Source organism: Hydrogenophaga sp. FG152 (genome assembly GCF_057809615.1).
Genome location: NZ_JBMDKH010000014.1, coordinates 1 through 56,579, shown reverse-complemented (window position 1 = coordinate 56,579; position 56,579 = coordinate 1). Strand labels below are relative to the sequence as shown.

Sequence of the window (56,579 nt, the reverse complement as noted above, 5' to 3'; positions counted from 1 at the left end):
CCACGCGGCCCGAGGCATCGAGGTCCACGAACCAGGTGTGCAGGCCATAAGGGCCCCGGGGATATTCCAGCCGGGTGCCCCCGTCGATCTGGCGCGTGGTTTCCGGCGGGCCCATCCGAGCCACGACCTGGTCGCGGTTCTGGCCGGCCATGTCGGCCGTCGGTCCGTAGCCGGCGCACGCGCTCAGGAAGGCCGCACCGATCCAACACCACAAGCGCAAACGCATGGACAGCTCCTGTTCGGTGGCTCAAGCCGTTTCGATGGTTTTCGGGGAGGCGAGTTCCTGCCATTCAGCCCAGCAGCGCGGCCAGGCCGTTTTCGGGCTCGAAGCGGTGGTTGCGGTGCAGCAGGCGCGTCGGGCCGGGCCAGACCCGGGTGGCGATGCTGTGCCTCGGGTCGCCGGGGTAGCAGATCACGCGCCGCCCGTCTTCATCGAAGGGCTCAGGCTCGATCAGCGAGGGCGGGCGGCTGCGGGCGGCGGCCAGCACCTGCGCCACGTCGGCCAGCCGGCTGAGCTCGCTCAGGCTCATGATCTGCGGCGGTGCCAGGTCGATCTCGCCGGCCCAGTAGCGCTCCAGGCCAGTGCGCGGCGAAAGCCACACGGCCTCCGTCGCCTCGTGGGCGCAGTGTTCCACCGTCTGGTCATCGGGTGCCACGGCCACGAAGAAGCGCGTGTCGAAGCGCTTGTTGGTCACCGAAGGCACGCGCGGCGTGACCCAGCGCGACCAGGGCAGCACACAGGCGGTGGGGATGGGCAGGCCCTGGGCCTGCAGGGCAGCGGCGAACGCCGTGCCGGTGGCCGTCTGCTCGCGCACGGGCTGCACGTGCCTGGCGCCGTTCGCCTGGCCCAGCAGCAGGCCGCATTCCTCGAAGGTCTCGCGCAGTGCGGCCACGTGCAGGCCCAGCGCGGTGTCGGCGTCCAGCGCGGGCTCGCACAGGCCAGCGAGGCAGGCGGTGGCGGGTCGGTCCAGCGCCGCTGGGTCGGTCTGCCGGTCGGCCGCATCCAGCTTGCCACCCGGGAAGACATGCACGCCGCCGAGCACGCCCGAATTGCCGTGTCGGCGCACAAGCAAGACCTCCAGGCCAGTGGGCCCGTCCCGGACCACCATCACGGTGGCTGCGGCCACGGGTGGGGTGAGCACTTCGTCGGAATTGATGGCAATGGGCATGGACCGATTGTCGTCGCCTTTGCCGTCGCCTTGCCGCAGGCGCCGGGGCTCAGTCCAGGCGGATGCCGTTGTCGCGGATCACCTTGCCGTAGCGCGCATGGTCCTCTTCGCCCAGCTTCTTGAACGCCTCGACGCTGCTGCCCACGGGCAGGTAGCCGAAGTCGGTGAGCTTCTTCTGCACATCGGGCAGCCTGACGATCCGGACCAGCTCGGCGTTGAGCTTGTTGACGATCGCATCAGGCGTGCCCGCCGGGGCATAGATGCCCTGGAAGGCATAGGTGTCGAAGCCCGGCACGGTCTCCGAGATCGCTGGCACGTTGGGCAAGGCCGGCGAACGCTGCAAGGTCGAGATGGCCAGCGCCTTCACCTTCTGCGCAGCCACCAGCGGAATGGCGGTGACGATGGGGTCGAAATACAGGGACACCATGCCGCTCATGACATCGGCCGAGGGGCTGGCCTTGTAGGGAACGTGGTTGAGCTTGATGCCGGTCTGGTTCATGAGCCACTCCACCGCCACGTGCGAATGCGAGCCGGCGCCCAGACTGGCGTAGTCGATCGCGCCGGGGTCCTTCTTCGCCGCGCCGATCAGGTCCGCCATGCTGGAGATCGGCTTGTTCGGCGCCGCGATGACGACGAAGGGCACGTTGAGGATGTGCGACACCGGCTTGAAGTCCTTCAGCGGGTCGTAGCCCATCTTCGAGTAGATGTGCGGGTTCATCGACATGATGGCGGTCACCGACATCAGCAGGGTATAGCCGTCCGGCGCGCTCTTGGCCGCCGCCTCGGCGCCGATCATCCCGGACGCGCCGGGCTTGTTGTCGATGACCACCGGCTGTCCCCAGGCCTGGGCCAGCTTGTCGCCCAGGATGCGCGCCACGACATCGGGCGAGATGCCCGCCGCGAACGGCACGATGATGCGGATGGGCTTGTTCGGGTAGGCCGCCGCGCCTTGCGCCAGGGCCTGCGCCGCCGCGACGAGCAGCACGGGCGCGATCAGCCACGGCCGCAGAGTTGAAATCTTGAACATGTTGTCTCCATGGTTGTGGTGGGCGCACGCACGGCGCGCCCCCGGGGAATCAGAAACCGACCTGGTCCGCGCCCTTGAGCTGCAGCATCTGGCGCGTCTCGTCGGGCGTCGCCACCTCCAGGTTCAGCGCCTGGAGCACCATGACGATGCGCTTGACCTGTTCGGCGTTGCTGCGCGAGAGTTGGCCCGGTCCCTCCCACAGCGAATCCTCCAGGCCCACGCGCACGTTGCCGCCCATGGCGGCGGCCATGGTCGCGATAGGCATCTGGTTGCGCCCCGCGCCCAGCACCGACCAGTAGTAGTCCGAACCGAACAGGCGATCGGCCGTGCGCTTCATCTGCATCACGTCTTCGGGGTGCGGGCCGATGCCGCCCAGCAGGCCGAACACCGACTGGATCAGCAGCGGGCCCTTGACGATGCCGCGGTCCATGAAGTGGGCCGCGGTGTACAGGTGACCGATGTCGTAGCACTCGATCTCGAAACGCGTGTGGTTGTCGGCGCAGGACTCGAGGATGTACTTGATGTCGCGGAAGGTGTTCTTGAACACCCGGTCGTCCGACCCCTCCAGGTAGGGGCGCTCCCAGTCGTGCTGGAACTCCTTGAACCGGTTCAGCATCGGGTACAGGCCGAAGTTCATCGAGCCCATGTTCAGCGAGGCCACTTCGGGCTTGAGCTTGAGCGCGGGTTGCAGGCGCTCTTCCACCAGCATGTTCGGTGCACCACCGGTGGTGAGGTTGATGACCACATTCGAGCGCTCGCGGATCGCCGGCAGGAATTTCATGAACAGGTCCGGGTCCTGCGAGGGGCGACCGTCGACCGGGTGGCGCGCGTGAAGGTGCACGATGGAGGCGCCGGCCTCGGCGGCACCGACGGCGGCTTCTTCGATCTCCGACGCGGTGACCGGCAGGTGCGGCGACATCGACGGCGTGTGGATCGAACCCGTCACCGCGCAGGTGACGATGACTTTGTTCTGTTTGGCGGCCATTCGGCTTCGTCCTTTACTTGATGGCAATGGGATTGATGGGAGAGCCCACCGCGCCGGTGATCGGCAGCGACGGCGCGCAGAAGAAGAACTCGTAGACGCCGTCGGCCAGGCAGTCCTGGGCGAGTTCGCGCACGTTGAAGATCTCGCCCATGGTGATGCCGATCATGGGAATCACCACCCAGTGCCAGGGCTGACCGATTTCCATGCTTTCGTTCGGGCGGACTTCGCAGCCCCAGGTGTCGAAACAGATGGCGGCAATGTCCTTGCGGTGGATCCATTCGCAGGTCTCGAAACGCAGGCCGGGGGCATCGCCGCCGGCGTAGCCTCCCCAGTCGTCGGCGTCCAGGCAGTGCTCCATGTGGCCGGTCCGCACGATCACGAAATCGCCCGGACGGATCTCGACCCCCTGGGCCTTCGCGCAGTCGTCCAGGTCCTGGCTGCTGATGCCGTAGCCGGGCGCGAGCGAGTCGCCGCCCTTGAACCGGGCCACGTCGAGCAGCACCCCCCGGCCGACCATCTTGTCGCGCGTCTTCTCGATGCCGTTCTTCTTCGCGCCCGTGGCATCGACCAGCGTGGCGTCATAGCCGTTCCACATCTTGTCGCCGTAGAAGATGTGACCAAGCGCGTCCCATTGCGTGCCGCACTGCAGGGGCATGGTCACCATGTCGTCGGCGTAGCGCAGTCCCAGGTGGTCCTGGTTGCCGGCGACGGCGTCGGTCCCCGTCGCGAGCATGGAGTGAATCGGGTTGAAGCGGCCGCCCCAGCCCGATTGCGGGCCCCGGAAGTTGAAGTCCAGGCCCAGCGAGATCGCCTTGCCCTTTCTGATCAGGCCGGCGGCGCCGACCAGGTCGGACGGCTTCACATGATTGAGGGTGCCGATCTCGTCGTCGGGACCCCAACGCCCCCAGTTGGACACCTTGGCGGCCATGGCATCGAGGTCGGCCCGCTTGAGGTGGCGCGACGGCGTGTTGGAGGGCACCACCTTGGGGGTGGGTTTCGTTGTCGTGTTCATCGAGTCTCCTGTGGTCGAACCGCACCGTCGGGAACGGCGGTGCAGGCCCGGAGACTATTGGGTTTGCCTGGCGATCACCAATATCAAATAGGCATCGGACCTAAACCTGAACCGCGCCCGGCCAGTCGCCTGCGGCCATGTGCCGCTGCGCGATGCCGTGGAAGAGTTCGACCAGCTTCTGCCCGGCCGCGGGCATGCTGCGTTCACGCGAGTAGATCAACGACCAGGTGACATTCAGGCCGTGCACCGGCGCGAGCGAGATCGCGCCCGCCCGATGCTCGTCGTGCATGGCGCTGTACGGGTTGACGGTGCACCCGAGGCCGCGCGAGACCGTCTTCACCAGCAGCCGCGTCGAATTGCTCTCGAACAGCAGCTTGACCTTCAGCCCGCTGCGCTTGAGCTCCTCGTCCAGGATGACGCGCATGGCGTTGGGCGAGCGCGTCAGCGCGAGGGGATGCTGGACCACCTGTTCGAGTTCGACCGAGCCATCCGGCCGCCGCTCGATAGCCATCCCTCTCGGATGCGCCAAAACCAGCGGCTCGGTGATGAGCGAGCGGGACTCCAGACCGCGCATGGATTCGGTGGACGACACGATGCCGGCGTCCAGATCACCGGCCAGCACCTGCTGGTAGATGGAGGAGCTGATGCCCTCGGTGATCGACAGGCGCACCGCCGGGTACTGGCGGTGGTACTGCTCCATCAGCGGCACCGTCATCAGATCGCACAGCGATGGTGGCATGCCGAAGCAGAACTGGCCCTGCACGCTGACGGCCAGCGCACCGACGTCGCTGCGGAGGTTCTCCATGTACTGCAGCAGTTCGCGCGAGCGGCTGGCCATCAGCTCGCCGGCCTCGGTCAAGCGGGCCCCGCTGTCCGAGCGCACGAAAAGGGTCACCCCGAGCTCCTCCTCCAGCTGCTTGATCTGGCGCGAGAGCGCCGGCTGGGCGACAAACAGGACCGCCGCGGCGCGGCTGAAGCTGCCCAGTTCAGCGATGCGCAAAAAATACCTGAGCTGTCGCGGTGTCATTCCTGGGGGTCCTTTCAGTCTGCGGCCGGGCGCGCCATGGTAGAGGGAGGGAAGGTCTGAAGCGGGAAACCACCCTGAAAACAACCTGTTTTTGATTCAAAAGTTTTCAATTAACGGGCTTTCCAGGGCGCTTCGACCGGTGGCGGCCAGAAACCACGGGCCGGGCAGGGCATGGAACTTTGGCTTTAGCACTCACTCATAGAGAGTGCTAACATGCTTCGCAGACACCTGAGGAGGGTTCACATGTCCCACACGCTAGCTCCTGTTGCCACCGCCACCACCGGCTCGATCGCCGTGGCGAATCCCTGGGCGCTCGTACCGCCCCTGGGCAACCTGGACGCCTACATTTCCGCGGTCAACCGCCTGCCGCTGCTCACGCTGGAGCAGGAGCAGCAGGCCGCCCGCCGCCTGCGCGACGACAACGACCTGGATGCCGCCGGCCAGCTGGTGATGTCCCATCTGCGCCTGGTGGTGTCGATCTCGCGCCAGTACCTGGGCTACGGCCTGCCCCACGGCGACCTGATCCAGGAAGGCAACGTCGGTCTGATGAAGGCCGTCAAGCGCTTCGACCCCGACCAGGGCGTGCGCCTGGTGAGCTACGCCATGCACTGGATCAAGGCCGAGATCCACGAGTACATCCTGAAGAACTGGCGCATGGTCAAGCTGGCCACCACCAAGGCCCAGCGCAAGCTGTTCTTCAACCTGCGCTCGCGCAAGCAGGGCTTCCGCGCCGATGCGCTCGATGGCGACACCCACCGCGAGGTGCTGTCCGACGGCGAAGTGGGCGTGATGGCCCGCGAACTGAACGTGAAACCGGAAGAAGTGCGCGAAATGGAAACGCGCCTCTCCGGCGGCGACGTGGTGCTGGACCCGGCCCCGGGCGACGACGGCGAAGACAGCTTCGGCCCCATCGCCTACCTGGCGGACGCCACCCACGAACCCACGGCGGTGCTCGAATCGGCCCAGCGCGATGCGCTGGCCACCGAAGGCGTGGCGCGCGCCATGAGCGAGCTCGACGAACGCTCGCGCCGCATCGTGAACGAGCGCTGGCTCAAGGTGAACGACGACGGTTCCGGCGGCATGACGCTGCACGAGCTGGCGGCTGAGTACGGCGTGAGCGCCGAACGCGTGCGCCAGATCGAGGTGGCGGCCATGAAGAAGATGCGCAAGGCGCTGGCTGCGTTCGCCTGATCCACGGCTCCCCTTGCCACCACGGCCCCGGCGGTTTCGCGACCCCGGGGCTTCTTTTTTACGAACGGTGCCCGTCGCCGGACCTGCGTCACCTTCGGCCCATGTCACAGGCGACACAATCGGGGGATGTCTGACGTTTTGTGGAAGGGCGCGACGCCCGGGATTCGTTGCGCTCGCAGGCTGGCCGCCTGGCTGGCGCTGGCCTTCTTCTCCCTTTTTCCTGTCCTGCGCGCCGTGGCCGCCGAGCTGCCGCCTGTGGTGCTCGACGGCACACAACCCAGCGTACCCCTGGCCCAGCGCAGCCTGTACTGGGTGGATACCGGCGGCCAGCTGACGGTGCAGGAGGTGGAAGCCCAACAGGACCAACTGCCGTTTGCGGTGCGCAGCGCCGAACACCGCCTCCTCCTTCCAGACGGCGGCGCGCTGTGGATTCGCTTCGATGCCCAGGCTCGCGGCGACCATTCGCGCTGGGAGCTGGAACTGGCGCGCTCGGGCACCGACCGCATCAGCCTCTACCACCGGCTGTCCAATGGCGAATGGAAAGCGCAACACGCCGGTGACCGCCTCGCGGTGAGCCACTGGGCCTTTCCCGACCGCTACCCGGTGTTCTCGCTCGACCCCCGCACCGACGCTGTCGTGACCTACTGGGTGCGCATCGAACACGCCCGCGTGCCGTTCTCCGGCACGCTGCAGATTCACGACCACCACACCTTGCGCGAGCTGCGCATCCACCAGCAGTTTCTGCTGGGCGCGTACTTCGGCATGGCGTTGCTGCTCACCGCGACCGCGGTGGCCAATGCACTGGTGTTCCGGGACACCAGCTTTGCCGCCTATGCCATCTACATCACAGTCCTCGGGCTGGCCATGGCCGCGTCGCTGGGTGTGGCTGGCCAGTTCCTCTGGCCGAACTCGGCGCACTGGAACGGATTGGCCGAGTTCGTGCTGATGCCGATGGCGGCGGTTTTCGGTCTGCTGTTTGTGCGGCAAGTGGTTCAACCCAGGCGCATTGGTCGCTGGCTGGACCGCTCCGCCCTGGCGCTGCCCGCGGTTCTGGCGGGCTTGATTCTGTGGGACACGTTGCACCCGACCCATGGCAGCCTGCAGGCCGTGACCGCCGCCTCCGCGGCCACGCTCGCGTTGGTCTATGCCATGCTCTGGGCGGCCTGGCGCACGGGCGACCGCTGGGTGCGCTGGATCGCGCTGGGCATGCTGCCGGTGCTGCTGGCCGGGGCACTGCCGGTGATGCGCAACGTCGGCCTGATCTCATCGGGTTTCCTGTCGCAGTACGGCATGGTGATCGCCGCCGCCCTCGAGGCGCCCTTGCTGATCTACGGCCTGCTCCAGCGCTCTTCCCTGCAGCACGAGGCCCAGGCCCGCGCCCGCGCACTGGCCCTGACCGAGCCGCTCACCGGCCTCACGAACCGGCACAACTTCATGCTGCGGCTGCACGACAGCGTGGTGCGGGCCCAGCGCTACGGGCACCAGAGCGCGCTGCTGCTCATCGGCCTGGACAACCACGGCTGGTTTGCCGAGCAGCACGGCCGCGAGGTGGCCGACCGCGCGCTGGTGATCACCGGCTCGCTGCTGCGCTCGGTGGCGCGCGACGTGGACACGGCAAGCCGGGTCGACGACAGCACCCTGGCGCTGTTGATGGAAGGGCCGGTGCGCGAGGCGCAGGCCCTGGCTGCGGCCACCAGCATCATCGCGGGCGGCCTGCGCCCCTCGGTGCAACTGCCCGTGGGCACCACGCTGAAGTTCAAGATCGTCGTGGCGCTGCTGCCCGATCCCACGCCCGAACTTCAGCAGGACGCCCAGGCGCACCTGGACTGGCTGCGCCAGGCGCTGGACGCCCTGCGCAAGGACCCGCGCAAGGCGATCCTGAAACTGAACTTCTGATCAGCCCTCGCGGCGCAGCGCGGGGAAGAGGATCACGTCGCGGATGCTGGGACTGTCGGTCAGCAGCATCATCAGGCGGTCGATGCCGATGCCACACCCACCGGCGGGCGGCATGCCGTACTCCAGCGCGCGGATGTAGTCCGCGTCGTAGAACATGGCCTCCTCGTCACCCCCGTCCTTGGCCGAGGCCTGCGCCTGGAAGCGTGCGGCCTGGTCTTCCGCATCGTTGAGCTCGGAGAAGGCGTTGCCGAATTCGCGCCCGGTGATGTAGAGCTCGAAGCGCTCGGTGACCGCGGGGTTCGCGTCGTTGGCGCGCGCCAGCGGCGAGATCTCGGTCGGGTGGTCCATGATGAAGGTCGGGTTCCAGAGCTTGTCTTCGACCTTCTCTTCGAAGTACAGCACCTGCAGGCTGGGCAGGCTGCGGCTGGAGAGCTGGTGCTTCTCCTCGCTCAGGCCGAGCTTCTTGAGCTGCGCGAGAAGCCAGGCGGCATCGTCCACGCTGTCGCCCGCCTCGGTGTACTTGACGATGGCTTCACGGATCGTCAGGCGTTCGAAGGGCGACAGGATGTCCACCGGCTGGCCCTGGTAGGTCAGCGGCTCGTCACCTCGCACCCGGCGCACCACGTGGCGGATGAGTTCCTCGTTGAAGTCCATCAGGTCCTGGTAGTTCCAGTACGCCGCGTAGAACTCCATCATGGTGAACTCGGGGTTGTGGCGGACGCTGATGCCTTCGTTTCGGAAGTTGCGGTTGATCTCGAACACGCGGTCGAAGCCACCCACCAGCAGGCGCTTGAGGTAGAGCTCGGGCGCGATGCGCAGGAACATCTCCTGGTCCAGCGCGTTGTGGTGGGTCTTGAACGGCTTGGCGTTGGCCCCGCCCGGGATCGGGTGCAGCATGGGCGTTTCCACCTCGAGGAAGCCGTGGCTCACCATGAAGTCGCGGATGCTGGCCAGGGCCTGGCTGCGCGCGACAAAACGCTTGCGGGCGGTTTCGTCGGTCATCAGGTCCACGTAGCGCTGGCGGTACTTGATTTCCTGGTCGGCGATGCCGTGGAACTTGTCGGGCAGCGGGCGCAGGCTCTTGGTGATCAGGCGAATGCGGTCGGCCTGGATGGTGAGTTCGCCGGTGCGGGTGCGCATGAGCACGCCCTCGACCGCGATGATGTCGCCCAGGTCCCAGTGCTTGAAGGCGCTGTGCTGCGCCTCGCCCACGCCGTCGTTGTTGACGTAGATCTGGATGCGGCCACCCGACGGGCCAAAGGACGCGTCCTGCAGCGTGGCGAAGCTGGCCTTGCCCATCACGCGCTTGAGCATCATGCGCCCGGCCACACTGGCGCGCACCGGCTCGGCCTCCAGCGCTTCCTTGGTGGTCTCGCCATAGCGGGCGAACAGGTCGGCCGCCTTGTCGGCGGGTTTGAAGTCGTTGGGAAACGCCACCCCCTGGCCCTTTTTCTGCGCCTCGCGCAGCGCCTTGAGCTTCTCGCGGCGTTCGGCGATGAGCTGGTTGTCGTCGTGCGCCGCAGGCGCACCGGTCTCGGCGGTGGGGGGGGTTTGGGCTTGGGTCATGAATGAAAAATGGGTTGGGCACCGAGGTGCGCAACCCATGATTGTAGTTTTCGGCCCGATCCGGGCCGAATTCGCGTTATTCGCCGAGATAGGCAGCGCGAACCTTGGGGTCGTCGAGCATGTCGCGTCCCACGCCGGTCATGATGATTTCGCCCGAATCCATCACGTAGCCGCGGTCGGCGATCTGCAGCGCTCGGCGGGCGTTCTGCTCCACCAGCAGGATGGTCACGCCCTGGGCGGAGACGTCGCGCACGACCTCGAAGATCTTGTCCACCATGATGGGCGAGAGGCCCATGGACGGCTCGTCAAGCAGCAGCACCTTGGGCTGGCTCATGAGCGCGCGCGCCATGGCCAGCATCTGCTGCTCGCCACCGCTCATCGTGCCGGCCAGCTGGTCCTTGCGTTCGCGCAGGCGCGGGAAGATACCGAACATCTTCTCGATGTCCTGCGCGATGCCGGCCTTGTCCTTGCGGATGTAGGCGCCCATCTGCAGGTTCTCGGTGATGGTCATGCGGGTGAACACGCCACGGCCTTCCGGCACCATGGCCAGGCCCTGCTTCACGAGATCCCAGGCGCCCTTGCCCTTGATGCTCTGGCCCAGGTACTCGATGTCGCCGGCCTCGTAGGCGAGCGAACCGGTGACGGCCTTCATGGTGGTGGTCTTGCCGGCGCCGTTGGAGCCGATGAGCGAGATCAGCTCGCCCTCGCGCACCTCGAGATCGATGCCCTTGACGGCCTTGATGCCGCCGTACGCGACCTTCAGACCGCTGACTTTGAGGAGTGTGTTTGCCATTTGCGTCAATCCTTGATCAGTGGCCGCCGGTGCCGAGGTAGGCCTCGATCACCTTGGGGTCCTTCTGCACGTCGGCCGGTGAGCCGGAGGCGAGCTGCTTGCCGTAGTCGAGCACGGTCACACGGTCGCACAGGCCCATCACCAGCTTCACGTCGTGCTCGATCAGCAGGATGGTGCGGTTGTCCTTGCGGATGCGGTCGATCAGCTCGCGCAGCTGCACCTTTTCGGTGGCGTTCATGCCGGCGGCCGGTTCGTCCAGCGCGATCAGCTGCGGGTCGGTCGCCAGGGCGCGCGCGATTTCCAGGCGGCGCTGGTCGCCGTAACTCAGCGTGCGCGACTTGTAGTCGGCGAACTTCTCGATGCCCACATAGGCCAGCAACTCGCGCGCGCGCGCCGTGATCGCGGCCTCTTCGCGCTTGAAACCGGGCGTGCGCAGCACGGCACCGATCAGGCCCGAATGGGTGCGCACGTGGCGCCCGACCATGACGTTTTCCAGCGCCGTCATCTCGGCGAACAGCCGGATGTTCTGGAAGGTGCGGGCGATGCCGGCCTTGGCCACCTCGTGCACCGCGCTGGGCGTGTAGGGCTTGCCAGCGAGTTCGAAGGAACCGCTGTCGGGCGTGTACAGCCCGGTCAGCACGTTGAAGAAGGTCGTCTTGCCGGCGCCGTTGGGGCCGATCAGGCCATAGACCTGACCGCGCTTGATTTCGATGCCCACATCGCTCAGGGCCTGCAGGCCCCCAAAGCGCTTGGAAACATTCGCCACTTTGAGAATGGTGTCGCTCATGTGAATGCTCCGCTTACTTGGTCAGGGACTTGCCGTGCTCTGGCGAGGGCCACAAGCCTCTGGGGCGGAGCAGCATCACGACCACCATGGCCAGCGCGATGAGCAGTTGGCGCAGGATCTCAGGGCCAAGGCGACCACCCGTCAGTTCGGTCAGCGGGTGTGCCACATGGCGCAACACCTCGGGCAGGCCCGCCAGCAACAGGGCACCCAGCACCACGCCCGGGATGTGCCCGATGCCGCCCAGCACCACCATGGCCACCACCATCACCGACTCCATCAGCGAGAAGGACTCGGGCGAAACGAAGCGCTGGAACGAGGCGAACAGCACGCCGGACACGCCACCGAAGGACGCGCCCATGCCAAAGGCCAGCAGCTTGAGGTTGCGGGTGTTCAGGCCCATGGCCTTGGCGGCGATCTCGTCTTCACGAATGGCCATCCAGGCGCGGCCGATGCGCGAATCCTGCAGACGGTAGGAGATGACGATGGCCAGCACCACGAAGAACAGGAACAGGTAGTAGTACAGCGTGACCGGCTGGAAGGTGTAGTCGCCGATGGTCAGGCGCTTGCCGAGGTCGAGGCCGAACACGGAGATGGTGTCGATCTGGCTGATGCCCTTGGGACCGTTGGTGATGTTCAACGGGCGGTCCATGTTCAGCAGGAAGATGCGGATGATCTCGCCGAAGCCCAGGGTGATGATGGCGAGGTAGTCGCCGCGCAGCTTGAGCGTGGGTGCCCCCAGGATCATGCCGACCACCCCCGCAATCGCCGCCGCCAGGATCATCACCAGCCAGATGTTGTAGTGCAGGCCGTTGGGGAACATGGCCTTGATGGCCGGGAAGGTGTCGGCGAGGTGGGGCGAGCCCAGCAAGGCAAACACATAGGCCCCCACCGCGAAGAACGCGATGTAGCCCAGGTCCAGGAGGCCGGCGTAGCCGACCACGATATTCAGGCCGAGGGCCAGCAGCACGTACATGAGCGCGATATCGACAATGCGCACCCAGGAGTTGCTGCCGGTGGATTGCAGGATGATGGGCAGCAGCAGCAAGGCCACCGCCGCGATCAGGAAGACGATCAGCTTGCCGGTTTTGGTGTTCATCATGGTGTTTCTCCCGGACGGTCAGGCACGGTCCGCCACACGTTCACCCAGCAGCCCCGAGGGACGCAGCGTGAGCACGATGGCCAGCACGATGAAGGCGAAGATGTCGGTGTACTGGCTGCCCAGCACCCCACCGGTGAGCTTGCCGAGGTAGCCGGCACCCAGGGATTCGATCAAGCCGAGCGCAATGCCCCCGACCACCGCACCAGCGAGGTTGCCGATGCCGCCCATCACCGCGGCCACGAAGGCCTTGAGGCCGGGCATGAAGCCCATGGCGTGCTGCACCGTGCCGTAGTTGGAGGCCCACATCACGCCGGCAATGGCCGCGAGCATGGCGCCGATGATGAAGGTGGCAGAGATGACCACGTCGGGCTTGATGCCCATGAGCGCGGCCACACGCGGGTTCTCGGCCGTGGCCCGCATGGCGCGGCCCAGATTGGTGCGGTTGACCAGCCACATCAGGAAAGCCAGCGTGACCGCCGTGGTGGCCAGGATGACGACCTGCGTCACCGAAATCACCGCGCCACCGAACGCGATCGGTTCGCGCGACAGCATGGAGGGGTAGGACTTCGGGTTCGGCGCCCAGATGATCATGGCGAAGGTCTGCAGGAGCAGCGACATGCCGATGGCGGTGATCAGGGGCGCGAGTCGATTGGAATTGCGCAGCGGCCGGTAGGCCAGTTTCTCGATGGTGAAGTTGAGCGTGGCGCAGACCACCATCGCGATGACGGTGGCGAGCAGGAGGACCACCCAGGTCGGCAGTCCGGTGGACGCACTGGTCATCCAGCCGATGACCGTCCAGCTGGTGAGGGCCCCCACCATCAGCACGTCGCCGTGCGCGAAGTTGATCAGTCCGATGATGCCGTACACCATGGTGTACCCCAGTGCCACCAGCGCATACATACTGCCCAACACCAGACCGTTGATGATCTGCTGCAGCAAAACTTCCATGAATGTTTCTCCGTGTTTTGTGACAGGCCGGGAAGCGCTTGTGGCGCCGGCCCGTTTCAACCTAGCAAAAAACCCGCCAGACATGACCTTGAAACAGGACCGACTGCGGGTTGGTGGACGGATTGTAATGAGGGGCTTTTGGGGCCCACATGCGTGTAAGCCCTTAGCGGACGCGGGTTTACCCTTGTTTTAGGTGCAACTCCCCAGACCGCATCAGCGCGATTGGCAGTGCATTAGTCTTTTTGATTGTTGAGTTTCTTGAGCTCGCGCAGCTTATCGGCGATGCGCAACTCGAGCCCACGGTCGACCGGGCGGTAGAAGCCCGGGTCGGCCATGCCATCGGGCAGATAGCGTTCACCGGCCGCAAAACCGCCCTCTTCGTCGTGCGCGTAGCGGTAGCCCTTGCCATAGTCCAGCGACTTCATGAGCTTGGTCGGCGCGTTGCGCAGGTGCATGGGCACGGGGCGGGTGCCGTCCTTCTTCACAAAGGCCTTGGCTTCGTTGAAGGCCTTGTAGACCGCGTTGGATTTGGGTGCCACCGCCAGGTAAACCACGCACTCGGCCAGGGCCAGCTCGCCCTCTGGACTGCCCAGGCGTTCGTACACCTCGGCGGCGTCCAGGGCCAGGCGCAGGGCGCGGGGATCGGCCAGGCCGATGTCCTCGCTGGCCATGCGGATGAAGCGGCGGGCCATGTACCGGGGTTCAGCGCCCCCGTCGAGCATGCGCACGAACCAGTACAGGGCGGCATCGGGGTCGGAACCGCGCACGCTTTTGTGCAGGGCGCTGATGGTGTCGTAGAACTGTTCGCCGCCCTTGTCGTAGCGGCGCATCCGCTCGCCCAGCACCTTGAGCAGCCAGGCATCGCTCACCTCGGCGAGTTTTTCCCGCCCGGCCGCCACCGCCAGGGTCTCCAGTGTGTTGAGCAGGCGGCGCGCATCACCGTCGGCGTAGGCGATGAGTCGGTCCACGGCGGTCGATTCGATGGCCGGCACCGCGTCGATCGCCTGGGCCTTGACCACGATCTGACGCAGATCGTCTTCCGACAAAGGCCGCAGCACGTAAACGGCCGCCCGCGAGAGCAACGCCGAGTTCACCTCGAAAGAGGGGTTTTCGGTGGTGGCGCCGATGAAGGTGAACAAGCCACTTTCCACGTGCGGCAGGAAGGCGTCCTGCTGGCTCTTGTTGAAGCGGTGCACCTCGTCCACGAACAGGATGGTGCGCTGGGGCGAGAGGCCGCTGCGCGCCACCTCGGCCCGCTCCACGGCCTCGCGGATGTCCTTGACGCCGCCCAGCACCGCGCTGATGGTGAGGAACTGCGCGTCGAACGCGTCGGCCATCAGGCGGGCGATGGTGGTCTTGCCCACGCCCGGTGGGCCCCAGAGAATGCAGCTGTGCGGCTGGCCCGATTCGAAAGCCAGCCGCAAGGCCATGCCCTCGCCCAGCATGTGCTGCTGGCCGATCACCTCGGCCAGCGTGCGCGGGCGCAGGCGCTCGGCCAGGGGCACGTGGGTACTGGCGGTCGACACGGCGAAACGATCAGGGTTTGACGACGGCGGCACCCGGTGGCGGCTGGAACCTGAAGTCCCCTGCCTTCAGCGGCGCATTGGTCTGCCAGCTGTTGAAGGTGAGCACCGAGCGCTGGCCCAGGCTGTCCTCGATGTCCAGCACCGACAGCTGCCCCTGGCGAAAGCCCACGCGCACCACCTGCAGCTGGCCGTTGCGGTCCTTCGGGCGGGCCTCCAGCCACTCCAGGCCATCGCGGGCGGCGGCCGGCTTGAGTTCGAACGCGTCCGAGAGCGCTTTGAGATCGCTCCCGGCCGCGATCAGCGCGGCAGGCGTGCTGCCCAAGGCTTCCTTCTGCGAACGCGATGTGACCTGGTTCAGGTCCACGTCGTGCAGCCACAGGGTCTGGCCGTCGGCCACGATGGTCTGCTCGAACGGCTTGGCGTACACGAAGCGGAAACGGTTGGGCCGCAGGAATTCGAACGTGCCGCTGGAGGTCTTGCTGCGCGCCACGGTTTCGTTGGCGCGCTTGGGCGAGGTCACGACCTGGGTGAAGCCGGCCTTGCCGCTGTCCACCTCACGCAGGAATCTTTCGAGGTCTTGCAGGCCATCGGCGTGGGCGGCGAGCGCGGCCAGCGACAGCGCGCAGGAAGTGAGGAGTTGCTTGATCATGGACGGTAGGACCCGGTTGCGCCGACTTGGTTGCATGTCGGCGGGCTTCATTCCCCGCCTCGCGAGGGCACCAGGATGTCGCGCTGCCCACTGGAGGTGAGCGCGCTGACAAGCCCCGCGTTCTCCATGTCCTCCAGCAGACGCGCCGCGCGGTTGTAACCAATTTTCAGCTTGCGCTGCACATAGGAAATGCTGGCCTTGCGGTCCTTGAGCACGATCTCGACGGCCTGGTCGTACAGCGCATCCTTCTCGCCACTGCCACCCTCGCCACCGCCTTCGCCGAACAGGTCGCCCCCATCGCCGTCGCCCACGCTGCCTTCGAGCACGCCGTCGATGTAGTTGGGTTCACCGCCCTGCTCTTTCAGGTAGGCCACCACGCGGTGCACCTCGTCGTCGCTGACGAAGGCGCCGTGCACGCGGATCGGGAAACCCGTGCCGGAAGGCATGTACAGCATGTCGCCCATGCCCAGCAGGCTTTCGGCGCCCATCTGGTCGAGGATGGTGCGGCTGTCGATCTTGCTGCTGACCTGGAAAGACAGGCGCGTCGGGATGTTGGCCTTGATCAGGCCGGTGATCACGTCCACGCTCGGGCGCTGGGTCGCCAGGATCAGGTGGATGCCGGCCGCGCGCGCCTTCTGCGCCAGGCGGGCGATCAGCTCCTCTATCTTCTTTCCCACCACCATCATCAGGTCGGCGAGTTCGTCGATCACGACCACGATGTAGGGCAGGCGCTCCAGCGGCTCAGGCTGTTCTGGCGTGAGGCTGAACGGGTTGCCGATGATCTCGCCGCGCGCCGTGGCCTCGTCGATCTTGGTGTTGAAGCCCGCGAGGTTGCGCACGCCCATCTTGCTCATGAGCTTGTAGCGCTTCTCCATCTCGGCCACGCACCAGTTCAGGCCGTTGGCCGCGTGCTTCATGTCCGTCACGACCGGCGCGAGCAGGTGCGGAATGCCCTCGTAGACGCTCATCTCCAGCATCTTGGGGTCGATCAACAGCAGGCGCACGTCGCGCGCGTCGGCCTTGTAGAGCAGCGACAGGATCATCGCGTTGATGCCCACCGACTTGCCCGAACCGGTGGTACCAGCCACCAGGCAGTGCGGCATCTTGGCGAGGTCGGCCACCACGGGCTGCCCCCCGATGTCCTTGCCCAGGCCCATGGTCAACATGGACTTGGCGTCGTTGTAGACCTGTGAACCCAGGATCTCGCTGAGCTTGATGGTCTGGCGCTTGGCGTTGGGCAGTTCCAGCGCCATCAGGTTCTTGCCGGGGATGGTCTCGATCACGCGGATCGACACCAGCGACAGCGAACGGGCCAGGTCGCGGCCCAGGTTGACGATCTGTGAGCCCTTCACGCCGGTGGCGGGCTCGATCTCGTAGCGCGTGATCACCGGGCCGGGGGCCGCCGCCACCACGCGCACCTCCACGCCGAAGTCCTTGAGCTTCTTCTCGATCAGCCGGCTGGTCATCTCCAGCGTCTGGCTGTCCACCCCGGCCTGGTGCAAGGGGGCACTGTCGAGCAGGTCCACCTGCGGCAGCTTGCTGTCGGGCAGCTCGGTGAACAAGGGCTTCTGGCGCTCCTTGGCCACGCGCTCGCTCTTGGGCACATCGACCAGCGAGGGTTCGATCACCACGGGCACCGGGTGGTGCTCCTCGATCTCGACGCGCTCGACCTTCACCACCTCTTCGCGCTCGCGCGCGGCCTTCTCGCCGATGCGCTGGTCTTCCACCGCCTCGCGCTTCTCGCGCCGGGCTTCGAACCAGCCATCCAGCGTGTGCCCGACTTCCTCGGCCCAGTGGCCCCAGGAGAAGCGGAAGACGGTGGGCAGACACACCAGCAGCACCGCCAGCATGGCCAGCGCCGAACCGGTGAAACCCAGCCAGCGCGTCGCCACAGGTCCCAGCGCATGGCCCAGCACGCCTCCTGCGTGGTCGGGCAACAAGGCCTCCAACCGGTAGAGGCGGCTCCATTCCAGCACCGTGCTGGCCGCCATCAGGACGACCAGGGCCAGCCAGAACAGCGCGCGGCGCGCCCAAGGGCGGTGCCAGAGGCGATCACCCGTCGCCACCTCGCCTTCTGTGCCTTGCGCGCCGCGAATCCAGCGTGCCAGGGTGGACAACCAGGCCCGCACCCCGGCGAGAAAGAGCCACCAGACCGAAAAGCCGAGCAGGTAATAACTCCAGTCCGACAGCATGGCGCCCAGGCGGCCACCCCAGTTGCTTACCTCGGTGGAGGTGCCCGTGGTGCTCCAAGCGGGATCGGCCAGGGAGTGGCTGAGCAGCGCCAGCAGCCAGAACGCAAGCGCCGCAGCGCCCAGCACCAGGCCGATTTCCTGGGCAAACCGGGACACACCCGCTGGCGCCGCGGAACCGCGATCGGCGTTGAGGGTGTTGAGTGAGTAAGTCATAGGCCTCGCTGAAATCCAGCGACAAGCTTACCCCATGACAGCCAACGACCGGGCAACGCCGGCCGGGTGCGAAAGAGCCCTCAACCGAGCGAGTTGAGGCGCTCCTTGATGACGGTGCTGCCCTCTTCGGTCACTTCGATGAAGCCCCGGTCTTCCAGGTCCTTCATGACGCGGCTGACCATCTCGCGGGAAGCCCCGATCATCTTGGCCACGTCCTGGCGCGAGACCCGGTCCTTGATGGTCAGCACGCCGTCCTTGTCGGGCTGGGCGAATTCCAGCAGGGCACGGGCGACACGCCCATACACATCCATCAGCGCCAGCGACTCGATCTTGCGGTCCGCGTGACGCAGGCGCTGCACCAGGCCGCGCATGACCGCGTAGGCCATGGAGGTGTTTTCCGGCAGGCAGCGCGCGAATTCGGTGCGCCCCAGGATCAGCACGTCGGTCTGCACCTCGGCGCGCACGGTGGCCGAATGCGGCTGGTTGTCGATCAGGCTCATCTCGCCCACGTAGTCGCCCGGGTTCATGGTGGCCAGGATGACCTCGCGGCCCCGAGTGTCGGTCGTCACCACGCGGGCCCGCCCGGTCAGCACGATGGCCAGGCAGTTGGACTTCTTGCCCTGTTCGACGATGCACTCCCCTCTCTTGAAACGCCGCTTGACCACCGAATCAGCCACCGATTCGGCCTGGGCCTGGGTCAAGGTGGAAAACAAGGGAACCCGGCGGATCAGGTCGAGATTGGACAGGAGAGACATGCGTGTATTCCTTGGTTGGGACGGGGCGCGAGGCGCTCTTTCATACAATGATTCGCACACACTGGGCGCCACGCGGCACTGGATTTGCCCCCGAACGCGCCCATATAACCACCGACTCTAAACCACTTGGCCCCAAATTCGATGGGGCGCTCAACATGAAACACGCGAAAGTCCTCATCCTGGGCTCAGGCCCTGCCGGCTACACCGCGGCCGTCTACGCCGCGCGCGCCAACCTCAATCCCGTGCTTATCACCGGCATCGCCCAGGGCGGCCAGCTCATGACCACGACCGATGTGGACAACTGGCCCGCCGATGCCGAAGGCGTGCAGGGCCCCGACCTGATGCAGCGTTTCCTGGCGCACGCCGAGCGCTTCAAGACCGAGATCATCTTCGACCACATCAACGCGGTCGACTTCTCCAAGCGCCCCTTCGTGCTCAAGGGCGACAGCGGTGAATACAGCTGCGATGCGCTCATCATCGCCACTGGCGCGTCGGCCAAGTACCTCGGCCTGCCCTCCGAGGAAGCCTTCATGGGCAAGGGCGTGTCGGGTTGCGCCACCTGCGACGGCTTCTTCTACCGCGGCCAGGAAGTCAGCGTGGTCGGCGGCGGCAACACAGCCGTGGAAGAGGCGCTGTACCTGTCCAACATCGCCAGCAAGGTCACGCTGGTCCACCGCCGCGACACCTTCAAGGCCGAAGCCATCCTGATCGACAAGCTGATGGAGAAGGTCGCCGCCGGCAAGATCGAGCTCAAACTGCACAGCACGCTGGACGAGGTGCTGGGCGACCCGACCGGCGTGACCGGCGTTCGCCTGAAAAGCGTGAAGACCGGTGCGACCGAAGACCTGGATGTCAAAGGCTGCTTCATCGCCATCGGCCACCAGCCGAACACCGACATCTTCAAGGGCCAGCTGGACATGAAGGACGGCTACATCACCACCCGTTCGGGCCTGCAGGGCATGGCCACCATGACCAGTGTACCCGGCGTGTTCGCCGCTGGCGACGTGCAGGACCACGTGTACCGCCAGGCCATCACCAGCGCCGGCACCGGCTGCATGGCCGCCCTCGACGCCCAGCGCTTCCTGGAGCAGAACGCCGCCTGAGCGCGGGGCTGACGGCCGGCCCTGGCGGCCTGGCCGCCAGTTGGCTATAATTGCGGGCTTTGCTGAGATTTACCGGCTTGCCCGGGCACGAAGCAGATTCGGGTTACCGCCACCCTTTCCTGGCGAGGTGAGGCTGATGGGCCGACACGGAGACACCTCCGGTTCGCGGTTCGCAGCTGTTTGAAATGATCGGAGTGTCCTCATGGCACGCGTCTGCGACGTCACGGGCAAGAAGCCCATGGTCGGGAACAACGTTTCCCACGCCAACAACAAAACCAAGCGCCGGTTCCTGCCGAACCTGCAATACCGCCGTTTCTGGGTCGAGAGCGAAAACCGCTGGGTGCGTCTGCGCGTCTCCGGTGCCGCCCTGCGCCTGATCGACAAAAACGGCATTGACGCCGTGCTCGCCGACCTGCGCGCACGCGGTCAAGCTTAAGGAGAACCGAACATGGCAACCAAAGGCGCACGCGAGAAGATCAAGCTGGAATCCACCGCTGGAACCGGCCACTTCTACACCACCACCAAGAACAAGAAGACCACGCCCGAAAAGATGCTGATCAAGAAATTTGATCCGAAGGCTCGCAAGCACGTGGACTACAAGGAAATCAAGCTCAAGTAATTGAGCCGGTTCCCAGCAAAAAACCCGCTGTTTTCACAGCGGGTTTTTTATTCCTTCCCGGGCGCCACGGATCCGGCTTTGCCGGTCCGTCAGCGCCGCCCCCTTGAGGGGGTGACGCGCCGCAGGCGCGGCGCAGGGGTGGGGCAATCAGGCGTGGGCGGAACGCAGGCGGATCGAGAAGTCGCGCAGTGCGGCGATGCCACTTTCCTCGGCGCGGCGGCACCAGGCCTGCAGGTCCACGGCGAGCTGTTCGCGAGTGGAGTTCGTGCTCGACCACAGGGCGCGCAGCTCCTCGCGCATGGTCACCATCTTGTCGAGCACCGGGTGCTCGGCGCGCACCTGGGCCAACTGGGGCTTGACGTTGGCGGGCACCTTGTCGTCGTCGCGGTGCAGCCAGCGGCGCGCGGCCTGCAGCACAGTGGCGTCGCCGCGGCGCTGCTTCAAGGCCTCGAGCTCGTGCTGGCAGGCGGCGCGCATTTCGCGCGCGTAACCGGCCATCACCTCGTAGCGGTTGGCGATGATCGCCTCCAGGGTCTTCTCGTCGGCCACCGGGCGCACGGCGCCATAGGCCATCTTCGGCGGCACCTTCTTCACCGAGGCCAGGCCCACGGACTTCAGCATGGTGATGTACATCCAGCCGATGTCGAATTCGTAGGGCTTGACCGACAGCTTGGCCGAGGTCGGGTAGGTGTGGTGGTTGTTGTGCAGCTCTTCGCCTCCAATGAGGATGCCCCAGGGCGACACGTTGGTGCTGCCGTCGGCGGCTTCGAAGTTGCGGTAGCCCCACCAGTGGCCGATGCCGTTGATGATGCCGGCGGCGGTGATGGGAATCCAGGCCATCTGCAGCGCCCAGACCGACAGGCCCAGGACCCCGAACAGCGCCACGTTGATGATCAGCATCAGGCTCACGCCCAGGCGCGAGCGGCCGGTGTAGAGGTGCTTTTCAATCCAGTCGTTCGGCGTGTTGTGGCCGTAGCGCTCCATGGTCTCGGCGTTCTTGGCCTCGGCCCGGTAGAGTTCTGCGCCTTCGTAGAAGACCTTTTTGATGCCGAAGATGTGCGGGCTGTGCGGATCACCTTCGTGTTCGCATTTGGCGTGGTGCTTGCGGTGGATGGCCGTCCACTCCTTGGTGACCATGCCGGTGGTCATCCAGAGCCAGAAGCGGAAGAAATGCGACGCGATCGGGTGCAGGTCCAGCGACCGGTGTGCGGAATGGCGGTGCAGGTAGATGGTGACGCTGGCGATCGTGATGTGCGTGAACACCAGGGCCACGATGAGCACCTGCCACCAGGCAGCGCCCGTCAGGCCGTTGGCCAGAAACTGGATCAGGCCATCCCAGACAGCAGAGAAGATTCCGGAATCGGAAGAAAACATGGAGTTCCTAAAAGACCGCCCTCGGTCACGGACATGAAGGGGCGCCAGGCCCATGGGCGGTGTGGGCCAGCGAAGCCTGGATTTTAAGGCCGGGGGTGCAAATCGCCAACCGGTGAGCCGCCCCAGGATGAAAACTTAAGCCTTTATTTCAGGCGACTTGCACGCTATTCAAGCCTTTTTCCGCCAAACGGCAGCAAAAAAGCCGTCTGTTGCATGCCGATGAGGCCACAAACGCAGCCATTTTCCGTTTTCACCTGCGCACAGGGTGGATGCGTCGGAAACGTGCACCCCTTCCAGCAGGCTGGCCACCGGCACCGGTTCGAATTCCGGGTGGGCGGGTTCGAATGCCGCGCACACGGCCTCGTTTTCGGCCCGGAGCAGGCTGCAGGTCGCGTACACCAGCCGTCCGCCGGGCTTGAGCAGGCGGGCGGCACTGTGCAGGATGGCCTGCTGCAATTCGGCCTGGGCGGCCACGGTCTGCGGCGTCTGGCGCCATTTCAGGTCCGGGCTGCGCCGCAGGGTGCCCAGGCCCGAGCAGGGGGCGTCGACGAGCACGCGGTCGATCTTGCCGGCCAGGCGCTTGATGCGGTCATCCCGCTCGTGGGCGATCGCCACCGGGTGCACGTTGGACAGGCCGCTGCGCGCCAGCCGGGGCTTGAGCGCGTCGAGCCGGTGGCCGGAGGTGTCGAAGGCATAGAGCCGGCCGCTGTTGCGCATGGCAGCACCGATCGCCAGGGTCTTGCCCCCGGCACCGGCGCAGAAATCGACCACCATCTCGCCGCGCTTGGCGTCCAGCAGCAGGGCCAGCAGTTGGGAGCCCTCGTCCTGGATCTCCACCTCGCCCTGCACGAAGGCCGGCAGTTTGGCCAGCGAGGGCTTGCCCTGCAGGCGGATGCCCAGGGGCGAATACGGCGTGGCCGCCCCCGTGAGACCGGCCTTCTGCAGGCCGGCCAGTGCGGCGTCGCGCTTGGCCTTGAGCACGTTCACCCGCAGGTCCAGGGGCGCGGGCTGGTTCAGGCTGGCGACCAGCGCGTCGAATTCGTCGCCCACCTGCTCGCGCAGGGCGGTGGCCAGCCACTCGGGCAGGTTGTGGCGGTGCGGCGCCATCAGGTCGGCGTCGGTGACGGCGTCGCAATGGTCAAGCCAGTTTTTTTCGGCGTCCGTCAAGGCGCTCTTGACGAAGTCGCGATCGCCCGGGAAGGCCAGGATCGCCAGCCGGCGCCACTTGGAGCCACTGCCGGAGCGGGCCAGCCACTCCAGCTTGAGGCGCTCGCGCAGGGTGGTGTAGACGGAGTCGGACAACGTGGCCCGCTCGCGTGGCCCCAGGGATCGGTTTTCACGGAAATGGCGCGCGACGACGGCGTCGGCGGGGTGTTCGAACTTGAAAACCTGCTCGATCAGGCTGGCGCTTTCGTCCAGAAGGGCTTTGGGGTGCATAAGCCGTATTGTCCACCGGGGATAATCAGAGGCTATGTCCGACATCCCGAACCAAGTGCGCCGCCGGCGCACTTTCGCCATCATCTCCCACCCCGACGCGGGCAAGACCACCCTCACCGAGAAGCTGCTGCTGTTCTCGGGCGCGATCAACATCGCGGGCAGCGTGAAGGCGCGCAAAGCCGCGCGCCACGCCACCAGCGACTGGATGGAGATCGAAAAGCAGCGGGGCATCTCGGTCGCCTCCTCGGTCATGCAAATGGAGTACCGCGACTGCGTGATCAACCTGCTGGACACTCCGGGCCACCAGGACTTCTCGGAAGACACCTACCGTGTGCTCACGGCCGTGGACGCGGCGCTGATGGTGATCGATGCCGGCAATGGCGTGGAGCCCCAGACCCGCCGCCTGCTGCAGGTGTGCCGCGCGCGCAACACGCCCATCCTGACCTTCGTCAACAAGATGGACCGCGAGGTGCAGGCCCCGCTGGACCTGATGGACGAGATCGAGCGCGAGCTGGGCATGACGGTCGTGCCCTTCACCTGGCCGGTGGGCATGGGCAAGACCTTCCGGGGCGTGTTCGACCGCCGCACCGACCAGATGCGCGTGTTCGCCGCCGGTGAAGACCGCCGGGGCGGCGACGAGGACGTGCTGGCCGGCCTGGACAACCCCGAGAGCGTGCAGCGCTTCGGCGCCGAGTTCGAGCAGGCGCGCGACGAGTTGGAGCTCGTGGCTGGCGCCTCGCCCGCGTTCGAGGAAGCCAAGTTCCTCGCCGGTCAGCAGACGCCCATGCTGTTCGGCTCGGCGGTGAACAACTTCGGCGTGCGCGAGGTGCTCGACGCGCTGGTCGATCTGGCGCCGCCCCCGGGCGAACGGCCCGCGATCCAGCGCGTGGTGAAACCCGAGGAGACCAAGTTCAGCGGCGTGGTCTTCAAGATCCAGGCCAACATGGACCCGGCGCACCGTGATCGCATCGCTTTCGTGCGCGTGGCCAGCGGCCATTTCGAGCGCGGCATGAAACTCAAGGTGGTGCGATCGGGCAAGGACCTGCGGCCCAACACCGTGGTGAGCTTCCTGTCGCAGCGCCGCGAACTGCTCGACGAAGCCTTTGCCGGCGACATCATCGGCATCCCCAACCACGGCGTGCTGCAGCTGGGCGACACGCTCACCGAAGGTGAGAGCCTGCAATTCACCGGCCTGCCCTTCTTCGCGCCGGAAATCATCCGCAGCGTGGAAGTGGCCGATCCGCTGCGCAGCAAGCAGCTGCGCGCCGGCCTGACTCAGCTCGGCGAAGAGGGTGCCATCCAGGTGTTCCGCCCCGTGGCGGGTTCGGTGCTGCTGCTGGGCGCCGTGGGTCAGCTGCAGTTCGAGGTGGTCGCCCACCGCCTGGAGCACGAGTACGGCGTGAAAGCCCGCATCATGAACAGCCCCTACCAGGTGGCGCGCTGGGTGACCTGCGCACCCGAGGACGGTGGCGAGGTCGAACTCAAGCGCTTCATCGATGCCAACAGCCACCGTGTGGCGCTGGACGCGGTGGACGCGCCCACGCTGCTGGTGGACCACTCGGCCACCCTGCGCGCCGTGGAGGCGAACTGGCCGAAGATCAAGTTCCACGCCATGCGCGAACACGCGGGGCTGGTGTTCGCCAAGGGTGTCTGATCAGGCAGCGGCCAGCAGCCGCTCCACCGCCTGGGGGTAGATGACATGCTCCTGCGTGAGCACCCGCGCCGCCAGCGCCTCGGGCGTGTCGCCCGGCAGCACCGGCACCACCGCCTGCGCCAGGATCTCACCGTGGTCAAGCTCGCTGGTCACGCGGTGCACCGTGGCGCCGGCGAAGCGGCAGCCCATTTCGATCGCGCGCTGGTGCGTCTTGAGCCCCGGGAAGGCGGGCAACAGGCTGGGGTGGATGTTGACCAGCCGGCCTTCGTAGTGCTGTACGAAGCCCGGGGTGAGAATGCGCATGAAGCCCGCCAGCACCACCAGCGCGGGGCCGTGGCGGTCGATCTCGGCCATCAGCGCGGCGTCGAATGCCTCGCGGCTGGTGTAGGTGGTGTGATCCAGCGCGGCGGTGGCGATGCCCCGTTCCTTCGCCCAGGCCAGGCCCTGGGCAGCGGCCTTGTTGCTGATCACGGCCACGACGCGCGCGCCGAACCGGGCCTGCCAGCGTTGCGTCCGGGCGGTTTCCACGATGGCGGCCATGTTGGAGCCACTGCCGGAGATGAGAATCACGATGTTTTTGTTCACGCCAGACATGGCCGGGAAGTGTAATGACCTCAGACCTGCAAACCCCTTCAGCCGGCCGCCCGCGCGGCCACGATTTCCAGCAGCGCCCGCTCTCGCCCGTCGAGGCACGCGTGCTCGGCACGCTCATGGAGAAGGCGCGCACCGTGCCCGACAGCTACCCCATGACGCTCAACGCCCTGGTGACGGGCTGCAACCAGAAGTCCAGCCGCGACCCGGTGATGAACCTGGCCGACGCCCTGGTGCTGGAGGCGCTGGACGAGCTGCGCAGCCTTCACATGGTGATGGAGGGCAGCGGCAGCCGAGTCACCCGCTACGAACACAACTTCGCGCGCGCCGTGGGCGTGCCCGAACAATCCGCCGTGCTGCTGGGCATGCTGATGCTGCGAGGCCCGCAGACCGCCGGTGAGCTGCGCCTGAACACCGAACGCTGGTACAAGTTCCTGGACATCGCCTCGGTTGACGGCTTCCTGGAGGAACTGCAGGACCGCAGCGCCGAGAAAGGCGGCCCGCTGGTGGTGAAGCTGCCACGCGCACCCGGCGCACGGGAGCAGCGCTGGGCCCACCTGCTCTGCGGGCCGGTGGACACCACCGCCGTCGCGGCGGCGCCGTCCACCCAAGGCAGCGCGGCCACCGAAGACGAACTGATCGCCCTCACCCGCCGGGTGGCCACGCTGGAAAACACCGTGGCCCTGCTGCAGGACCAGCTTCAGAATCTGAACGAGCAGCTCGGCTTGTCGCAGCCCGGACAGCCCTAAAACGAACGGTCGTGCGAAACTGGCCGGCGTTGTTCAATTTGCCGGCACACATCCTGTGGCGGCCATCAGGAGACATTGCATGGATTTGGCATTCACGCCCGAAGAACAGGCGTTTCGCGAAGAGATCCGGGGCTGGGTCAAGGCCAACCTGCCGGCCGAAATCGCCCACAAGGTGCACAACGCGCTGCGCCTGACGCGCGACGACATGCAGCGCTGGGCCAAGATCCTCGGCAAGAAGGGCTGGCTCGGCTGGGGCTGGCCCAAGGAGTTCGGCGGTCCGGGCTGGACCGCGGTGCAGAAGCACCTGTTCGAGGAAGAATGCGCCCTGGCCGGCGCGCCGCGCGTGGTGCCCTTCGGCCCCGTGATGGTAGCGCCAGTGATCATGGCCTTCGGCAACAAGGAACAGCAGCAGCGTTTCCTGCCCGGCATCGCCAGCGGCGAGGTGTGGTGGAGCCAGGGCTACAGCGAACCCGGCTCGGGCTCGGACCTGGCCTCGGTCAAGACCCGCGCCGAGCGCCAGGGCGACAAGTACATCGTCAATGGCCAGAAGACCTGGACCACGCTGGGCCAGTACGGCGAGTGGATCTTCTGCCTGGTGCGCACCAGCACCGAGGGCAAGCCGCAGACCGGCATCTCCTTCCTGCTGATCGACATGAAGTCGCCCGGCGTCACCGTGCGGCCCATCAAGCTGCTGGACGGCGAGAGCGAGGTGAACGAAGTCTGGTTCGACAACGTCGAGGTGCCTGCGGAGAACCTGATCGGCGAGGAGAACAAGGGCTGGACCTACGCCAAGCACCTGCTCAGCCACGAGCGAACCAACATCGCCGACGTGAACCGCGCCAAGCGCGAGCTGGAGCGCTTGAAGCGCATCGCCAAGACCGAAGGCGTGTGGGACGACCTGCGCTTTCGCGACCAGATCGCGCTGCTCGAAGTCGACGTGGTGGCGCTGGAGATGCTGGTGCTGCGCGTGCTCTCGGCTGAAAAGTCGGGCAAGAACTCGCTCGACATCGCCGGTCTGCTCAAGATCAAGGGCAGCGAGATCCAGCAGCGCTACAGCGAACTCATGATGCTCGCGGCTGGCCCCTACAGCCTGCCCTTCATCGAGGAGGCCATGGAAGCCGGCTGGCAGGGCGACTTCCCCGGCGGCGTCACCGCCAACGCGCCGCTGGCGTCCACCTACTTCAACATGCGCAAGACCACCATCTACGGCGGCAGCAACGAAGTGCAGCGCAACATCGTCGCGCAAACCGTTCTGGGCTGAGGAGAAAAACATGGACTTTGATTTCAGCGACGACCAGCAGCAACTGCGCGACGCCGTGCGCAAATGGGTCGACAAGGGCTACACCTTCGAGCGCCGCAACGGCATCGTGGCCGCGGGCGGCTTCGACCGCGCCGCCTACGGCGAACTCGCCGAGCTCGGCCTGGCCGGCCTCTACGTGAGTGAGGACGACGGCGGCCTGGGCATGGGCCCCATCGAAGGCATGGTGGTCATGGAAGAGCTGGGGCGCGGCATCGTGCTCGAACCCCTGGCCCAGACCCTCATCACCTCCGGCGTGCTGGGCGGTTACGCGCCGGCCGACCTCAAGGCCGCGTGGCTGCCGCGCATGGCCTCGGGCGAAGCGCTGGTGGTGCTCGCTCACCAGGAGCGCAAGGCCCGCTACAAGCTCGACGTGTGCGCCACCACCGCCACCCAGGCCGGCAGCGGCTGGACGGTCTCGGGCAGCAAGAACGTGGTGCCCGCCGCCGACCAGGCCGACGCCTTCGTCGTGCCCGCCGTGGCCGGTGGCAAGCTCGCCCTGTTCCTGGTGGAGCGCACCGCCGCTGGTGTGGCCACGCGCGGCTATGGCACGCAGGACGGCGGCCGTGCCGGTGACCTTACGCTCAAGGACGCCCAGGCCCAGCTGATCACGGCAGACGGCCTGACCGCGCTGGAGCATGCCGTGGACATCGGCATCGCCGCCGCCTGCGCCGAAGCCGTGGGCGTGATGGACAAGACCGTGGCCATCACCGTCGAATACATGAACACGCGCAAGCAGTTCGGCGTGGCCATCGCCAGTTTCCAGGCGCTGCGCCACCGCGTGGCCGACATGAAGATGCAGCTGGAACTGGCGCGCTCCATGAGCTACTACGCCAGCCTCAAGCTCAACGCACCGGCGCCCGAACGCCGCGCGGCCATGGCGCGGGCCAAGGTGCAGCTGGGCACGGCCATGCGCTTCGTCGGACAACAGGCGGTGCAGCTGCACGGCGGCATCGGCGTGACCGACGAGTACATCGTGAGCCACTACTTCAAGAAGCTCACGCAGCTGGAAATGACCTACGGCGACACCCTGCACCACTTGGGCGAGGTCTCCGCCCGGATGCAGGACACGGCCGGCGTGTTCGCCTGATCCCCCCAGCGGCCCGCATCCAGCGGGCCGCGGTGTTTTTGGCCACCCCTTCAACAGGAGAGACCCGATGCCCACCCGCCGAACCGTTTTCGCCACCGTCGCCAGCGGCCTGTTGCTGGCGGCCTGTGCCAATGCACCCCGGGGTGCCGGGCAGCCACCCATCGTGTTCGTGCACGGCAACGGCGACTCCGCCTCGATCTGGCAGACCACGCTGTGGCGCTTCGAGTCCAACGGCTGGCCGCGCGAGCGCCTGCACGCGATCGACCTGCCCTACCCGCTCGCGCGCGACGACGACGGCAAGGCCCAGCCGGGGCGCTCGTCCACGGCCGAGCACATGGCTTTCCTCAAGGCCGAGGTGGACAAGGTCCTGAGGGCAACCGGCGCGCCGCAGGTGGTGCTGGTGGCCAATTCGCGCGGCGGCTACGCGGTGCGCAACTACATCCAGAATGGCGGCGGCGACAAGACCGTGAGCCACGCCGTGCTGGGCGGTACACCCAACCACGGCGTCTGGTCCATCAAGGGATTCCGGGAGGCCAACGAATTCGCGGGCACCGGCCCCTTCCTGAGCGCACTGAATGCGCCCAAGAACGCCGCGGGTGACGAGGTGGCCGGCCCGGTGAAGTGGATGACCCTGCGCTCCGACAACAACGACAAGTTCGCCCAGCCCGACGGCGTGTGGATCGGCGCCCGGGGCACGCCCACCAACGTCGGTTTCGACGGGCCGGCGCTCAAAGGTGCCCACAACGTGGTGCTGCCCCGCGTGGACCACCGAGAAACGTCCTTTTCACCCACGGCGTTCGATGCCATGCACCGCTTCATCACCGGCCAGGCACCGCGCACGCTGGCGATCACCGCCCAGACGCCGGTGGTGCTCAACGGCAAGGTCACCGGCCTGGGCGTGTCGCCCACCGACCCGGCCTCGGGCAACGAGACCAACAACCTGCCCGTGCCGGGCGCGCAGCTCACGGTGTACGCCACCGACCCCGCGACGGGCGAGCGCCGGGGCGCGGCTGTGCACAGCAAGACCGTGGGCGCCGATGGCCTCTGGGGCCCGTTCACCGCGCAGCCCGGCGTGGCCCACGAGTTCGTCATCAGCGCGCCGGGCTACGCGACCACGCACATCTACCGCAGCCCCTTCCCGCGCGGCAGCGAACTGATCCATCTGCGCGCCGAGCGCATCGCGGCCGCCGACAAGGGCGCGAAGTCCGTCGTCACCTTCACCCGGCCGCGCGGCTACTTCGATGCCGCCCGCGACACGATGTCGTTCGACGGCAAGGCCCTGCCCGGCGTGCCGCCCGCGGGAGCGGGGGTATCCAGCTCGAAACTGGCCCTCGCCACGGAAGGCGTGCGGCCCATCGCGGCCGAATTCAACGGCGAGAAGCTCACCGGCCGGACCTGGCCAGCGGGCGAGAACCACCTCGTGGTCCTGGAGCTGACCTACTGAAATTCGGCCTCAGGCGTGCAGCCGCGAGGTCTTGGGCAGGTGCGACATCAGGAACTCCATCTGGTCCGCCAGGATGCGGCGGTTGCGCAGGATGAAGTCTTCCCACAGGCTGGGCACGTAGGGCGTGTACAGCAGCCCCATGTGGGCCTGTTCGGGCGTGCGGTTGCCCTTGCGGTGGTTGCACGACTTGCAGGCCGTCACCACGTTCATCCAGGTGTCGCGCCCGTTCTGTCCCAGCGGCACGATGTGCTCTCGCGTGCACACCTCATCGTGGCAGCTCTCGCCACAGTAGGCGCAAACGTTGCGGTCGCGCGCGAACAGCTTGCTGTTGGTCAGCGTAGGCCGCAGGTCGAAGGGGTTGATGCGCGGCACGCCCTGGGTGCCGATGATGGAGTTGACCGTGATGATGGACTGGCGCCCGGTCACCGCGTTGTGCCCGCCGTGGAACACCGCGACCTCGGCCCCCATTTCCCAGCGCACCTCATCCGCCGCGTAATGCAACACGGCTTCCTCCAGGCTGATCCACGACTGTGGCAGCCCCTGCGCGGAGAGCTTCAAGACCTTCAAGACGGGCTCCTTCCAACGAACATGTCACCGGGGAGGGGCGGCCCTGGGCAAGCCGCCCTGCGACCGCGGGCAGGGCCTGCGGGCGCATATCATCGTGTGCCAATATAGCAAGCTTTGAAGAATCGGCCGTGACGGCAGGCCTGGAAGCCAAGGCTTTCGCCCTCAAATGCCCCTTCGACCCAGCCTTTGACACCCCTCACGGCATGAAAATCTATCGCGGCCTGCGCTCCCGCCCCCCCGGCTCCCCGGGCTGCGCATTGACCATCGGCAACTTCGACGGCGTCCACCGGGGCCACCAGGCCATGCTCGCGCTGCTCAACAACGAAGCCCGGCACCGGGGCGTGCCCAGCTGCGTGATGACTTTCGAGCCGCACCCGCGCGACTACTTCGCCGCCCTGCACCACAAGCCGGAGCTGGCCCCCGCGCGCATCGCCACGTTGCGCGACAAGCTGCAGGAGCTGGACCGCTGCGGCGTGCACGAATGCGTGATCCTGCCGTTCAACGCCCGGCTGGCCAACCAGGCGCCCGAGGCCTTCATCGAGGACACGCTGGTGGGCGCGTGCGGCGTGCAGTACGTGCTGGTGGGCGACGATTTCCGCTTCGGCGCCAAACGCACCGGCGACTACGCCATGCTCGATGCCGCCGGCGGCCGCCTGGGTTTCGACGTGGCGCGCATGCAGAGCTACGAGGTGCACGGCCTGCGCGTGTCCAGCTCCGCCGTGCGCGAGGCCCTGGGCGCCGGCCGCATGGACGACGTGGCAGCCCTGCTGGGCCGGCCCTACAGCATCAGCGGCCACGTGGTACACGGGCGCAAGCTCGGCCGCCAGCTGGCCGAGAGCAGCCCCGGGCGCGGCGACGGCTTTCGCACCCTCAACCTGCGCTTTTCGCACTGGAAACCGGCGGCCAGCGGCATCTTCGCGGTGCACGTGCATGGTCTGGGCCCACACGCCGATTCGCCCCCCCTGCCGGGCGTGGCCAACCTGGGCGTGAGGCCCTCGCTGGACCCGGACGACGTCAACGGCGGGCGGGTGCTGCTGGAGACCCATTGCCTCGACTGGCCGCCCGCCCTGGCCGCCAGCCTGCCCGGCGGAGAGGCCTACGGTAAAATCGTGCGCGTGGAACTGCTGCACAAACTGCATGACGAGCTGAAGTACGACAGCCTCGACGCCCTGACCCAGGGCATCGCACGGGACTGCGACGACGCACGCGCGTTCTTTGCGTCGCTGCACACCCAGACCCACCGGCAGACCACCCGCGACCGAATTTAGACGACCTGTCCGTCCGGTCGCCGCCCTTCGACAGGCTCAGGGCGAACGGTTTCTGTTTCCAGTCCCCTCGCACTCCCCCGGTTCGGGCTGAGCTTGTCGAAGCCACCATGGAATTCCCGTCATGTCCGACACCCCCACCGACTACCGCAGCACCCTCAACCTGCCCGACACCCCCTTCCCCATGCGCGGCGACCTGCCCAAGCGCGAGCCGGGCTGGGTGAACAGCTGGAACCAGGAAGGCCTCTACAAGCGCCTGCGCGATGCCCGCGAAGGCGCGGCGCTGTTCGTGCTGCACGACGGCCCGCCCTACGCCAACGGCCAGATCCACATGGGCCACGCCGTCAACAAGGTGCTCAAGGACATGATCGTCAAAAGCCGCCAGCTGGCCGGCTTCGACGCCCAGTACATCCCCGGCTGGGACTGCCACGGCCTGCCGATCGAGAACGCGATCGAGAAAAAGCACGGCCGCAACCTCAGCCGCGACGACATGCAGGCCAAGAGCCGCGCCTACGCCACCGAACAGATCGGCCTGCAGCGCGAGGACTTCAAGCGCCTGGGCATCCTGGGCGACTGGGAGCGCCCCTACCGCACCATGGACCCGGCCAACGAGGCGGGCGAGATCCGTGCCTTCAAGCGCGTGATCGAGCGTGGCTTCGTCTACCGCGGCCTCAAGCCTGTGTACTGGTGCTTCGACTGCGGCTCCTCGCTGGCCGAGTTCGAGATCGAGTACGCCGACAAGAAGAGCGACACGCTGGACGTGGCTTTCGAAGCCAACGACCCGGCCGCGCTCGCCAAGGCCTTCGGCCTGGCCGCACTGCCAGCCGGCAAGACCGCCTTCGCCGTCATCTGGACCACCACCGCCTGGACCATCCCGGCCAACCAGGCGCTCAACGCCCACCCGGCCCTGGGCTACGCGCTGGTCGACACACCGCGCGGCGTGCTGCTGCTGGCCGAGTCGCTGGTCGAGAAATGCCTGGAACGCTTCCAGCTCGAAGGCCAGGTGATCGCCACCGCCCCCGGCGAGGCCCTGCGCGACCTGAGCTTCCGCCACCCCCTGTACGACGTGGACGCCGGCTACCGCCGCCTCTCGCCGCTGTACCTGGCCGACTACGTGAGCGACAGCGACGGCACCGGCATCGTGCACTCGGCCCCGGCCTACGGCCTGGACGACTTCAACTCCTGCGTGTCGCATGGCCTGACCTACGACGACATCCTCAACCCGGTGCAGGGCAACGGCACCTACGCGGCCGACTTCCCGCTGTTCGGCGGCCAGCACATCTGGAAGGCTGTGCCGGCCATCCTGGAGGCGCTGAAGAACGCTGGTCGCCTCATGGCGACGCAGCCCATCACCCACAGCTACCCGCACTGCTGGCGCCACAAGACGCCGGTGATCTACCGCGCCGCCGCGCAGTGGTTCATCCGCATGGACGAGGGCGAGGGCGTGTTCACCAAGGACAAGGCGCCTCGCACCCTGCGCCAGACGGCGCTGGACGCGATCGAGCACACCCACTTCTTCCCGGAGAACGGCAAGGCGCGCCTGCACGACATGATCGCCAACCGGCCCGACTGGTGCATCTCGCGCCAGCGCAGCTGGGGCGTGCCCATCCCCTTCTTCCTGCACAAGGACTCGGGCGAGCTGCACCCGCGCACCATGGAGATCCTTGACCAGGCCGCCGACATCGTCGAGAAAGGCGGCATCGAGGCCTGGAGCCGCGTGACGGCCGAGGACATCCTGGGTGCGCAGGACGCGCCGAACTACACCAAGAGCCAGGACATCCTGGAGGTCTGGTTCGACTCCGGCTCGACCTTCCAGCACGTGCTGCGCGGCAGCCACGCCAAGGCCTACGTCAACGGTGCCTTCCACTCGCAAGGACCTGAGGCCGATCTGTACCTCGAAGGCCACGACCAGCACCGGGGCTGGTTCCATTCCTCGCTGCTGCTGGGCTGCGCGCTGCACGACCGCGCGCCCTACCGAGGCCTGCTCACCCACGGCTTCACCGTGGACAGCCAGGGCCGCAAGATGAGCAAGTCGCTCGGCAACGGCATCGACCCGCAGGACGTGACCAAGAAGCTCGGCGCCGAGATCATCCGCCTGTGGGTGGCCGCGAGCGACTACTCGGGCGACATCGCGGGCGACGACAAGATCCTCGCTCGCGTGGTCGACGCCTACCGCCGCATCCGCAACACGCTGCGCTTCCTGCTCGCCAACGTGAGCGACTTCGACCCGGCCACCGACGCCGTGCCCCTGGACCAGATGCTGGAGATCGACCGCTACGCGCTCGCGCGCGCGGCGCAGTTCCAGGCCGAGGTGCTGGCGCACTACGACGTGTACGAGTTCCACCCCGTGGTGGCCAAGCTGCAGGTGTACTGCTCGGAAGACCTGGGCGCGTTCTACCTCGACGTGCTCAAGGACCGGCTCTACACCACCGCGCCCAAGAGCCTGGCGCGGCGCAGCGCCCAGACCGCGCTGCACCAGATCACCCACGCCATGCTGCGCTGGATGGCGCCGTTCATGAGCTTTACCGCCGAAGAAGCCTGGCCGGTGCTCGCGGGTGCGCAGAACCAGGGCTCGATCTTCTTCGAGACCTACGCCCAGCTGCCCAACGCCGATGAGGCGCTGCTGGCCAAGTGGACGCGCCTGTGCGAAGTGCGCAACCTGGTGAACAAGGAGATCGAGACCGTGCGCACCGCCGGCCAGGTGGGTTCCTCGCTGCAGGCCAACGTGCGCCTCACCGCCCCGGCCGATGACCACGCCCTGCTGGCCTCGCTGGGCGATGACCTGAAATTCGCGCTGATCGTCTCGGCCGTCGAGTTGCTGGCCGGTGACGAGCTATCGGTGCAGGTCGTGCCGTCCAGTGCCATCAAATGCGAGCGCTGCTGGCACTACCGCGACGACGTGGGCACGGACGCCGCCCACCCCACGCTGTGCGGCCGCTGCACCAGCAACCTGTTCGGCGCGGGCGAACCGCGCATGGTGGCCTGACATGACCCGCAGCGCGAACAGCCACCTCTGGCCCTGGCTGGGCCTGGCGGCCGCCCTGCTGGTGGCCGACCAGCTCACCAAACAGTGGATTCTGGCCGCCTACCAGCTGGGCGACAGCACGCACGTCACCAGCTTCTTCAACCTCGTGCGCGTGCACAACACGGGTGCGGCGTTCTCCTTCCTGGCGGGCGCGGGGGGTTGGCAACGCTGGTTCTTCACCGCCGTGGGCGTGGGTGCCGCCGTCTTCATCGTCTGGATGCTGCGCTCGCACCCGGGCCAGAAGCTGTTCGCGTTCGCGCTGTCCTGCATCCTGGGCGGGGCCCTGGGCAACGTGATCGACCGCCTGTGGCACGGCTACGTGGTGGACTTCCTCGACTTCCACTGGTCCTTCCTGGCCGGCCTCTTCCCCGGCGGGCACTTCCCCTCGTTCAACCTCGCGGACATCGCCATTTCGGTCGGTGCCGCGGCCCTGATCCTGGACGAGATCCTGCGCGTGCGCCGCCGCCGCTGACCCCTCGCGCGGCCTCGCGAGTCCGCACCGCCCACGGGGCTTCGCTCCGGGGCGTATAGTTTTGAGGTTCATGAAACATCTGCTGGACCTTCTCGCGGCCATCGCCTTGCTGGTTTGGGGCACCCACCTGGTGCGGGCCGGCGTGCTGCGCGTCTTCGGCAGCAACCTGCGGCAGTTCCTCGCCGCGAGCATGGGCAACCGCTTCACGGCCGCCCTCTCCGGCCTGGGCGTGACCGCCCTGGTGCAGTCCAGCACCGCCACCGCACTGATCACCGCCTCCTTCGTGGGCCGCGGCCTGATCGCGCTGCCCGCTGCCCTGGCCGTGATGTTGGGCGCCGACATCGGCACCAGCCTGATGGCGGTGGTGTTCTCCTTCGACCTGTCCTGGCTCTCGCCGCTGTTCATCTTCCTGGGCGTCACGCTGTTCATCTCGCGCCAGGGCACGCCCGTGGGCGACTTCGGCCGGGTGCTGATCGGCCTGGGCCTGATGCTGCTGGCCCTGCGGCTGATCTCGGCCGCCACCAGCGTGCTGACGCAGAACCCCGCGGTGCAGCTGATGCTGGAATCGCTCACCAGCGATCTGTTCCTGGAAATCCTGCTGGGTGCCGCGCTGGCCGTGGTGGCCTACTCCAGCCTCGCGGTGGTGCTGCTGGCGTCCTCCCTGGCGCTGCAGGTGGTCGGGCTGGACGTGGCCCTGGGCATCGTGCTCGGCGCCAACCTGGGCAGCGGGCTGCTGGCCGTGATCACCACCGCCAAGTCCGGCATCAGCACCCGCCAGGTGCCGCTGGGCAACCTGCTGTTCAAGGTGCTGGGCGTGGCCATCGCGATCTGGCTCATTCCCCTGTGGCTGCAGGTCATGCAACCGCTGGTGCAGGACCCGGCCACGCTCACCGTGCTGTTCCACCTGAGCTTCAACCTGATGGTCGGCGCGGTCTTCATCGGCCTGACCAAGCCGGTCGCCCGCATGGTCAACCGCCTGCTGCCACTGAAGAAGGACAAGAGCCCGCTGGACCGGCCCAACCACCTCGACCCCTCGGCCCTGGCCACGCCCTCGCTGGCCATCTCCTGCGCCGCGCGCGAGGCCATGCATCAGGCCGACGTGGTCGAGACCATGCTGCGCGGCGTGGTCACCGTGATCCGCAACAACGACGCCAAGCTCTCGCAGGACCTGCGCAAGCTCGACGACACCGTCGACAACCTCTACTCCTCGATCAAGTACTACCTCACCAAGATCTCGCGCCAGCAGCTCAGCGAGGCGGAGAGCCGGCGCTGGACCGACATCATCAGCTTCACCATCAACATGGAGCAGATTGGTGACACGGTCGAGCGCGTGCTGCTGGACATCGAGGACAAGAAGATCCGCAAGGGCCGCAGCTTCTCCGAGGCCGGCATGGCCGAGATCACCGAGCTGCACGCGCGCCTGCTCGACAACCTGCGCCTGGGCATGAGCGTGTTCCTCAACGGCAACGTGCGCGACGCGCAGAAGCTGGTGGAAGAGAAGGTGCGCTTCCGCGACATGGAGCGCGAGTACGCCGCCACCCACCTGGACCGGCTCTCCGGCATGACCCCGCAGAGCATGGACACCAGCTCGCTGCACCTGGACCTGATCAGCGACTTGAAGCGCATCAACTCGCACATCTGCTCGATCGCCTACCCCATCCTCGACAGCGCGGGCGTGCTCGCCCCCAGCCGCCTGCGCGAGCCCACACCGCCTTCGCACGCCAGCCGGCTCTGAGGATCCGCACGGCTGCAAGCCCGGGAGGGCTGTGCTACGCTGGCCCTCCGTTTTCGCGCCCGACACAGGAGACAACATGCCCGGACTGCTGCCCCACATCGACCCCGACGGTCTGCTCGAGTTCTCGGTCGTCTACACCGATCGCGCGCTCAACCACATGTCCAAGCGCTTCCAGGGCGTGATGACCGACATCTCGGCCATGCTCAAGCGCGTCTACGGCGCGCATTCGGCCGTGCTGGTGCCCGGCAGCGGCACCTTCGGCATGGAATCGGTGGCGCGCCAGTTCGCGCAAGGAAAGCATGTGCTGGTGATCCGCAACGGCTGGTTCAGCTACCGCTGGACGCAGATCTTCGACATGGGTGGCATCCCCGCCAGCCACACTGTGATGAAGGCGCGCCGCATCGGCGAGGGCGCGCAGGCGCCCTGGGCGCCGGCCCCGATCGACGAGGTGGTGGCCACCATCGCGCGCGAGAAGCCGGCCCTGGTGTTCGCCCCGCACGTGGAAACCGCGGCCGGCATGATCCTGCCCGACGACTACCTCAAGTCCGTGGCCGATGCGGTGCATGCGGTGGGCGGCCTGTTCGTGCTCGACTGCATCGCCTCCGGCGCGATGTGGGTGGACATGAAGGCCACCGGCGTCGACATCCTGATCTCGGCCCCGCAGAAAGGCTGGAGCAGCTCGCCCTGCTGCGCCATGGTGATGCTCAGCGAGCGCGCCCGCACGGCCATCGACGCCACGCAGAGCACCACGTTTGCCATGGACCTCAAGAAGTGGCTGCAGATCATGGAGACCTACGAAGGCGGCGGCCACGCGTACCACACCACCCTGCCCACCGACGCGCTCACCCGCCTGCGCGAGACCATGAAGGAAACCGAGGCCTACGGCTTCGAGCGCGTGCGGCAGGAACAGCTGGCATTGGGCACGCAGGTGCGCGCGCTGCTGGTGCGCCACGGCTTTCCCAGCGTGGCCGCGGCCGGCTTCCAGGCGCCGGGCGTGGTGGTGAGCCACACCACCGACCCCGACATCCAGTCGAGCAAGAAATTCCTCGCGCAAGGCCTGCAGACCGCCGCCGGCGTGCCGCTGCAGTGCGACGAAGGCCCGGACTTCAAGACCTTCCGCATCGGCCTGTTCGGCCTGGACAAGTGGCACGACGTGCCCGCCACGCTTCAGCACCTGGAGCGGGCCCTGGCGGAAGTGATGCCCAGGCAGGCTCAAGCGGCCTGATTTCGCGCCTGGACCTCGCGGGATCGGAGTGCCATGGCGCTCTGCTCCGCGAATGTCCCCCGGCGGCTGGTGCCGCCTCCTCCTTGACTTCGCTGCGCAGAACGCCAGCGCACCCCGATCCGGGGGCAGTGTGTCGGAGCTGCAGCATGAGGTTCAGGGCAACAGCACCGTGCAACCGGTGGTGGCTCGCGCTTCCAGGCTCTTGTGCGCAGCCTGCACATCGGTCAGGGCGAAGCGCTGGTCGATCCGCACCTTCACCTTGCCGCCCTCCACCACCGCGAACAGGTCGTCGGCCATGGCCTGGGTGCGCTCGCGGCTGTTGATGTGGGCGAACAGGGTCTGGCGCGTCACGTAAAGCGAGCCCTTGGACGCCAGGATGCCGGGCGCGAACGGCGGCACCGGGCCCGAGGCATTGCCGAAACTCGCCATCAGGCCGAAGGGGCGCAGGCACTCCAGCGACTTGTCGAAGGTGTCCTTGCCCACCGAGTCGTAGACCACCTTCACACCCTGGCCGTTGGTGATGTCCTTGACGCGCGCGGCGAAATCCTCGGTGCGGTAGTTGATGGCGTGCACCGCGCCGTGTTCCAGCGCCAGCGCGCACTTCTCGTCGGAGCCCGCGGTGCCGATGAGCTGCAAGCCGAGCGATTTCGCCCACTGGCAGGCGATCAGGCCCACGCCCCCGGCAGCGGCGTGGAACAGCACGAAATCGCCCGCCTCCAGCCCCTCGACCGGCCGGCAGCGCTTGAGCAGGTACTGCGCGGTCAGGCCCTTGAGCATCATGGCCGCGCCGGTCTCGAAGTCGATCGCGTCGGGCAGCCGGCAGACGTTCATCGCCGGCATCACACGCACATCGCAATAGCTGCCTGGCGGGTTGCCCGCGTAGGCCGCGCGGTCGCCCGCCTTGAGGTGCGTCACGCCCTCGCCCACCGCCTCGATCACGCCCGCGCCTTCCATGCCCAGCGCCAGCGGCAAGGGGAAGGGGTACAGGCCGGTGCGCTGGTACACGTCGATGAAGTTCAGGCCGATGGCGTGGTGCCGGATGCGCACCTGGCCCGGCCCGGGTTCACCCACGCTCACGGTGTCGATCACCAGTTGTTCGGGGCCGCCCACGGCATGGATGCGCACGGCGCGGCTGGTCTGTTCGCTCATCTCGGTTCTCCTCGGGGTTCGAAAGCGGCCATGCTGCCACGAAACGCCCGCCCAGCCGATGGCGCCTTGCATCACCCCCAGGCCCTCGCCGGGCATGGGCTCGCGGGTACAGTGCGGGCCATGTCCCAGAACGCCAGTGCCCGCCTCAGCCCCACCACCCTCCTGCTGCTCGTCATTCCGCCCCTGATGTGGGCGGGCAACGCGGTGGTGGGCCGCATGATGCAAGGCGTGGTGCCCCCGGTCACGCTGAACTTCCTGCGCTGGACCCTGGCCTTCGCGCTGTTGCTGCCGTTCGCCGGCCGGGTGCTGCGCCCGGGCCCCGACGGCCTGTGGCCGCACTGGCGGCGCTTCGCCCTGCTGGGCCTGCTGGGCGTGGGCTGCTACAACGCCTTCCAGTACGTGGCCTTGAAGACGTCCACGCCGATGAACGTGACCCTGGTTGCGGCCAGCATGCCGGTCTGGATGCTGCTGCTGGGTCGGATCTTCTATGGCGTGGCCATCTCCCGGCGCGCGGCGCTGGGTGCCCTGCTCTCGCTGTCCGGTGTGGCGGTGGTGCTCTCGCACGGCGAGCTCGACCACCTGCTGGCGGTGAAGCTGGTGCCGGGCGACGGCTGGATGCTGCTGGCCTCGTTGCTCTGGGCCTGGTACAGTTGGCTGCTGGTGCGCCCCAAGCCCGGCACGGAGCCTGCCCACATCAAGGCCGACTGGGCCGCCTTCCTGCTTGCGCAGATCGTCATGGGCGTGCTGTGGTCGGGCCTGTTCGCCGCGGGCGAGTGGCTCACGCTGCCGCCCTTGCCCGAAGGGCAGCACCCCATCCAGTGGGGCTGGCCGCTGGCCGCCGCGCTGGTGTACGTGGCCGTGGGCCCTTCGCTGGTGGCCTACCGCTGCTGGGGCGCCGGCGTGGCGCGCGTGGGCCCGGCCATGGCCTCGTTCTTCAACAACCTCACGCCGCTGTTCGCCGCCCTGCTCTCGGCCACCCTGCTGGGCGAGCTGCCCCGGCTCTACCACGCGCTCGGTTTCGTGCTGATCGTGGGCGGCATCCTGGTCTCGTCGAGAAAGTGATCAGGCGAGCCTGAACGCCGCCACCGCCTGCACCAGCTGATCGGCCTGCGACTTCAGGCTCTGCGCCGCGGCGGCGCTTTCCTCCACCAGCGCGGCGTTCTGCTGCGTGGCCTGGTCCATCTGCGTCACCGCCTCGCCGACCTGCGACACACCATCGCTCTGCTCGCGGCTGGCCGCGCTGATCTCGCCCACGATGTCGGTCACGCGGCGGATCGAGCCCACCACCTCGCTCATGGTGCTGCCGGCCTGGTCCACCAGCGCCGTGCCCTGCTCCACGCGGTCCACGCTCACCTCGATCAGGCCCTTGATCTCCTTGGCCGCGGCGGCGCTGCGCTGCGCCAGGCTGCGCACCTCGGCCGCCACCACCGCGAAGCCCCGGCCCTGCTCGCCCGCGCGCGCGGCCTCCACCGCCGCGTTGAGCGCCAGGATGTTGGTCTGGAAGGCGATGCCATCGATCACGCTGATGATGTCGGCGATCTGGCGCGAGCTGTCGTTGATGCCCTTCATCATGTCGACCACCCGGCTCACGGCGTCGCCGCCCTGCGTGGCCACTTCGGAGGCGCAGATCGCCAGCCGGTTGGCCTGCTGCGCATTCTCGGCGTTGAGCTTCACGGTGGAGCTCAGCTCTTCCATCGAGGCGGCGGTTTCCTCCAGCGCCGAGGCCTGCTGCTCGGTGCGCGCCGACAGGTCGTGGTTGCCCTGGGCGATCTGCGAGCTGGCCGCGGCCACGCCCTCGGCGTTGCCGCGCACGCTGCCCACCACGCGGGTCAGTTCGGCCTGCATGGTCGACATGGCCTGGAGCAACTGACCCATCTCGTCGCCGCCACCCGATGGCACGGCCTGGCTCAGGTCGCCGGCGGCCACGCGGGCCGCCACCGTGCGGGCCAGCTCGGCCGGGCGCGTGATCGAGCGGCCGATGACGATCGCGAAGGCCACGCCCGCGCCCAGCAGCGCCGCGATGGTGCCCAGCACCCAGCCCAGCTCGCCGCGCTGTTCGGTGTAGCGGCTGTCGATCTCCACGCCCAGTTCCTTCGTCGCGCGGTCGCTCAGCCCGTACATGCCGTCGATCGCGGTGGTCGTGGTCCTGAAGTAGTCGGCCGATCCGTACTGCAGCACGGGCGCCTCGACGATCTGCTCGCGCGCCAGCTTGAGCGCACCTTCGAATTCGTTGCGCGCCTGCGCATGCGAGGCGGCCAGGCGGGACTTGAGGGTGGTGTCGTGTTCGAACGCCTTCTCCAGGCTGATGTCGAGCTCGCGCACACCGACGCGCGCGCGCTCGACCAGGCTGGCGATCTGCGCCTTATCTTCCGGCGTGGCCGACTGGCGCACCAGCAGCGCGGACCCGCGCGCGCGCGCCTGGCCCAGCATCTCGGTCAGGCGCGGCATCTGCTGCAGCGTGCCGATGATCAGGAAGTAGGTGGACTTGTCCGGGTCGGAGGTCAGACCGAAGTGGTCCGACACGCGGTCGTTGAGCTCGATCAGGCCCGCAATCATCGCGGTGTGGCGGGCGAAGCTCTCCGGCCCGGCAATACCGCGCGCGGCCACCGCCTGCGACAGCGACTGCCATTGCTCCACGATGCCCCGCCAGTCGCGGCGGATGCGCGCGTCGTCCACGTCGCTGGCCAGCAGGGCCTCGAAGCGCTGCACCGCCTGCTGCACCTCGGCCGCGCGGGCCTGGCGCTGAGGCTCGGCATCGGCTTTGCCACCGAGCACAGTGGCCGTCATGCCGCGGTGGATCTGCGCCAGGCGCACCACCTCCAGCAGCGAGCGCGAAGGCGCCAGGCCCTGGCGCTCGGCCTCGATGGCGGCGAGTCCACCCAGCGCGTCGCGCACATAGGCCGTCAGGGGCACGGCCACCAGCAAGGCGGCGATGAGTCCGAGCAGGACGAGCTTGTGGACCAGGCGCAGGTTTCGGATCAGGGACGGCATGAGCGGGCGATCGAGGAGGGTTGGACGTGGTCCAACTATCGACGGGCACCCCCACAAGTTGAGGCATCAACGCACGACTTTTTCTCGGCGGTTTTCATTCGGAAAAACCGCATGGAAGTGGTGCGGAAAATGCGCCTCGGCGGTGCGTTTTCACCGCTTTTCGACACCCTCGCACAAGCCTGGTGCAAGGGTGCCGCGCGGCCTCAGAACGTGCCTGGGTAGGCGCCGCCATCGGCCAGCACGTTCTGGCCCGTCATGTAGCCCGCGTGCACGCTGCACAGGAAGGCACAGATCGCGCCGAACTCCTGCGGGTGGCCAAAGCGCTTGGCCGGGATGGTGCTGCGGCGCGCGTCCATCACGGCGTCCAGCGGCTGACCCGCCTTGCTGGCGGCACCGGCCATGGTGGTCTTGAGGCGGTCGGTCTCGAAGGCGCCCGGCAGCAGGTTGTTGATGGTCACGCCCTGCGCGGCCAGCGGGCTGCGCGCGGCACCGGCCACGAAACCCGTGAGGCCGCTGCGCGCGCCGTTGGACAGGCCCAGGATGCCGATGGGGGCCTTCACCGCGCCCGAGGTGATGTTGACGATGCGGCCGAAACCGCGCTGCGCCATGCCATCCACCAAGGCCTTGATGAGTTCGATCGGCGTGAGCATGTTGGCGTCCAGCGCCTGGATCCAGTCGTCGCGCTCCCACGAACGGAAATCGCCCGGCGGTGGGCCGCCGGCGTTGTTGACCAGGATGTCGAAGGCCTTGCCCGGCCCGCCCGCCACCGACAGCGCGGCCGCGCGGCCTTCGGTCGTGGTGATATCGGCCGCCACGCCCAGCACGTTGACGCCAGGTGCCGCAGCGCGCAGCGCGCCCACCGCCGCGTCGAGGTCGGCCGCGCCGCGCGCGACCAGCACCACGTTGACGCCCTCGGCCGCGAGCGCCTGCGCGCAGCCCAGGCCCAGACCCTTGCTCGCGCCGCACACCAGCGCCCATTTGCCCTTGATGCCCAAATCCATGTGAATCTCCTGAGGTTATTTTTTCGGTGCCGAGCCGAAGCGCGTCACCAGGAAGACGCCGCCGAGCACCAGCACCGTGCCCGCGACGATCCAGCGGTTGAAAGGTTCGTCCAGGATCAGCACGCCCATCACGATGGTGGACATGGGGCCGATCATCCCCGTCTGCGCCGACAGGCCGGCGCCGATGCGCTCGATCGCCATCATCACCATCACCACCGGCGCAAAGGTGCACAGGGTGGCGTTGAGCAGCGAGAGCCAGATCACTTCGGGTGCCACGGCAGCCGCGCTCATCGGCCGCAGCAGCACGAACTGCAGCAGGCACAGCACGCAGGCCACGCTGGTGGCCAGACCCACCAGTCGCATGGAACCCAGCCGCTTGACGAGTTCGCCGCTGTACACGAGGTAGATGGCGTAACTCACGGCGCTGCCGAACACCAGCACCGTGCCCAGCCAGACATTGGGCCCCTGGAAACCCGCCTCGTGGCCGAACACCAGCACCACCCCGCCATAGCTCACGGCCATGGCGATGGCCTGCAAGCCGGTGACGCGCCGCTTGTAGATCACCCAGCCCAGCAGCAGCACCAGCGTGGGGTTGAGGTACAGGATCAGCCGCTCCAGGCTCGCGCTGATGTACTGCAGGCCCCAGAAATCCAGAAAGCTCGCGAGGTAATAACCGGTGAAGCCCAGGCCGAACACGCCCAGCCAGTCGTGCCGCGACAGCGGCGCCGGCTTCTCGCCACCGGGCCGGTGGCTGGCCCACCAGGCCAGCGCCAGGAACAGCGGCAGCGCGAACAGCATGCGGTACATGATGAGCGTGACCGCATCGACCCCATGCCGGTAGGCCAGCTTGACGATGATGGCCTTGCCGCTGAAGGCAATGGAGCCCGCGCTGGCCAACAGCAGGCCGGTGGCGAGGTGGGGCGAGGGGTGGGAAGCGGAAGGCGCGGCGGGCATCCAGTCGATTATCCGGGCGCGGGGAAGGGCCCGTGGCGCGCGGGGCTTCGTCTTTGGCGATGGCAGGCTGCGTCAGTCCGGCGCGCGCCGGCGCGGCTGCAGCACCACGACCAGCAGCAACAGGATGGCCACCATCAGCAGCAGTGCCGAGACCGGCCGCTCCAGGAACACGAACCAGTCGCCGCGCGAGAGCCGCAGCGTGCGGCGCAGTTGCTCTTCCAAGCCCGGGGCGAGCACGAAGCCCAGCAACAGCGCCACGCCCTCGCAGCCCAGGCGCTGCAGCACGAAGCCCAGCAGGCCCAGCCCGATGACCAGCCACACGCCCCAGCCGTGCGGGCCGAGCGCCAGCGCGCCCAGGCCGGCGGCCACCAGCAGGCCGGCCAGCACCGCGCGGCGCGGCACGCGCAACACGCCCAGCAGCACAGGCGCCCACCAGCGCGCCAGCGGCAGGTTGAGCAGCAGCAACAGCAGGTTGCCCACCCACATGGACACCAGCAAGCCCCAGAACAGCGAGGGCTGCACGCCCATGACCGAGGGGCCGGGCTCGATGGCGTGCAGGCCGAGCGCGCCCAGCAGCAGCGCCATCACGGTGTTGGGCGGCAGGCCCAGGGCCAGCATGGGCAGGTAGGCGGTCTGCGCGCCCGCGTTGTTGGCGGCCTCGGGCGCGGCCACGCCGCGCAGGTTGCCCTGGCCCAGTGGCGGCGTGCGGTGGCGCGAGACCATCACTTCCAGCCGGTACGCCGCCAGCGAGGACAGCAGCGCACCGCCGCCCGGCACCACGCCGAGCACCGCACCCAGGCCGGTGCCGCGCAGCAGGGCCGGCAGCGCGTCCCTGAGTTCCTCGCGCGTGGGCCGCATCGCCATGCCCGAGACCACCGATGTGCTCGGGGGCGTCTCTCGCACAGGCGCCGCAGGCGCCAGGGCGGAGAGGCCCGCCAGTTCGGCCGCCACCGGCGCGACCACGAAAAAGCCCAGCGCCAGCGCGATGAAGCCCACGCCTTCGGTCAGGCCGTGGTGGCGCCCCATCCAGGGCTCCAGGCCTTCGGGCACGAAGCGCGCGGTGCCGGTGTGCACGTCCCAGCCCGTCAGGCCGAGCAACAGGCCCAGCACCGTCATGGCCAGCGCCTTGAGGAACGAACCCGAAGCCAGCACCGTCGCGCCCACCAGCCCGACAACCAGCAGCAGGAACCGCTCGGCCGCACCGAACTGCAGGCCCAGGGACACCACCGCCGGCGCAAGCAGGACCACCAGCGCGATGGCCAGGCAACCGGCGGCGAACGAACTGATGGTCGCCACGGACAGCGCCACGCCCGCCCGGCCCTGCAAGGCCATCGGATGCCCGTCGTGGCTGGTCATCACCGACGAGGCCTCGCCAGGCTGGTCGAGCACGATCGCCGGCAGCGAGCCTCCGTACTGCGCGCCGTAGTAGACGCCCGCGAGCACCAGCAGCGCGGGCAGCGCGGGCAGGCCCAGCGTGGCCGGCAGCAGCAGCGCGATGGCGGCCACCGGCCCCAGGCCCGGCAGCACGCCGAACACGCTGCCCAGCAGCACACCGAGCGCGATCAGGCCCAGCGCCTGCCAGCCCCACACCGCGGCCAGTCCCTGCGCCAGCGAATCCCACCAGGAAAAGTCCACCATGCCCGTGCGTCCCTGCGGTATTCAGCGCAAGGCGCGCGTGGGCCACAGCGGCAGGTCCAGCCCCAGGGGGCCGATCCACAGCGCACACACCACCGCCGCCAGCGCGATGGCCCACAACCACACGCGGCCGCTGGCGCCGCCGGGCTCACCCGGCACCACCGCCAGCACCAGACCCGACACCCCCGCCGCCAAACCCAGCGTGGGCCAGCCAGTGAACCAGGCCCCGATCCATGGCCACTGCGCCGGCCCGCTGCACAAGGCCAGCCACAAGAGGCCGCCGAGCACGCGCAGCAAGGGGCCCCAGCCCCAGTGCCGCACGCGCCCGCCGCCCAGGGCCTCGAAGGTCAGCGCCTTGAACAGAATGAGCAGGCCCAGCAGCGCCAGCACGAGGCCCAGCAGCAGCGGCACATACCCCGGGCCCATCTGCGCCGCCGAGCCCAGCACATGGCGCGAGGCGGCCCAGCCGAAACCGACGCCCAGGGCCAGGAACAGCAGCCCGGCCAGAAAGTCCTGCAGGTTCTTGATCATGCGTCGTGGTGACCGCGCGGACGGCTCATTGCACGGGCGGCGTGCAGGCCAGCACCTCGTCCATGGTGGTCAGGCCCTCGGCCACGCGCGCCGCGCCCGCCAGGCGCAGCGGCCGCATGCCATCCTGCACGGCCTGCCGGCGCAGCGCGTCGAGCACGGGCTCGCGGCTGACCTTGTCCTTGAAGGCCTCGGTGACCACCAGCAGTTCGTACAGGCCCATGCGGCCTCGGAAGCCGGTCATGCGGCAGTCCACGCAACCCACCGGCTGGTAGGGCCGGTAGCTGCCGCTGACCTGCCAGGGCTTGACCAGCTCGGTCAGCGTCGCCCGCGAGGCCGCGATCTCGTCCTGGTCCTGTGGCTTGCGGCAGGCCGGGCACATCGTGCGCACCAGGCGCTGGGCGAGCACGCCCAGCACGGTTGCGTTGATCAGGTAGGGCGGGATGCCCAGCTCCATCAGCCGCATGATGGCCGAGGGCGCGTCGTTGGTGTGCAGCGTGGTGAACACCAGGTGACCGGTGAGCGCGGCCTGCACCGCCATTTCGGCGGTGGCCAGGTCGCGCACCTCGCCCACCATGATGATGTCCGGGTCCTGCCGCATCAGCGAGCGCAGGCCCTGCGCGAAATCGAGATCCAGGTGGGGTTGCACCTGGGTCTGGTTGAAAGCCGGCTCGATCATCTCGATCGGGTCTTCCACCGTGCTCACATTCACCTCTTCCGTGGCCAGGCGCTTGAGCGTGGCGTACAGCGTGGTGGTTTTGCCCGAGCCGGTGGGGCCGGTCACGAGCACGATGCCGTGCGGGTGCCGCGTGAGGCCTTCCCAGCGCTGCGCGTCGTGCGCGGCGAAGCCCAGGGCGCTGAGGTCCTTCACGGTGGACTCGGGGTCGAAGATGCGCATGACCAGCTTTTCACCGAACGCGGTGGGCAGGGTGGACAGGCGCATCTCCACCTCGTCGCCGCGCGCGCCGCCCACGCCCGGGCGCAGGGTCTTGATGCGGCCGTCCTGCGGGCGGCGCCGCTCGACCACGTCCATGCGGCCCAGCAGCTTGATGCGCGCGGTCATCGCGTTCATCACGCCGATGGGCATCTGGTAGACGGGGTGCAGCACGCCGTCGATGCGGAAGCGGATCACACCCTGCTCGCGCCGGGGTTCGAGGTGGATGTCGCTGGCGCGCTGGTCGAAGGCGTATTGCCAGAGCCAGTCCACCACCTGCACCACACCCTGGTCGTTGGCGTCGAGCTGCTTGTTGGCCTTGCCCAGTTCCACCAGCTGTTCGAAGCTGCCGAAGCCGCCCGGCGCGCCGCTCTTGTTGGCCGCGCGCACCGACTTGGCCAGCGCGAAGAACTCCCCGGTGAAGCTCTTGATGGACTGCGGGCTGGAGAGCACCAGGCGCACGCTGCGCCGGGTCTGGCGCTCCACCTCGGGCACCCAGTCGCGGATGAAGGGCTCGGCCGTGGCCACCACCACCTCGCTCGGGCTCACCAGCACCGGCAGCACCTTGTGGCGTTCGGCGTAGGCGGCGCTCATCACGTCGGCCACCTTGCCCACATCGACCTTGAGCGGGTCGATGCGCATGTACTCCAGGCCGCTGCGTTGGGCGAGCCATTGCGTGAGCATCTCCACGTCGAGCACATGCTGGTCGGCCCTGCGCGACATGCCCACCACCGCCAGCCGCTGCAGCGGGTGCTGCGAACTGTGCGCCGACGCGCAGCGCGTGGTGGTTCGCTCGGCCTCCTCGGCGGAGATCACACCGTCCTCGCACAGCCAGCCCACGAGGCTGCGCCAGTCGAGCGGGCCATCGAATGTCTTCTGTTGTTGCTGCGGTGGCGTCGGCGGGGTCTTCATGCGTCGATCAGGATACCGGTTTGAACAGCCGCAGCCACTTCACAGCGGGTAAACCCCAGCGCGCCTGCACCGCTTCGGCGCGCGCCAGCAGGGCCATGCGGGTGGGCCGCTCGGCGGTGCGTTGGGCCAGCACCACGGTGTTGCCTTCGCGGGTGGGCTTGAAGGCCCAGACCGCGTCGGTGCCGAAGGCGGCGCAGATGCTTTGCAGCGAGCGCTCGTAGCTGGCGTCACGGCCGAAGAGGTTGACGGTCAGGCAGCCGTCGTCGGTGAGCGCGGCGCGGCAATCGGCGTAGAAGTCGGGGCTGTCGAGCACGGGCGCGGCGGCCTCGTGGTCGTAGAGGTCGACCTGCAGCGCGTCGTAGGCGCCGGTGTGGTCGGCACGGCGGATTTCTTCTCCCGCGTCGGCCAGCAGCACGCGCAGGCGCGGTCCGTCGGCGGGCAACTTGAACCACTGCCGGCACACCGCGACCACCTGCGGGTTGATCTCGATGGCGGTGGTGTCCATGCGCAGTTTCTTGAAGCAGAACTTGGTGAGCGCGGCGGAGCCCAGGCCGAGCTGCAGTGCGCGGCGTTTGGGCACCGAGTCCGGATCGACGAAGAGCAGCCAGGCCATCATGCGCTGGACGTAGTCGAGTTCGATGTCGAACGGCGACTCCAGCAGCATCGAGCCCTGGATCCATTCGGTGCCCAGGTGCAGGAAGCGCACTTCGCTGTCTTCGGAGATGGTCACGTCCGGCAAGGTCTGGACCGAGCGCCGTGCGCGAGCGGCGGCGTTGGCGCCGGCCTTCATGCCTTGCCCTCGCTGTTGCGCGGGAATTGTTCGGAGGGGTGGGGGGAATGCTGCATCTTGGTGTCTGGCCTTGGGAGGACGATTATGAACACTGTGTCGGGTTGGGTTTTTCTCCGGCGGCTCCCTGCGGTTCGGGGCGGGGGGCCGACTCCGCTCATGTCCCCCGACCCGGCTTTGCCGGGTCTCCTCCTTTACTTCGCTGCGTCGGCCCCCCCGCCCCGAACCGCAGGGTTGGTAGCGAGAGATTCGTGTGCCTGCCTGTTGTCGGCCCGGAGCGATGGGGCGTTCTGCGCAGCGGGGTAAAGGAGGAGAACCGGCGAAGCCGGTTCGGGGGACACCCGCGGAGCAGAGCGCCCCATCGCTCCGGGCCCGCGAGGTCCCACCCCAAAAACCTCAGCCCCCCACCCCATGCCGACGCAGCACCTCGGCCCAAGCCGCCAGCTTGCGATCAAAACTCCAACTCGCATTCGCCGGACTCGTGGAAGGCAAGCGGTACACCGGCACCCCCAGCTTCTCCGTGTGTCGCGAATGCCGGAAACTCTCGCCCCCGTTGTGGGCGATCGCCTCCAGCATCGGGCACTCACGCAGCACCATCGAAAAATCGTTCAACTCCGCATTCAGAATGTTGGCGTCCAGGCTCCCCTCGCGCTCGCAGGCCCCGTACACATCCCACACCCCCAGCCCATGCTCGCGCAACGCCGCCACCCGCTCCGCGTACACCATCGCCGGCAAAGGCAAGGCCCACAAAGCCCCCAGGATCTTCCAGAAATGGTTCTGTGGATGACCGTAATACTGCTGTGCCCGCAACGACGCCACCCCCGGAAAACTGCCCAGCACCAACACCCGCGTGTTCGCGCTCAACACCGGTGCCAGACCCTGCAACCGGCTCATGCCAAAGCCCCCAGCCGTGGCAATGCCGCCAGGGCATTCGCGGTGCTCGCCACCATCAGATCCTCCACCGGCATGCCCCGCAAATCCGCCACCACCGCCCCAATGCGCGGCAGCTCCGCCGGGCTGTTGATGCCCTGCGCGCGCCCGGCCTCACGCTCGGCCGCCGTCACGTACAGCCAATGCGGCGGAATGTCCGGCGCGTCGGTCTCCATCACCAACGCCGACAAGGGCAATGCGGCCGCGAGCCGGCGCAACTGGCGCGCGGGTTCGAAGGTGCTTGCGCCACCAAAGCCCAGCTTGAAACCCAGATCGATGAAAGCCTGCGCCTGCTGTTCGCTGCCGTTGAAGGCGTGCGCGATGCCGGTCGCCGGCAGTTCACGCAAATGCTTGAGCAACAGATCGGCGCTTCGCCGCACGTGCACGATCACCGGCAGGCCGTGCTTTCGCGCGAGCCGAAGCTGCGCGCGGTAGAAGGCGGTCTGCCGCTCACGCATCTCGGGGGTGCAGAGCTCTGGCACGAAAAAATCCAGACCGATCTCACCCACCGCCACGAGGCGGGGATCGTCGCGATGATCGGTGAGCACCGCGTCCAGGGCCGTGAGGTCGTCTTCCGTCGCCTTGGGCACGCACAGCGGGTGGATGCCCAGCGCATAGGCGTCGCCCAGGCGGTGCGCGAGCAGGCGCACGGTGTCGAAATTGAAGCGCGCCACGGCGGGAATGACGCACCGGCCCACGCCGCGCGCGGCCGCGATTTCACGCAGGCTGATCGCGAGCGCGTGGTCGGCGCCGAACTCGGGCGCATCCAGATGGCAGTGTGTGTCGATCCACATGGCGGTATAACGGGCCATTGTGCCGGCAAGCCGCTTGCCCACCCGAACGCTCAACCCGCAACAAGGAGGAAATCACCATGTCACACACCACCCGCCTCGCCTGGCTTGCTGTTCCCGCCCTGCTGGCGCTCAGCGCCTGCGCCCTGCCGGGCGTGCCCGCCCCTGCCCCGCTGGTGGGCAGCGAATGGCAGCTGGAAGACCTGGGTGGGCGCGGCGTGCTGGACCGTGTGCAGGCCACCCTCGCCTTCCCGGAAGCCGGGCGCGTGGCCGGCAACAGCTCGTGCAACCGCTTCTTCGGTTCGTACACCCTGATGCAGGACCGCGTGGCCTTCGGCCAGCTCGGCGGCACGCGCATGGCCTGCCCTGAAGCGGTGAACGACCAGGAGACGCGCTACCTGGACGCGCTGCAGAAGGCCCAACGTCTGGAAGTGAATGGGAGGACGATGCTGATGCACGTGCAGGGGCTGGACAAGCCGCTGCGCTTCACCCGAACAAAACCCTGAGCCCCCACGCTCCGCCGCTGCGCGGGTCGCTGCCCCCCAAGGGGGCTGATCCGCCTTGGGAGCGGCCCGGCGGCGGATCGCCTTAAGTCAGGACCCCTGCCGTCAGCCGCAGCACACGGGCGCAGCGGGCCGCCAGGGCCTCGTCGTGCGTGACGACGATGAAGGCCGTGCCCTGGTCGCGGGCCAGTTCCAGCATGAGCTGGAACACGCCCTCGGCGGTGCTGCGGTCCAGGTTGCCGGTGGGCTCGTCGGCCAGCACGCAGGCCGGTTGTGTCACCAGCGCGCGCGCGATCGCCACGCGCTGGCGCTCGCCGCCCGACAGCTCGGCCGGCCGGTGGTGCAGGCGCTCGCCCAGGCCCACGCGCGCGAGCATCTGCTCGGCCTGCTGCGCCGCCTCGGCGCGCGGCAGGCGGCGGATCCACAGCGGCATGGCCACGTTGTCGCGCGCGCTGAACTCCGGCAGCAGGTGGTGGAACTGGTAGACGAAGCCCAGGTGCCGGTTGCGCAAAGCGCCTTGTTGCGTGGCGCTCAGGCCCGAGAGGGTCTGCCCCATCAGCTGCACGCTGCCGCTGGTGGGCGCGTCCAGCCCGCCGAGCAGGTGCAGCATGGTGCTCTTGCCCGAGCCCGAGGCGCCGACGATGGCCACGGTTTCGCCCGCGCGCACCGCGAGGTCCACGCCCTTGAGCACGGTGACATCGAGCCGGCCTTCGTGAAAGCGCTTGGTCAGGCCTTGGGCCTGAAGTACTGTTTGTGTCATAGGGGTTTCGCCGCCGGGCCGCCCCAAGGCGAAACGCGCCCCCTCGGGGGGCAGCGACCCGCGCAGCGGTGGAGCGTGGGGGTCCGTTCACTCATAGCGGAGGGCTTCAGCGGGGTTGACGCGACTGGCGCGCCAGCTCGGGTAGATCGTGGCCAGGAAGGCCAGCACCAGCGAGATCACCGCGACCGGCACGATGTCGGTCTGCTGCGGATCGCTGGGCATGCGGCTGATGAGGTAGATGTCCTGCGGCAGGAAGCTCGCGCCCAGCAGGCGTTCGAGCGCGGGCACCAGGGTGTCGATGTTGAACGCCACACCCAGGCCGAGCAGCAGGCCCGCACCGGTGCCGATGATGCCGACCATGGCGCCCTGCACCATGAACACGCCCATGATGCTCTGCGGGCTTGCGCCCAGCGTGCGCAGGATGGCGATGTCGGCGCGCTTGTCGGTCACCGTCATCACCAGCGTGGACACGAGGTTGAACGCGGCCACGGCCACGATCAGCGTGAGGATGATGAACATCATGCGTTTCTCGAGCTGCACGGCGGCGAACCAGGTGCGGTTCTGGCGCGTCCAGTCGCGCACCAGCAGGCCGGGGTCGAGGTCGGAGGCGATGGACAGGGCCACCTCGCGCGCCTGGTGCAGGTTCTTGATCTTCACGCGCACGCCGGTCGGGCCTTCCACGCGGAAGATGCGCGCGGCGTCATCCTGGTGCAGCAGGGCCAGGGCCGAGTCGTACTCGAAGTGGCCCGAATCGAAGGTGCCTACCACCGTCATCTGGCGGATGCGCGGCACCACGCCGGCCGGCGTCACCTGGCCGTTGGGCGCGATCAGCGTGACACTGTCGCCCGCGATCACGCCCAGGCTGCGCGCCAGCTCGCCGCCGAGGATGACGCCGAACTCGCCGGGCACCAGGCGCGGCAGCATGGTGTCGGCCAGTTCCGCTGCCAGGTCGGTCACCTTGGGTTCGAGCGCGGGGTCGATGCCGCGCACCAGCGCGCCTTTCATGTCCTCGCCGCGCGCGATCAGCGCCTGCGCGCCCACGAACGGCGCGGCGCCCACCACCTCGGGGTGGCGCTCGATGCGGGCCAGCGTGTCGGCCAGGTTGGGAATCGCCTGGCCGCTGGGCTCGAACACCTCGATGTGCGAGAGCACGCCCAGCATGCGGTCGCGCACTTCCTTCTGGAAGCCGTTCATCACCGAGAGCACGATGATGAGCGCGGCCACGCCCAGCGCGATGCCCAGCATGGACACGCCCGAGATGAAGGAGATGAAACCGTTGCGCCGGGTGGCGCGGCCGGCGCGGGTGTAGCGCCAGCCCAGAATGAGTTCGTAAGGGGTTTGCATGCAATAGGTGGTGGGATGCAGCGGGCATTGTGGCATCCCCGACAATCACGGCATGCCCGCCCCCTACCCGGCCTCTGAGCCTCGCCTGCACCTGCTGGTTCCTTTCGCCAGCGCGAGCGACCCCGCCTGCCGCGCCGCGCTCCCGGGTTTGCCATTGCCCCAGCTCACCGCGCTGCTGGCCGAACTGGTGCCCGTCTACACCGACGCGGGCGACGACCACAGCCTGAGCCCGCCGCACGAGCGCGCCTTGGCGCAGGCGCTGGGCCTGCTGCGCGCCGACGGCTGCCCCTTCGGCGACGGCCTGATCCCCTGGGCCGCGATGGAAGACGCGCAACCCGACACGCCCCAGGCCTGGTTCACGCCCTGCCACTTCCAGGTCGGCATGGAACAGGTGACGCTGTTGCCCGGTGATCAATTGGGCCTGAGCGACGACCACTCGCGCGCGCTGTTCGACGCCCTGGCGCCCTATTGCGCCGAAGACGGCATCACCCTCACCTACCAGTCGGCCACGCGCTGGCACGCGCGCGGGGAGCCGCTGCGCGGCATCGCCTGCGCCAGCCTGGACCGGGTGAGCGGCCGCTCGGTGGAGGCCTGGATGGCCGAAAGCACGGCCAACCCGGCCGGGGGCCTGCTGCTCAAGCGCCTGCAGAGCGAGGCGCAGATGCTGTTCTACACCCACGCCGTGCACGACGCGCGCGAGGCCGCGCGGCTGCACCCGGTCAACGGCTTCTGGGTCAGCGGTGCCGGCGCGCTGGACCGCCCCATCGCACCACAACCTGAACCGATCCAGCCCGATGCGCTGCGCCGCGCCGCGCTGCAGGCCGACTGGGCCGCGTGGCAGCACGCCTGGGCCGAGCTCGACGCCGGCCCCATCGCCGAGTGGCGCGAGCGCGCGCAACGCGGCGAGGCGGTCACCCTCACCCTGTGCGGCGAACGCGCCGCGCAGCGTTTCACCAATGCCCCCCGAGGCGCCGGCGCGCGCCTGGGCCGCCTCATCAAGAACCTGCTTGGCCCCACCCCGGCCTGGAAGACCCTGGACACCCTATGAAGATCATCACCCGCGACGTGCCTCCCCGTGCCGCCTGGGCGCTGGAGCAAAGCGGCCTGCACCCCCTGCTGGCGCGCCTGTTCGCCGCGCGCGGCATCACCAGCAAGGACGAGCTCGACGACGCGCTCGCGCGCCTGCTGCCCCCCTCCTCGATGCTCGGCGCCCAGGAGGCCGCGCGCGCGTTGGCCGACGCGATGGCCGCCAGCAAGTCCATCTGCATCGTGGCCGACTACGACTGCGACGGTGCCACCGCCTGCGCGGTCGGCCTGCGCGGCCTGCGCCTGCTGGGCGCGCCCCTGGGGTTCGACCGGGTGAACTACCTGGTGCCCGACCGCGTGACGGACGGCTATGGCCTCACACCCTCGATCGCGAAGCGCGTGAAGGCCCAGGGAGCCGACGTGCTGGTGACGGTGGACAACGGCATCGCCAGCGTGGACGGTGTGCGCGCCGCGCGCGAGCTGGGCCTGGAGGTGATCGTGACCGACCACCATTTGCCCGCGCTGAAGGACGGCGGGATCGCCCTGCCGGTGGACTGCATCATCGTCAACCCCAACCAGCCGGGCTGCGCCTTCGAGAGCAAGTCGATCGCGGGGGTGGGCGTGATGTTCTACGTGCTGCTGGCGCTGCGGGCCGAGTTGCGCGAGCGCGGTGTGTTCACCGCGCAGAACCAGCCCAAGATCGACACCCTGCTGCCGCTGGTGGCACTGGGAACCGTGGCCGACGTGGTCAAGCTCGACGCCAACAACCGGCGCCTGGTGGCGCAGGGCTTGAAGCGGGTGCGCGCGGGTGCGATGCCGCCGGGCATGACAGCGCTGTTCAACGCCGCCGCGCGCAAGCCGGCCGCCGCCACCGGTTTCGACTTCGGCTTCGCCCTGGGCCCACGCCTGAACGCAGCGGGCCGCCTGGCCGACATGACGTTGGGCATCGAGTGCCTGACCACCGAGGACGCACTGCGCGCCGACGAACTGGCGCGCACGCTGGACGGCATCAACCGCGAGCGCAAGGCGATCGAGGGCGACATGCGCGAGCAGGCCTTGCAGATGGCCGAGGAGATGTTCGACGAATCCGAGGAGCCGCCGCCGGCACTGGTGGTGTTCGACCCCGACTTCCACGAGGGCGTGGTGGGCATCGTGGCCTCGCGGCTGAAGGACAAGCTGCACCGCCCCACTTTTGTGTTCGCGGCCAGCGGTGCCGAGGGCAAGGAGCACGAGCTCAAGGGCTCGGGGCGCTCGATCGCGGGTTTCCATCTGCGCGATGCGCTCGACCTGGTGGCCAAGCGGCATCCGGGGGTGTTGTTGCGGTTTGGTGGCCATGCGATGGCGGCGGGCTGCACGATCGATGAGGAGCAGCTGGAGACTTTCGAGGCGGCCTTGCAGCAGGTGGCGCACGAGTGGCTGGACGCCGCGACGTTGCAACGCCGCATGGAGGCGGACGGCCCGCTGGACACGAAGTACCGTCGCGCGGACCTGGTGGACACCTTGCACCAGGAGGTGTGGGGTCAGGGGTTTGCACCGCCGGTGTTCTGCGAGGAGGTGGTGGTGGTGTCGCAGCGTCTCGTGGGCGAGAAGCACCTGGCGTTGAAGCTCAAGCACCAGGGTGAACCGGTGGACGGCATCTGGTTCGGCCACACGGAGCCGCTGCCCTCTCGGGTGAAGATTGCTTTCCGGCTGGATGCGGATGAGTGGCAGGGGCAGCGGCGCGTTCGCTTCCTGGTGGAGGCGGCGGAGGTCTGAGCTTCCCTTCGTTCGTTGTACCTCGCGGGCCGCCAGGGTGTGGGCGCTCTGCTCCGCGGGTGTCCCCCGCCCCGGCTTCGCCGGGGCTCCTCCTTTA

Annotated in this window: 50 protein-coding genes (1 of these 50 running past the window's edge); 19 read left to right on the top strand and 31 right to left on the bottom strand. The window is 67.9% G+C overall.

From position 1 onward, the window contains the following. The 6 genes from ACODTB_RS16985 to ACODTB_RS16960 all read right to left on the bottom strand — a co-directional run. A protein-coding gene (locus ACODTB_RS16985) for a hypothetical protein (RefSeq protein WP_291121121.1) crosses the window boundary here: on the bottom strand, positions 1–226 show its 5' portion. Its footprint begins 263 nt before the window's first position; 226 of the gene's 489 nt are visible here — the first part of the coding sequence; it begins with the start codon at positions 224–226; the stop codon falls past the left edge of the window. 64 nt (positions 227–290) lie between these two features. Continuing rightward, a complete protein-coding gene (locus ACODTB_RS16980) occupies positions 291–1,169 on the bottom strand; it encodes an NUDIX hydrolase (protein WP_291121123.1) in 879 nt (292 codons plus the stop codon). A gap of 49 nt (positions 1,170–1,218) precedes the next feature. After that, complete coding sequence (locus ACODTB_RS16975; protein ID WP_291121125.1) at positions 1,219–2,196, bottom strand: Bug family tripartite tricarboxylate transporter substrate binding protein; 978 nt, start codon at positions 2,194–2,196, stop codon at positions 1,219–1,221. Positions 2,197–2,245: 49 nt separating this feature from the next. Continuing rightward, a complete protein-coding gene (gene kce / locus ACODTB_RS16970; RefSeq protein ID WP_291121126.1) occupies positions 2,246–3,181 on the bottom strand; it encodes a 3,5-dioxohexanoate:acetyl-CoA acetone transferase in 936 nt (311 codons plus the stop codon). 13 nt (positions 3,182–3,194) lie between these two features. Next, positions 3,195–4,193: a cyclase family protein gene (locus ACODTB_RS16965; RefSeq protein WP_291121128.1), complete on the bottom strand. Its 999-nt coding sequence runs from the start codon at positions 4,191–4,193 to the stop codon at positions 3,195–3,197. 100 nt (positions 4,194–4,293) lie between these two features. Further along, entirely contained in the window at positions 4,294–5,220 is a 927-nt protein-coding gene (locus ACODTB_RS16960) for a LysR family transcriptional regulator (protein WP_488929520.1), read from the bottom strand. Positions 5,221–5,463: 243 nt separating this feature from the next. Between ACODTB_RS16960 and rpoH the strand changes: the two genes are divergently transcribed. Then, positions 5,464–6,411 carry an RNA polymerase sigma factor RpoH gene (gene rpoH / locus ACODTB_RS16955; protein ID WP_291121132.1) on the top strand — a complete coding sequence of 316 codons (948 nt, stop codon included), beginning with the start codon at positions 5,464–5,466 and terminating at the stop codon, positions 6,409–6,411. A 126-nt stretch (positions 6,412–6,537) separates the two neighbouring features. Next, on the top strand, positions 6,538–8,307 hold the full coding sequence (locus ACODTB_RS16950) for a 7TM diverse intracellular signaling domain-containing protein (RefSeq protein WP_291121134.1): 1,770 nt from the start codon (positions 6,538–6,540) through the stop codon (positions 8,305–8,307). On the opposite strand, the gene lysS is transcribed toward ACODTB_RS16950, so the two are convergent. The 9 genes from lysS to ACODTB_RS16905 form a co-directional block, all read right to left on the bottom strand. Continuing rightward, positions 8,308–9,873, bottom strand: coding sequence for a lysine--tRNA ligase (gene lysS, locus ACODTB_RS16945; RefSeq protein ID WP_291121136.1), 1,566 nt, complete (start codon positions 9,871–9,873; stop codon positions 8,308–8,310). It lies immediately after the preceding gene. 76 nt (positions 9,874–9,949) lie between these two features. After that, complete coding sequence (locus ACODTB_RS16940) at positions 9,950–10,666, bottom strand: ABC transporter ATP-binding protein (RefSeq protein ID WP_382155199.1); 717 nt, start codon at positions 10,664–10,666, stop codon at positions 9,950–9,952. 16 nt (positions 10,667–10,682) lie between these two features. After that, complete coding sequence (locus ACODTB_RS16935; RefSeq protein WP_291121139.1) at positions 10,683–11,453, bottom strand: ABC transporter ATP-binding protein; 771 nt, start codon at positions 11,451–11,453, stop codon at positions 10,683–10,685. 13 nt (positions 11,454–11,466) lie between these two features. After that, positions 11,467–12,552 carry a branched-chain amino acid ABC transporter permease gene (locus ACODTB_RS16930; RefSeq protein ID WP_291121141.1) on the bottom strand — a complete coding sequence of 362 codons (1,086 nt, stop codon included), beginning with the start codon at positions 12,550–12,552 and terminating at the stop codon, positions 11,467–11,469. Between the two features lie 18 nt (positions 12,553–12,570). Next, the gene (locus ACODTB_RS16925) at positions 12,571–13,500 is read right to left on the bottom strand and encodes a branched-chain amino acid ABC transporter permease (RefSeq protein WP_291121143.1); all 930 of its coding nucleotides are present in this window, start codon (positions 13,498–13,500) and stop codon (positions 12,571–12,573) included. Positions 13,501–13,733: 233 nt separating this feature from the next. Further along, entirely contained in the window at positions 13,734–15,026 is a 1,293-nt protein-coding gene (locus ACODTB_RS16920) for a replication-associated recombination protein A (protein ID WP_291121145.1), read from the bottom strand. 10 nt (positions 15,027–15,036) lie between these two features. After that, on the bottom strand, positions 15,037–15,672 hold the full coding sequence (lolA, locus tag ACODTB_RS16915; protein ID WP_291121151.1) for an outer membrane lipoprotein periplasmic chaperone LolA: 636 nt from the start codon (positions 15,670–15,672) through the stop codon (positions 15,037–15,039). Between the two features lie 50 nt (positions 15,673–15,722). After that, positions 15,723–18,080 (bottom strand): DNA translocase FtsK, encoded by a 2,358-nt coding sequence (locus ACODTB_RS16910; protein ID WP_291121147.1) that lies wholly within the window; start codon positions 18,078–18,080, stop codon positions 15,723–15,725. 80 nt (positions 18,081–18,160) lie between these two features. After that, a complete protein-coding gene (locus ACODTB_RS16905; protein ID WP_204734019.1) occupies positions 18,161–18,835 on the bottom strand; it encodes a Crp/Fnr family transcriptional regulator in 675 nt (224 codons plus the stop codon). A 155-nt stretch (positions 18,836–18,990) separates the two neighbouring features. Here ACODTB_RS16905 and trxB point away from each other — a divergent pair, with 155 nt between their 5' ends. The 3 genes from trxB (at position 18,991) to rpmG (ending at position 20,557) form a co-directional block, all read left to right on the top strand. Then, entirely contained in the window at positions 18,991–19,938 is a 948-nt protein-coding gene (gene trxB, locus ACODTB_RS16900) for a thioredoxin-disulfide reductase (RefSeq protein WP_382155186.1), read from the top strand. A gap of 202 nt (positions 19,939–20,140) precedes the next feature. Next, positions 20,141–20,374, top strand: a complete 234-nt coding sequence (gene rpmB / locus ACODTB_RS16895) for a 50S ribosomal protein L28 (protein ID WP_056269541.1) — start codon at positions 20,141–20,143, stop codon at positions 20,372–20,374. 12 nt (positions 20,375–20,386) lie between these two features. After that, complete coding sequence (gene rpmG, locus ACODTB_RS16890) at positions 20,387–20,557, top strand: 50S ribosomal protein L33 (RefSeq protein WP_056269543.1); 171 nt, start codon at positions 20,387–20,389, stop codon at positions 20,555–20,557. 147 nt (positions 20,558–20,704) lie between these two features. On the opposite strand, the gene ACODTB_RS16885 is transcribed toward rpmG, so the two are convergent. Both ACODTB_RS16885 and ACODTB_RS16880 read right to left on the bottom strand, forming a co-directional pair. Then, positions 20,705–21,931: a DesA family fatty acid desaturase gene (locus ACODTB_RS16885; RefSeq protein ID WP_291121893.1), complete on the bottom strand. Its 1,227-nt coding sequence runs from the start codon at positions 21,929–21,931 to the stop codon at positions 20,705–20,707. 168 nt (positions 21,932–22,099) lie between these two features. Next, positions 22,100–23,368, bottom strand: a complete 1,269-nt coding sequence (locus ACODTB_RS16880) for an RsmB/NOP family class I SAM-dependent RNA methyltransferase (protein WP_488929519.1) — start codon at positions 23,366–23,368, stop codon at positions 22,100–22,102. 34 nt (positions 23,369–23,402) lie between these two features. On the opposite strand from ACODTB_RS16880, the gene ACODTB_RS16875 reads away from it, so the two are divergent. Continuing rightward, complete coding sequence (locus ACODTB_RS16875; RefSeq protein ID WP_488929518.1) at positions 23,403–25,022, top strand: peptide chain release factor 3; 1,620 nt, start codon at positions 23,403–23,405, stop codon at positions 25,020–25,022. Here ACODTB_RS16875 and purN read toward each other — a convergent pair whose 3' ends face one another. After that, on the bottom strand, positions 25,023–25,616 hold the full coding sequence (gene purN, locus ACODTB_RS16870) for a phosphoribosylglycinamide formyltransferase (RefSeq protein ID WP_488929517.1): 594 nt from the start codon (positions 25,614–25,616) through the stop codon (positions 25,023–25,025). Between the two features lie 14 nt (positions 25,617–25,630). Between purN and ACODTB_RS16865 the strand changes: the two genes are divergently transcribed. The 4 genes from ACODTB_RS16865 (at position 25,631) to ACODTB_RS16850 (ending at position 30,193) form a co-directional block, all read left to right on the top strand. Then, the gene (locus ACODTB_RS16865) at positions 25,631–26,362 is read left to right on the top strand and encodes a YceH family protein (RefSeq protein WP_488929516.1); all 732 of its coding nucleotides are present in this window, start codon (positions 25,631–25,633) and stop codon (positions 26,360–26,362) included. Between the two features lie 79 nt (positions 26,363–26,441). Continuing rightward, positions 26,442–27,623 (top strand): acyl-CoA dehydrogenase family protein, encoded by a 1,182-nt coding sequence (locus tag ACODTB_RS16860; RefSeq protein ID WP_488929515.1) that lies wholly within the window; start codon positions 26,442–26,444, stop codon positions 27,621–27,623. Positions 27,624–27,633: 10 nt separating this feature from the next. Next, a complete protein-coding gene (locus ACODTB_RS16855; RefSeq protein WP_488929514.1) occupies positions 27,634–28,749 on the top strand; it encodes an acyl-CoA dehydrogenase family protein in 1,116 nt (371 codons plus the stop codon). A 67-nt stretch (positions 28,750–28,816) separates the two neighbouring features. Then, the gene (locus tag ACODTB_RS16850; protein WP_488929513.1) at positions 28,817–30,193 is read left to right on the top strand and encodes an alpha/beta fold hydrolase; all 1,377 of its coding nucleotides are present in this window, start codon (positions 28,817–28,819) and stop codon (positions 30,191–30,193) included. Positions 30,194–30,202: 9 nt separating this feature from the next. On the opposite strand, the gene ACODTB_RS16845 is transcribed toward ACODTB_RS16850, so the two are convergent. Beyond that, positions 30,203–30,760 carry an HNH endonuclease gene (locus ACODTB_RS16845; RefSeq protein ID WP_382155149.1) on the bottom strand — a complete coding sequence of 186 codons (558 nt, stop codon included), beginning with the start codon at positions 30,758–30,760 and terminating at the stop codon, positions 30,203–30,205. Positions 30,761–30,963: 203 nt separating this feature from the next. On the opposite strand from ACODTB_RS16845, the gene ACODTB_RS16840 reads away from it, so the two are divergent. The 5 genes from ACODTB_RS16840 (at position 30,964) to ACODTB_RS16820 (ending at position 38,482) form a co-directional block, all read left to right on the top strand. Continuing rightward, the gene (locus ACODTB_RS16840; protein ID WP_488929512.1) at positions 30,964–32,028 is read left to right on the top strand and encodes a bifunctional riboflavin kinase/FAD synthetase; all 1,065 of its coding nucleotides are present in this window, start codon (positions 30,964–30,966) and stop codon (positions 32,026–32,028) included. A gap of 121 nt (positions 32,029–32,149) precedes the next feature. Beyond that, positions 32,150–35,011 carry an isoleucine--tRNA ligase gene (gene ileS, locus ACODTB_RS16835; RefSeq protein ID WP_488929511.1) on the top strand — a complete coding sequence of 954 codons (2,862 nt, stop codon included), beginning with the start codon at positions 32,150–32,152 and terminating at the stop codon, positions 35,009–35,011. A 1-nt stretch (position 35,012) separates the two neighbouring features. Further along, positions 35,013–35,522, top strand: a complete 510-nt coding sequence (gene lspA / locus ACODTB_RS16830) for a signal peptidase II (RefSeq protein WP_488929510.1) — start codon at positions 35,013–35,015, stop codon at positions 35,520–35,522. Between the two features lie 70 nt (positions 35,523–35,592). Further along, the gene (locus ACODTB_RS16825) at positions 35,593–37,257 is read left to right on the top strand and encodes a Na/Pi cotransporter family protein (RefSeq protein WP_488929509.1); all 1,665 of its coding nucleotides are present in this window, start codon (positions 35,593–35,595) and stop codon (positions 37,255–37,257) included. A gap of 76 nt (positions 37,258–37,333) precedes the next feature. After that, a complete protein-coding gene (locus ACODTB_RS16820) occupies positions 37,334–38,482 on the top strand; it encodes an aminotransferase class V-fold PLP-dependent enzyme (RefSeq protein ID WP_488929508.1) in 1,149 nt (382 codons plus the stop codon). Between the two features lie 153 nt (positions 38,483–38,635). Here the strand turns inward: ACODTB_RS16820 and ACODTB_RS16815 are convergent, their stop codons facing one another. Further along, positions 38,636–39,631, bottom strand: a complete 996-nt coding sequence (locus ACODTB_RS16815; RefSeq protein ID WP_488929507.1) for a quinone oxidoreductase family protein — start codon at positions 39,629–39,631, stop codon at positions 38,636–38,638. A 120-nt stretch (positions 39,632–39,751) separates the two neighbouring features. Between ACODTB_RS16815 and ACODTB_RS16810 the strand changes: the two genes are divergently transcribed. Then, positions 39,752–40,693, top strand: a complete 942-nt coding sequence (locus ACODTB_RS16810) for a DMT family transporter (protein WP_488929506.1) — start codon at positions 39,752–39,754, stop codon at positions 40,691–40,693. Here ACODTB_RS16810 and ACODTB_RS16805 read toward each other — a convergent pair whose 3' ends face one another. The 9 genes from ACODTB_RS16805 to ACODTB_RS16765 all read right to left on the bottom strand — a co-directional run bounded on the left by ACODTB_RS16805 (position 40,694) and on the right by ACODTB_RS16765 (position 51,097). Continuing rightward, positions 40,694–42,622: a methyl-accepting chemotaxis protein gene (locus tag ACODTB_RS16805; protein WP_488929505.1), complete on the bottom strand. Its 1,929-nt coding sequence runs from the start codon at positions 42,620–42,622 to the stop codon at positions 40,694–40,696. A 203-nt stretch (positions 42,623–42,825) separates the two neighbouring features. After that, the gene (locus ACODTB_RS16800; protein ID WP_488929504.1) at positions 42,826–43,623 is read right to left on the bottom strand and encodes an SDR family oxidoreductase; all 798 of its coding nucleotides are present in this window, start codon (positions 43,621–43,623) and stop codon (positions 42,826–42,828) included. Between the two features lie 15 nt (positions 43,624–43,638). After that, the gene (locus ACODTB_RS16795) at positions 43,639–44,577 is read right to left on the bottom strand and encodes a DMT family transporter (protein WP_488929503.1); all 939 of its coding nucleotides are present in this window, start codon (positions 44,575–44,577) and stop codon (positions 43,639–43,641) included. Positions 44,578–44,649: 72 nt separating this feature from the next. Continuing rightward, complete coding sequence (locus tag ACODTB_RS16790) at positions 44,650–46,215, bottom strand: tripartite tricarboxylate transporter permease (RefSeq protein WP_488929502.1); 1,566 nt, start codon at positions 46,213–46,215, stop codon at positions 44,650–44,652. Between the two features lie 21 nt (positions 46,216–46,236). Further along, entirely contained in the window at positions 46,237–46,743 is a 507-nt protein-coding gene (locus tag ACODTB_RS16785) for a hypothetical protein (protein ID WP_488929501.1), read from the bottom strand. 25 nt (positions 46,744–46,768) lie between these two features. Continuing rightward, a complete protein-coding gene (tfpB, locus tag ACODTB_RS16780; RefSeq protein WP_488929500.1) occupies positions 46,769–48,586 on the bottom strand; it encodes a type IV pilus assembly ATPase TfpB in 1,818 nt (605 codons plus the stop codon). A gap of 7 nt (positions 48,587–48,593) precedes the next feature. Then, on the bottom strand, positions 48,594–49,376 hold the full coding sequence (locus ACODTB_RS16775; protein WP_488929499.1) for a spermine/spermidine synthase domain-containing protein: 783 nt from the start codon (positions 49,374–49,376) through the stop codon (positions 48,594–48,596). 393 nt (positions 49,377–49,769) lie between these two features. Next, positions 49,770–50,267: a DNA-deoxyinosine glycosylase gene (locus ACODTB_RS16770; protein ID WP_291121695.1), complete on the bottom strand. Its 498-nt coding sequence runs from the start codon at positions 50,265–50,267 to the stop codon at positions 49,770–49,772. Next, entirely contained in the window at positions 50,264–51,097 is an 834-nt protein-coding gene (locus ACODTB_RS16765) for a TatD family hydrolase (protein ID WP_488929498.1), read from the bottom strand. Before ACODTB_RS16765 ends, ACODTB_RS16770 begins: the two co-directional genes overlap by 4 nt. A gap of 77 nt (positions 51,098–51,174) precedes the next feature. Here ACODTB_RS16765 and ACODTB_RS16760 point away from each other — a divergent pair, with 77 nt between their 5' ends. After that, complete coding sequence (locus ACODTB_RS16760; protein ID WP_488929497.1) at positions 51,175–51,600, top strand: META domain-containing protein; 426 nt, start codon at positions 51,175–51,177, stop codon at positions 51,598–51,600. A gap of 82 nt (positions 51,601–51,682) precedes the next feature. Here ACODTB_RS16760 and lolD read toward each other — a convergent pair whose 3' ends face one another. Together lolD and ACODTB_RS16750 are read right to left on the bottom strand one after the other, a co-directional pair. After that, positions 51,683–52,357 carry a lipoprotein-releasing ABC transporter ATP-binding protein LolD gene (lolD, locus tag ACODTB_RS16755; RefSeq protein ID WP_291121692.1) on the bottom strand — a complete coding sequence of 225 codons (675 nt, stop codon included), beginning with the start codon at positions 52,355–52,357 and terminating at the stop codon, positions 51,683–51,685. Positions 52,358–52,444: 87 nt separating this feature from the next. Continuing rightward, entirely contained in the window at positions 52,445–53,701 is a 1,257-nt protein-coding gene (locus ACODTB_RS16750) for a lipoprotein-releasing ABC transporter permease subunit (protein ID WP_291121691.1), read from the bottom strand. A 52-nt stretch (positions 53,702–53,753) separates the two neighbouring features. Between ACODTB_RS16750 and ACODTB_RS16745 the strand changes: the two genes are divergently transcribed. Continuing rightward, positions 53,754–54,749 (top strand): phosphoglycerate mutase, encoded by a 996-nt coding sequence (locus ACODTB_RS16745; RefSeq protein ID WP_291121690.1) that lies wholly within the window; start codon positions 53,754–53,756, stop codon positions 54,747–54,749. Then, complete coding sequence (gene recJ / locus ACODTB_RS16740) at positions 54,746–56,482, top strand: single-stranded-DNA-specific exonuclease RecJ (RefSeq protein ID WP_291121689.1); 1,737 nt, start codon at positions 54,746–54,748, stop codon at positions 56,480–56,482. Before ACODTB_RS16745 ends, recJ begins: the two co-directional genes overlap by 4 nt. The last annotated feature ends 97 nt before the right edge of the window (positions 56,483–56,579 follow it).

Bases quoted from the DNA above. Each gene is read 5' to 3' on its own strand.
- ACODTB_RS16980 (WP_291121123.1), bottom strand. From the start codon at position 1,169: ATGCCCATTGCCATCAATTCCGACGAAGTGCTCACCCCACCCGTGGCC.
- ACODTB_RS16975 (WP_291121125.1), bottom strand. From the start codon at position 2,196: ATGTTCAAGATTTCAACTCTGCGGCCGTGGCTGATCGCGCCCGTGCTG.
- kce (WP_291121126.1), bottom strand. From the start codon at position 3,181: ATGGCCGCCAAACAGAACAAAGTCATCGTCACCTGCGCGGTGACGGGT.
- ACODTB_RS16965 (WP_291121128.1), bottom strand. From the start codon at position 4,193: ATGAACACGACAACGAAACCCACCCCCAAGGTGGTGCCCTCCAACACG.
- ACODTB_RS16960 (WP_488929520.1), bottom strand. From the start codon at position 5,220: ATGACACCGCGACAGCTCAGGTATTTTTTGCGCATCGCTGAACTGGGC.
- rpoH (WP_291121132.1), top strand. From the start codon at position 5,464: ATGTCCCACACGCTAGCTCCTGTTGCCACCGCCACCACCGGCTCGATC.
- ACODTB_RS16950 (WP_291121134.1), top strand. From the start codon at position 6,538: ATGTCTGACGTTTTGTGGAAGGGCGCGACGCCCGGGATTCGTTGCGCT.
- lysS (WP_291121136.1), bottom strand. From the start codon at position 9,873: ATGACCCAAGCCCAAACCCCCCCCACCGCCGAGACCGGTGCGCCTGCG.
- ACODTB_RS16940 (WP_382155199.1), bottom strand. From the start codon at position 10,666: ATGGCAAACACACTCCTCAAAGTCAGCGGTCTGAAGGTCGCGTACGGC.
- ACODTB_RS16935 (WP_291121139.1), bottom strand. From the start codon at position 11,453: ATGAGCGACACCATTCTCAAAGTGGCGAATGTTTCCAAGCGCTTTGGG.
- ACODTB_RS16930 (WP_291121141.1), bottom strand. From the start codon at position 12,552: ATGATGAACACCAAAACCGGCAAGCTGATCGTCTTCCTGATCGCGGCG.
- ACODTB_RS16925 (WP_291121143.1), bottom strand. From the start codon at position 13,500: ATGGAAGTTTTGCTGCAGCAGATCATCAACGGTCTGGTGTTGGGCAGT.
- ACODTB_RS16910 (WP_291121147.1), bottom strand. From the start codon at position 18,080: ATGACTTACTCACTCAACACCCTCAACGCCGATCGCGGTTCCGCGGCG.
- ACODTB_RS16905 (WP_204734019.1), bottom strand. From the start codon at position 18,835: ATGTCTCTCCTGTCCAATCTCGACCTGATCCGCCGGGTTCCCTTGTTT.
- trxB (WP_382155186.1), top strand. From the start codon at position 18,991: ATGAAACACGCGAAAGTCCTCATCCTGGGCTCAGGCCCTGCCGGCTAC.
- rpmB (WP_056269541.1), top strand. From the start codon at position 20,141: ATGGCACGCGTCTGCGACGTCACGGGCAAGAAGCCCATGGTCGGGAAC.
- rpmG (WP_056269543.1), top strand. From the start codon at position 20,387: ATGGCAACCAAAGGCGCACGCGAGAAGATCAAGCTGGAATCCACCGCT.
- ACODTB_RS16885 (WP_291121893.1), bottom strand. From the start codon at position 21,931: ATGTTTTCTTCCGATTCCGGAATCTTCTCTGCTGTCTGGGATGGCCTG.
- ACODTB_RS16880 (WP_488929519.1), bottom strand. From the start codon at position 23,368: ATGCACCCCAAAGCCCTTCTGGACGAAAGCGCCAGCCTGATCGAGCAG.
- ACODTB_RS16875 (WP_488929518.1), top strand. From the start codon at position 23,403: ATGTCCGACATCCCGAACCAAGTGCGCCGCCGGCGCACTTTCGCCATC.
- purN (WP_488929517.1), bottom strand. From the start codon at position 25,616: ATGTCTGGCGTGAACAAAAACATCGTGATTCTCATCTCCGGCAGTGGC.
- ACODTB_RS16865 (WP_488929516.1), top strand. From the start codon at position 25,631: ATGACCTCAGACCTGCAAACCCCTTCAGCCGGCCGCCCGCGCGGCCAC.
- ACODTB_RS16860 (WP_488929515.1), top strand. From the start codon at position 26,442: ATGGATTTGGCATTCACGCCCGAAGAACAGGCGTTTCGCGAAGAGATC.
- ACODTB_RS16855 (WP_488929514.1), top strand. From the start codon at position 27,634: ATGGACTTTGATTTCAGCGACGACCAGCAGCAACTGCGCGACGCCGTG.
- ACODTB_RS16850 (WP_488929513.1), top strand. From the start codon at position 28,817: ATGCCCACCCGCCGAACCGTTTTCGCCACCGTCGCCAGCGGCCTGTTG.
- ACODTB_RS16840 (WP_488929512.1), top strand. From the start codon at position 30,964: ATGAAAATCTATCGCGGCCTGCGCTCCCGCCCCCCCGGCTCCCCGGGC.
- ileS (WP_488929511.1), top strand. From the start codon at position 32,150: ATGTCCGACACCCCCACCGACTACCGCAGCACCCTCAACCTGCCCGAC.
- lspA (WP_488929510.1), top strand. From the start codon at position 35,013: ATGACCCGCAGCGCGAACAGCCACCTCTGGCCCTGGCTGGGCCTGGCG.
- ACODTB_RS16825 (WP_488929509.1), top strand. From the start codon at position 35,593: ATGAAACATCTGCTGGACCTTCTCGCGGCCATCGCCTTGCTGGTTTGG.
- ACODTB_RS16820 (WP_488929508.1), top strand. From the start codon at position 37,334: ATGCCCGGACTGCTGCCCCACATCGACCCCGACGGTCTGCTCGAGTTC.
- ACODTB_RS16815 (WP_488929507.1), bottom strand. From the start codon at position 39,631: ATGAGCGAACAGACCAGCCGCGCCGTGCGCATCCATGCCGTGGGCGGC.
- ACODTB_RS16810 (WP_488929506.1), top strand. From the start codon at position 39,752: ATGTCCCAGAACGCCAGTGCCCGCCTCAGCCCCACCACCCTCCTGCTG.
- ACODTB_RS16805 (WP_488929505.1), bottom strand. From the start codon at position 42,622: ATGCCGTCCCTGATCCGAAACCTGCGCCTGGTCCACAAGCTCGTCCTG.
- ACODTB_RS16800 (WP_488929504.1), bottom strand. From the start codon at position 43,623: ATGGATTTGGGCATCAAGGGCAAATGGGCGCTGGTGTGCGGCGCGAGC.
- ACODTB_RS16795 (WP_488929503.1), bottom strand. From the start codon at position 44,577: ATGCCCGCCGCGCCTTCCGCTTCCCACCCCTCGCCCCACCTCGCCACC.
- ACODTB_RS16790 (WP_488929502.1), bottom strand. From the start codon at position 46,215: ATGGTGGACTTTTCCTGGTGGGATTCGCTGGCGCAGGGACTGGCCGCG.
- ACODTB_RS16785 (WP_488929501.1), bottom strand. From the start codon at position 46,743: ATGATCAAGAACCTGCAGGACTTTCTGGCCGGGCTGCTGTTCCTGGCC.
- tfpB (WP_488929500.1), bottom strand. From the start codon at position 48,586: ATGAAGACCCCGCCGACGCCACCGCAGCAACAACAGAAGACATTCGAT.
- ACODTB_RS16775 (WP_488929499.1), bottom strand. From the start codon at position 49,376: ATGAAGGCCGGCGCCAACGCCGCCGCTCGCGCACGGCGCTCGGTCCAG.
- ACODTB_RS16770 (WP_291121695.1), bottom strand. From the start codon at position 50,267: ATGAGCCGGTTGCAGGGTCTGGCACCGGTGTTGAGCGCGAACACGCGG.
- ACODTB_RS16765 (WP_488929498.1), bottom strand. From the start codon at position 51,097: ATGTGGATCGACACACACTGCCATCTGGATGCGCCCGAGTTCGGCGCC.
- ACODTB_RS16760 (WP_488929497.1), top strand. From the start codon at position 51,175: ATGTCACACACCACCCGCCTCGCCTGGCTTGCTGTTCCCGCCCTGCTG.
- lolD (WP_291121692.1), bottom strand. From the start codon at position 52,357: ATGACACAAACAGTACTTCAGGCCCAAGGCCTGACCAAGCGCTTTCAC.
- ACODTB_RS16750 (WP_291121691.1), bottom strand. From the start codon at position 53,701: ATGCAAACCCCTTACGAACTCATTCTGGGCTGGCGCTACACCCGCGCC.
- ACODTB_RS16745 (WP_291121690.1), top strand. From the start codon at position 53,754: ATGCCCGCCCCCTACCCGGCCTCTGAGCCTCGCCTGCACCTGCTGGTT.
- recJ (WP_291121689.1), top strand. From the start codon at position 54,746: ATGAAGATCATCACCCGCGACGTGCCTCCCCGTGCCGCCTGGGCGCTG.